Below are 56787 nucleotides of genomic sequence, written 5' to 3'. Positions count from 1 at the left end.
GGTTTGTATATTTGAATATACAGACGGATGAAGTTACTCCTGATAAAACCCAGTTTCAAACATATTGTTAAATGAGGTGCTAGATATGAAAACACTACTTATTACTACTTTGGTCATGGGATTTATATCAGTGAATGCCGCCTCTGCTGCTCAGGAAATTGATCATGCAGATGGGAAACTAAAGATGGGTAGACTTCAGGAGAGTTTAGTTTGGAGCGGTCAGCGGGAATCGAACCCGCATCATCAGCTTGGAAGGCTGAGGTAATAGCCATTATACGATGACCGCTTTGGTCCGCCACCGGAGCCTCGAACCCCGTACTACAACCTATGATTGCCGCTCTTCCCGATGAGCTAGTGGCGGTTTGGTAATACTACCGACACATTAGATTTAATAATCGCACACTCTGAAGAGGGTTAACGGCCGGCGCGGCATAATACATAAGTGAAATTACCCATGCAATCTATAAGTATTTATTGAGGTGGTATTTTCATGCTACTGATTATTATAACAACAATTGCGCAGAAATAAGCCAACTGAGCAAGAGAGTTCGCATGTGCTGCGTATTTAATCATTTTGAATACGCGAAGAGACAACCGCAACAAATACGCTTCATTTTTGTTCCCGGAATCTGGCTGGATGAGCAAAAACCTTCCTCAATTTAGCCCGGATGGAACGCAGCTGTAAAACGTGCTGGCATTCGCCGTGGCAATCCGTACCATACACGCCACACTTATGCATGCTGGATGCTTAAAACGGGAAGAAACCCGCCATTTATCGCCAGCCATATGGACCATGAAAATACCCATATGGTTTATGACATTGATTCAACCTGGATACAGGATATGAACGGCGATCGGTTCAGCATGCTAAACCAAAAACTCGCGCTATAGGCTGTGCCCCTGTGGTGCCCCTGAAACAACCGGCAAATCAATAAAATGCAAGATAAACAAGAAATTACAAAGAAAGATCAATACAACCTGAACAAATTACAGAAGCGCCTGCGTCGTAACGTGGGTGAAGCGATCGCTGATTACAATATGATTGAAGAAGGCGACCGTATTATGGTCTGCCTGTCAGGCGGTAAAGACAGCTACACCATGCTGGAAATTCTACGAAACTTACAGCAAAGCGCGCCGATTAATTTCAGCCTGGTGGCCGTTAACCTCGATCAAAAACAACCGGGCTTCCCTGAGCATATCCTGCCTGCGTATCTGGAAAGCATTGGTGTTGAGTACAAAATTGTCGAAGAGAACACTTACGGTATCGTTAAAGATAAGATCCCGGAAGGCAAAACTACCTGTTCTCTGTGCTCTCGTTTACGCAGGGGCATCCTTTACCGTACTGCGACTGAGTTAGGTGCGACGAAAATCGCGCTTGGTCATCACCGTGACGACATCCTTCAGACGCTGTTTCTGAATATGTTCTACGGCGGCAAGATGAAGGGTATGCCACCAAAATTGATGAGTGATGACGGGAAACATATCGTCATTCGTCCGTTGGCTTATTGCCGTGAGAAAGACATTGAGCGTTTTGCAATTGCTCGTGAATATCCGATCATTCCTTGTAACCTGTGTGGTTCGCAGCCGAATCTGCAGCGCCAGGTCATTGGTGAAATGCTGCGTGACTGGGATAGACGCTATCCTGGCCGTATCGAAACCATGTTCAGTGCTATGCAAAACGTTGTGCCTTCGCACATGTGTGACACGGAACTGTTCGATTTTAAAGGCTTGCAACATGGTGCTGAAGTCGTTAATGGCGGAGATTTAGCATTCGACCGCGAAGAGTTGCCGATGCAACCTGCAGGCTGGCAGCCAGAAGACGAAGACAGCGAAACCCCTCTGCAACGCCTCGATATCCTCGAAATCAAATAATCCTCTCTTCCCTCTCTCGCCTGAGAGAGGGAAAACTCTACTCTAACTATGCGGTGGTGGCTCGATAATCGGTCTTTGGTCGGGATCTAGTGGTGGGTCTGGTATCGGCTGCGGTCTTGGGATCGGGTCAGGTACTGGAGTAGGTTCACTCGGAAACGACGGGTCACTCATATTTAATCTTCGATAAACAGTCATCACTGCCTCCTGTAAATACTCCTTTTAAGCATAGACCACATATTGCAGACAAAAAAAAGCCGACTAATAGTCGGCTCGTACGAATCAATTGTGCTATGCAGTAATTCTAAAAAAGGAAGTAAGACAATATGGAGCGCAACGCCCATCGCTTGACGTTGCATTCACCTGCGAGAGAGATATTGCCTTGAACCGGCGTTCCATTTATTGACCTTGCTCAACTATAGCCGCCTTTTTTAGCCTTCATAATGTTAAAAATGTTAAATTTTACAGCCATTTACTACGATGTAACCACCAGGCAACACCGCCTATAAGAACCACCAACATGATACAAAACAGGCTGAAGCCAAAATGCCAGCCGCCGCCAGGAATACCGCCCAAATTCACACCAAACAGCCCTGTCAAAAAAGTGCTGGGCAAAAAAACCATTGCCATTAGTGACATGGTGTAGGTTCTTCTTCCCATAGCTTCCTGCATAACCTGAGCAATTTCATCGGTCATAACCGCAGTGCGCGCGATACAAGCATCAATTTCATCAAGCCCACGCCCTAACCTGTCGGAAATATCCTGCATACGACGACGATGATCATCAGTCATCCAGGGTAAACGCTCACTCGAAAGGCGCGCATAAACATCTCGCTGAGGTGCCATATAACGGCGCATGACGATTAACTGTTTACGCAGTAGAGCAAGGTATCCACGCGGTGGAATTTGCTGGTCCAGCAAGTTATCTTCAAGGTCGATGATTTTGTCATGCAGCTGTTCAATAAATTCACTTGCGTGATCGGTCAGCGCATCGCAGACATCCACTAACCAGCTTCCACAATCGAGTGGGCCAGCGCCTTCCTTAAGATCGTTCACCACATCATCAAGAGCCAAAACCTGGCGCTGACGCGTTGACACAATAAGCCGCTCATCAATATATAAACGCATGGCAACAAGTTGGTCCGGGCGTTCATCGGTACTGCCGTTAATGCAGCGCAACGTAATCAACGTGCCCTCGCCAATGCGCGTCACTCGCGGACGCAGGCTCTCTCCCGCCAGGGCATCACGAGCATAATTTGGCAGCAGCGGCGTAGTTGCCAGCCAATTTGCACTTGCGCTATTGGTATAGTTCAAATGCAACCAACCAGGATGTTCGGCATCAATGGTATCGGTATCCTCAATGGTATCGACCCCGCCTTTACCATCCAATTGCCAGGCGAACACGGCATCCGGCACATTTAACTGGTATCCCTCAATGGTTTCCACTGCATTATCTCCACGTGTTACCACAATATTGTTGTCAGTCTAGCCGTCTTCTTTTGTTATGTAACTCGGAAAAATATTCAAACACGCTGAATTTGCTGAATAAAAAATGTTACATTTCCGCAGTTTTTTAGACCCAATCATGCCTCGCGGCATTCGGAGATGATGTTTGTCAGAAAGACGTAGGGCTTCACCCAATTTAGACCTCCGCCTTAAGACCATGCGCCAACGGGCAATCACTGTCAGTGGCCCGTGGTTTCTATGGATTAATTTGTTGTTCTGCTTATTTATTTTAGGCAGGCATTACTTCTCGTCCTCGCAGCAAATCGCCAGCGTTACGGCATCAGTACCCATACTGGAAATCCTTATGGGGCTAATTCTCGCAGTCTCATCATCAGCCATTTTCATTTTGCGCATGGCACACGATCAACATGCCGAGTGGTTAAGCAAATTTCTGTACGGGGCATTGCTTTGTATCAGCGCATTATGGGTAGGATGTTTTTATGTATTCCTGGCAAGCGGCGATTCGCGGATTGTTTTCCCCTTTGCAGCATTGCTGATTTTCACTGCGCTAATTTCACTTTATTTTGATGGCCGAGTTTTACTGAGTTTCACCCTGCCAATCTGGATCTCGATTCTGGTCTGTAATTTTATTTATCCCTCTGATCTGACCGTACTGAATGCGCTTCTCTATCTTCTTCTGGCGGGGCTTTTTGAGTCTGGCCGTCGAATCTTGCGTGGCTGGTTTGTGTTGGCGATTAGTCGTGAGCAAGAAAATAGAGAATTGATTAAACGGCTACAAGACCTGGCGAATAATGATCCACTTACAGGTATTGCCAATCGTCGATCTTTTCATCTTCTTCTCGAAAAGGCTATGCAGCGCCAGCAACTATGCGGTATGCCACTTTCATTGATTATGCTGGATGTCGATTACTTCAAGAAGTACAACGACCATTATGGCCATCAGGCTGGTGATGAATGTCTGGTGAAAATCGCTCAATGTCTGGTGGATGCTACTCGTTCAACACATGACGCTGTTGCTCGCTTTGGCGGAGAGGAGTTTATTATTTTACTACCCGATGCGCAGGAGCAGCAGGCAATTGAAGTAGCTGAACGAATCAGGCGCAACCTACAGGCCCTCTCTATCCCGCACGCAGCCTCACCCGTAATGCCTTATGTTACTATCAGTCTCGGTATCGCCACTCTGATACCCGGAACCACCTCGACACGCCTTATCGCACAAGCAGATGCCGCGTTGTATAAAGCAAAAGAAAATGGCCGCAACCGGTGGCAAACATACCAACACTAGCAAAGAGAGAAAAATGAAAATTGGCGTACTGTTTCCAATAGCAATCATTGTTGCAGCGATTGTATTTATCACCTGGTTTATTGCTGGTGGCTACGCGACATCCGCTTCTTGATAGAGCAAACGACAGTGAAGAATAAGCCGGTCAGTTGCGTAACTGACCGGCATCACTGAAGGATGGGCTAATCTAGTGAGCCACGATATACATCGTGCGGCTATATGCGACATCTTCAGGGTTATTAATTGGATAACCTTTCAACCATGGCTTGATTAAACGGCCATTGGTGTACTGATAGATAGGCGCTATTGGCGCTTTTTCCTGGATGATTTTCTCAGCCTGGTTGTAGTCTTTATTGCGCGCTTCATCCGTAGTTTCCTGGCTCGCTTGCTGCAGAATTTTGTCATATTCCGGCGAGTTGAAGCGTGAGATATTGCCGCTATGGGATGACGTTAGCAATGACAGGAAGGTAGAGGGTTCGTTGTAGTCACCTACCCATGAAGCGCGGATAACATCGAAGTTACCGGTGTTACGGCTATCGATATATGTCTTCCACTCCTGGTTTTGCAGCTTCACATCCACACCCAGATTTTTCTTCCACATTGAAGCCACTGCAATAGCAATCTTCTGGTGGTTTTCCGAGGTATTGTACAAAAGGGTGAGTTTAAGCGGATTGGTCGGTCCGTAGCCCGCGGCCTGCAATAAAGTTTTCGCCTGCGCATTAGCCTCTTCCTGGCTCATTTGCTCAAACGGCGAAGTTTCCGGTTTAAAGCCAGCGGTTACATCCGGAGTAAAACGCCACGCAGGTTTTTCGCCAGTCCCCAGCACTTTTTCAGCCATGATATGACGATCAATAGTCATACTCAGGGCAAGGCGCACTCGTTGATCGGCGGTCGGGCCTTTTTGGGTGTTGAAAGCGTAATAATACGTTCCCAACTGCGGCGGGGTGTAAACCTGGCCTGGGATGTCTTTTAGCAATTTCTGGTAGAGGTTTTTCGGGAACGATTCAGTAATATCAATATCTCCCGCCAGATAACGTTTCGTTGCCGAAGACTCTTGGTTGATCGGAATAAACGTCACTTGGGTAATAACCGTTTTGCTATTATCCCAATAATGAGGGTTCTGTACCGCCACCAGCTTTTCGTTAACGATGCGATCTTTAAGCGCGTATGCACCGTTACCCACCAGATTACCCGGCTTAGTCCAGTCGTTCCCAAATTTCTCAACTACAGCTTTAGGGACCGGGTAGAACGAGAAATTGGCCGTAAGATTTGGGAAATACGGTACTGGTTTATCCAACTGAATTCGTAGCGTTCTGGCATCAACTGCCGTCACACCCAACTTATCAGCAGGCATTTTTCCATCAATGATGGCTTGTGCGTTGTTAATACCAGCAAGAGCTGCGAACCATGCAAATGGTGAGGTGTTTTTAGGGTCAACCAGACGCTGCCAGCTATAAACAAAATCTTGCGCTGTTACAGGTGTCCCATCAGACCAACGCGCGTTATCACGCAGAGTAAAGGTCCAGGTGCGGTTATCATTGCTTTGCCATTTAGTCGCAACACCAGGTTCTAGTTGCCCTTTCTCGTTTTGATTCACCAGCCCTTCAAAAAGATCACGGATTACCTGAATTTCTGGTAACCCTACTGCTTTGGCTGGGTCAAGAGACGCAGGCTCATCTTTAATATGGCGAACCAGACTCTGGTCGGCGGCAAGTTTAGTACCAGCGGGGACATCTGCCGCCCAGGCGTTAGAAAAGAGGCTGGCGATAGCTAACGCACAACAAGTAGTCAAAAAACGCTTTTTCATGTTTTACCCTTATGAATAATTTTGTTTGGGACAGCACTACGCTCACGCCAGTGACAGAGAAACAATGTAACGCAATCAACTGTTTTGCCAATAACTAAAATAAATAACGTGACGAAAATCGCCTCTGCGGTAGGTTTTTGTGAACAATAGCGTAAAGGCTGAACTGGTCTGACAGGAGATTGTTTCTGATGAGTTTTATTTAAATCACTGCTATTACTATCAGCAATAAAAAATAGAACTTTTAAGGAAAACTATGCCAACCCACCGCCCCCGTTCGCAACGTGGCCATTTGCCACAAGGTTCTGAACGTTATGGGAAATCCGTTTTCGGCGCACCGCTTATCTGGTTCCCAGCTACACCGAATGAGCAACGCAGCGGCTTAATTATTGCGGGAACGCACGGCGATGAAAATGCTGCCATGGTTACGCTTTCTTGTGCGTTACGCACGCTGAAACCTGAACATCGACGCCATCATGTGGTTTTAGCCGTAAATCCTGACGGTTGCCAGCTCGGTTTGCGCGCTAACGCCAATGGTGTAGACCTGAATCGTAATTTCCCCGCGGCCAACTGGAAATCAGGTGATACGGTTTATCGCTGGAACAGTAGCGCGGATGAACGTGATGTGGTGCTCTCTACAGGTAAAAAACCGGGTTCTGAGCCAGAAACGGCGGCGCTATGTCAGTTGATCCACACGCTGAAACCCGCATGGATTGTCTCGTTCCACGACCCGTTGGGCTGCATTGAAGATCCTGATAATTCGCCGCTTGGCGCATGGCTTGCGAAGGAGTTTGAATTGCCGCTGGTCACCAGTGTGGGCTACGAAACGCCGGGCTCTTTTGGAAGCTGGTGCGCAGATTTGGACTTGCCCTGTATCACCGCAGAATTCCCGCCCATCTCGGCTGACGAAGCGAGTGAGCGGTATCTGGATGCCATGATGGGCTTGTTACACTGGCAAAAATAATTTCCCGTTACGGATAAAGTTTACCGGTTTCAAAATGCAACCCTGGTTCGACGTCCACCGCGAGCCAGGTTGGGCCATCGAGATCGGCAAAACGGACTTTCGCCGCCAGCGGTAATGCGGCGGCGATAGCTCGGGAAGTACACAACATACAGCCCAACATCACATCAAAACCTGCTTCACGAGCGGCTTGCGTTAAGGCCAGCGCTTCGGTTAAACCCCCGGTTTTATCCAGCTTCACGTTCACCATTTCGTAGCGCCCTTTCAGCTCGGCCAGACTTTCACGGGTATGGCAGCTTTCATCGGCGCAAATGGGTAGCGGATGGATGAAATTCGATAACGCTTTGTCCTGCCCCGCTGGCAGCGGCTGTTCAAGCATCGCCACATTCAGGTCTGCCAGTAACTGACAACGCGCCGCCAGCCCTTCACTTTTCCAGGCTTCGTTGGCATCCACGATGATCACCGCTTCCGGCACGGCGGCACGAATCGCCACCATACGCTCGCTAATCAGTCGGTCGTCAATTTTGACCTTTAGCAGGCGCGCGCCTTTATCCCACAGCAGTTTGGCCGCCGCTGCCATTTGTTCCGGCTCGGCAATACTCACCGTTTGCGCGGTTGTAATCAGTTCCGGGAGTTCGATACCCGCAATATGCGAAAGCGTGCGCTGATTGCGACGAGCGTCTAAATCCCATAACGCGCTATCGACGGCATTACGCGCAGCACCCGCAGGTAGAACATCCTGCAATTGCGCACGCGTCATCCCTTTTTCCAGTTGAGGTATAACCGTGGTGATTTGCGCCAGCACCGATTCCACGCTTTCGCCATAACGCGGATACGGCGTGCACTCGCCCACTGCTTTGATACCGTCCTCTTCCAGCTCAATCACCACAACCACCGCTTCGCTGCGGGTTCCGCGTGAAATCACAAACGGCGTGTGCAGCGGCCATGCTTCCTGGTAAACCTTGACTGATCTCATTATTGTTTTGCCTGTCGTCGTTGTTTGTATCCTCCGCAGAGTATAGCCAGCGAACACTTTTACTTGCACTATCAGTTTTTTATATTCAGACGATGAATACTGACATACACTGTCGGCGGCGTTAATTATATGTAAAAAGGAAAATCAAACATGTCACAAATCGTTCATTTCCAGGGCAACCCTGTAGCGGTTGCAGGTCAGATCCCACAAGCTGGCAACAAAGCAGAAGCTTTTTCTTTAGTCGCAAAAGATCTTTCTGATGTTGCACTGAGCCAGTTCGCCGGAAAACGTAAAGTACTGAACATTTTCCCAAGCATCGACACTGGCGTTTGTGCGGCATCCGTGCGCAAATTCAACCAACTGGCAACTGAAATGGAGAACACCGTTGTACTGTGTGTTTCCGCGGATCTGCCATTTGCACAGTCTCGCTTCTGCGGCGCAGAAGGCCTGAGCAACGTTGTTACTCTGTCTACTCTGCGTAACCCAGAATTCCAGCAAGCTTATGGCGTTGGCATTTCGGAAGGCGCACTGAAAGGCCTTACGGCTCGTGCCGTTGTGGTTCTTAATGAGCAAGATGAAGTGGTATTCAGCGAGTTAGTGAACGAAATCACTAACGAGCCAGATTATGCTGCAGCACTGGAAGCCCTGAAGGCTTAAGTGTTAACAAGGGTGGTAAACTTTTTTGTCGGATGACGCTGCGCTTATCCGACCTACGAAGAGATTTATCATCAGTGTGAATGCCCCCGAAATCAGGGGGCATTGTTTTTTTTAATCTTCGGTTTTACGCTGGCTCAAACCATATTCACGTAATTTGTTCGCAATCGCCGTATGTGACACACCCAGGCGTTTTGCCAACTTACGCGTACTTGGATAAGTACGATAAAGCTGTGTCAGTACCGAGCGCTCAAAGCGGCTGGTAATATCATCTAACGACCCTTCCATCGCCTCTTCGCCAACAGCCAAACTGACGGTGTCAAAATCAGGCAGCACAATATCTTGTGGACGCAATTCATAACCTTCCAACTGTGTTAATGCGCGATAAATTGCATTTTTCAACTGGCGCACATTTCCCGGCCATCCGTAACGTGTAAGCATATTACTCAGGTCATTTGCCAATTTCGGGCGCGGTACCCCTTGTTCATCGGCAAATCGTGCTACAAACAGTTCGGTCAGGGGCATGATGTCTTGCGGGCGATCACGCAAAGGCGGCAGATTCAGCGTCAGTACATTCAAGCGATAATAGAGGTCCTCACGGAACTCCCCTTTTTGTACCATTTCAACGAGGTTCTTCTGGGTGGCGCAAATCACGCGGACATCAACATGTACTTCGTGTTCTTCGCCCACACGGCGGAAAGTCCCATCGTTGAGAAAACGCAGCAGTTTAGTTTGCATACGCGGCGACATCTCACCAATCTCATCCAACAGAACCGAGCCACCGTTCGCCTGCTCGAAGAAGCCCTTTTTCCCTTCGACGGCATTGGCGTAAGCGCCTGGCGCGTGACCAAACAATTCGCTTTCTACAACATCGTCTGGCATCGAACCGCAGTTCAGCGCCAGATAAGGTTTCTGCGCGCGTGGGCTGCCAAGGTGGCAAGCGTGAGCCAGCAAATCTTTTCCGGTGCCTGTATCGCCAACAATCAGCAGCGGCGCATTCAGCAGTGCCAGTTTATGAGCCTGATCAACCACATGGCGCATTTTTGGGCTGACGGCAACAATCTGACTGAAAGCGCTGACATCAGTGTTAGAGATATTTTGTAGTTGGCGACCCATACGCACCGTGGAGCGCAGCATAACAACAGCCCCCACCAGTGAAGACTCTTCGTTTTCACTATCCAGATGAACCGGCGTGATTTCCATCAGGAAGTTCTGCCCGTTGATGACCACATGTTCGGTATGCGATTCGGCCGGAGAACTTTCAAGCCAACGCATAAAATTGAAACCATTCACAAGGCTTGCGGCATTATGGTTACGCAACTTGTCTTCGTTTTGTCCGAACAGCGCACAACTCGCTGGGTTTGCCAGCTCTACTTTGCTTTTCATATCCAAAGAAAGAACCGGCTCTGGCAGCGCTTCAAGCAAAGCACTCAGCGCACGATGCTCACGTTCGGAAGGCATCCACGGCACGGTACGCACATCCGTAACGCCCGGGATTCGCCGAATTTCAGCCATCAGACTGCTGAATGAGTCAAATTCAAGTGTCGAGAAATTCAGGTAAATTCGCCCAATTGGATCAATTTCGATTCCTCGCAAATCGATACTACGCAGCACAAGTAAATCAAGTAATTCTCGAGTCAGACCAAGGCGGTCCTGGCAAAAAACTTCCAGACGCATGGAGGTGTCCTTCAATTGCAATAAGCTGAGTCATTGGGTGGAGTGATGATACTCCAGATAACGAATGGTCAGAAGAGATGTGTTAAGAAAAGTTGACAGATAAGTCGCTGAATGGGGGCAATGCCGTAAAGCTAAATGCTCACGGCATTGCCTGTTTGTTACTCTACAGGTCTGGTTTTACTTTTACTTATTGTCTCTTTGAGCTGAACCAGCAACTGCTTGCGGAAGTCACCGAGTTTCGGTTTGTCGCCTTCAATCCATGGCAATGGGCGGCAAAGCTCCATTGCTTTGATCCCTAAGCGGGCAGTCAGCAAACCAGCACCAATGCCCTGCGCAGCACGCGTCGAAAGTCTTGCCGCCAGATCCTGGCCTATCCAGTCCATACCGACTTCACGCACCAGTTCACTGGCTCCGGCAAAGGCGATATTCAACAATACCAGACGGAACAAACGGATACGGCTGTAGTAACCTAATTCTATGCCATAAACCGTGGCAATACGGTTTATCAGGCGCAAGTTACGCCAGGCGATAAACGCCATGTCCACCATCGCCAGCGGGCTGACGGCAATCATCAGCGTGGATTCAGCAGCCGAGCGGCTGATTTCCCGGCGCGCCTGGTTATCCAACACTGGCTGGACCAAACGGGCGTATAGCTCCACTACTTCACGATCGTTTTGCGTTTCATGAATCGCGGCGTACCAGCGTTGCAGTGCAGGATGCCCGTGATCAAGCCCAGCCTGGCGCGCGAGTTTTTCGCAGAAGGCTTTACCCTTCCCCATGCCGTGGCTATGCATCAAATCACGCGCTTCGTCACGTTCTTCAGCACGCTGGCGCAAACGCCATAAACGTCGCCACTCTGTCGCCACTGAGCCCACACCGGCAGCAATAATCAACCCGCCAGCAATGCCGCCTCCGAGAGCAATCCAGTCCTGGGTAACATAAGCGGTATGCGTCCACTGAATGCCTTGCGCCACCACGCTGACGCCAAACAGCCCAAGCCCGACCTGAACCATGCGCCGCCACAGGCTGCGTTTCGGGCGCAAAGCCGCTTCAATCACGGCTTCTGCTTGGCCGCCATCGTCAACGTCAACCTCATCAAACGTGTTGAGCGCTGGAGTAAACTTCTCAGCCTCCGGCTCGCTGAAAGCATGTGGCGCTTTGTAGATATCTTCTTTTTCCACATCCAGTGGTTGTGCGAAATCGATACGCGGTTTTAATGGTTCGTTCATCGCAATTTATCCCCGATTAAAAACTCCAGCGCCGCGTCCATCCGAATGTGCGGCATTGGCTTGTCCACATCCATCACTTGCGGACGGAACTGTTCAAACTGAAAACCTTGTTTCTCCCAGAAAGCACTTCCTGGTAAACGCGCCGGAACTTCGCCAGGGTAGACGGTTAGCGGTGCGCCATCACTTAAACGGTTACCACGCAATGCCGGGATTTGCTCACCTTTCACGTCAACCAGGCCACTTTGTGTTGCCTGAACTGACGCAAGCCCCATGCAGTCCATGTCGATACCTTCAAACGCGGCATTCTGCCAGGCGTCCTGCACCAGTTGCTGTAGTAACGACACCATGTTGGCGTGCTGATCGACGGTCACATGGTCGGCCTTGGTGGCAGCAAATAAAAGTTTGTCGATAACCGGCGAAAACAGGCGACGAAACAACGTGCGCTGGCCGTAATGGAAACTTTGCATCAGTTGCGTCAGCGCGAGGCGCATATCGTTGAATGCTTGCGGGCCGCTGTTGAGAGGCTGAAGACAATCCACCAACACAATTTGGCGGTCAAATTTAAGGAAGTGGTTCTTGTAGAACCCTTTGACCACTTTTTCACAGTAGTAATCAAAGCGTGTCCGCAACGTGCCGATATTGGTGGTTTTGTCTGCCTGAGCGAGTTTCGACTCGCCAATGCTATCCACATCTGGCCACGGGAAGAATTGTAACGCCGGAGCGCCAGCCATATCACCAGGTAACACAAAACGACCGGGTTGGATAAAATGCAGACCTTCTCGTTTGCAGTGCAGCAGATATTCAGTCCAGGCCTCTGCAATTGCAGCAAGGCGGTTTTCATCGGCAGGAGCCAGCGGATCCAACCCTTCACATAGTTTGCGCCACTGCACCGACCATTCAGCGCGATCTCCTGTCAACAGACTTGTCATCTGGCGCGACCAGCTCAGGTAATTTTGCGCAAGCATCGGCAAGTCCAATAACCACTCGCCAGGATAATCGACAATTTCCAGATATAGCGTTGATGTGTCTTTGAAATGGCGCAGCAGTGAATCGTTAGAACGATAACGCAGCGCGAGGCGCATTTCGCTAACACCGCGGGTTGGAGTCGGCCAGTTCGGTGGAGAGCCGTACAACTGCGCCAGACCTTCGTCATAGGTAAAACGTTGAATACCTAAATCACGCTGTGGCACACGTTTAACGCCAAGCAGGCGTTCTTCACGCACCGCATTAAGCAACGGCAAACGCGCGCCGTTATGCACGCTCAATAATTGATTCACCATCGCGGTGATAAAAGCCGTCTTACCGCTGCGGCTTAAACCGGTTACGGCAAGACGTAAATGTCGGTCCACACCCCGGTTCATCAGGGCATTTAGTTCATTCTTGATTCTGTTCATATGCGTCCTGGTTGCGCCCGTTGTCTCTCAACTGAGGAGAATCTTCACTGATTGTAATAAATATGGGTAGTTAATACCGAATCAATGGCAAATGAATTGAAAATCAAAAGTGTGGAGAAAAGATTACTTTGCAGTGCCACCTTGAGTGCGAGCAGAAATTTTGCGCAGTACTCGTGCCAGCAGGGGCTCAAGGGTTAGCGCCAGTAGCATTTTCAATGGACGGCGCGCTACGGATTTAACTGCCCAACCCGCGACGCCTGCAGGGCCGTAGCGCAGGGCGGTCAGCAATACTAACTTACCGACAATTTTCAGGCCCGGCTTAGCCTTGTTCGCAGCCGTCTGGAATTTAGACATGGTTTCTCCCGATTACAACGGGGGCAATCGCCCCCATAGAGAACATTAAAGCTGACGGAAACGGCTACGTAACGTGAAGGTATCAGAGGTTATATAGCGTTCCATAGAACGTAAACGCTGCTCCCCTGCCGCAAGTTCAGCATCAACTTCGTCGAGCAAATCGCGCGTAGTCGGTTGAGGAGTTGCCTGGTCGGCACCCGCAGGCATTGGGTCAAGGATAAAGGTCAGTGCGATGTAGGCCACCATCACAAAGAAAAATAGGCCAAAGATCATCGCTAATACGGTAATCAGGCGTACCAATTTGACTGGCACATCAAGGTATTGCGCGATACCCGCGCAAACCCCCTTCACCATCCCTTTTTCAGGGATACGCCACAATTTACGACCGGAAATTGAGTTCACCATTATTTGTCTCTCCAGTTCGGATGTTCTGCATCAAGGATCTGCTCCAGCGTCTGAATACGTTCGCGCATACGGCGTGATTCATCAGTTAGCTGCGCCAGCCGCTGTTGCTCGCCCTGAGAGAGCTGCCCGCCATTCGCGGCACGGTTGTTGTAGTGCAACCACAGCCAGATGGGGGCGACAAACAACACAAATATGGTTAACGGAATGGCAAGAAAAAGCGCGCTCATGTGTACTCCTTTTACAAGTCAGGCCAGCTGCGGCGCGCCATGCACGCCGCAGTTAAAGTGAATTACCCACGTTCCTGGTTATTCATTTTAGCTTTCAGCGCAGCCAGCTGTTCGCTGATCTCGTCATCGGCTTTCAGTTCAGCAAACTGTGAATCGAGATTTTTCTGTTTACCAAAGCTGTGGCTTTCCGCTTCTGATTCCATCTGGTCAATACGGCGTTCAAAAGATTCAAAACGAGCCATTGCTTCATCGATTTTGCCGCTATCCAACTGGCGACGAACATCGCGTGAAGAAGAGGCTGCTTGATGGCGCAGCGTTAACGCCTGCTGGCGCGCGCGGGTTTCGCTGAGTTTATTCTCAAGCTCGCCAATTTCTTTTTTCATGCGCGCCAGGGTTTCATCGACATGCACCACTTCATCTTCCAGGGTGGCGATCAGGTCGGTCATTTTTTGTTTTTCGATCAATGCCGCACGCGCCAGATCTTCTTTATCTTTACGCAGCGCCAATTCTGCTTTGTCCTGCCATTCAGCTTGCTGTGCAGTTGCTTGTTCTACACGACGAGAAAGCTGTTTCTTTTCAGCCAGCGCACGAGCCGAGGTAGAGCGCACTTCAACGAGTGTGTCCTCCATTTCCTGAATCATCAGGCGCACCAACTTCTGTGGGTCTTCTGCTTTCTCGAGCAGTGAGTTGATGTTGGCATTCACGATGTCGGCAAAACGAGAAAAAATACCCATAATTCAATCCTCTTTAGTCATTATTTCAGGTGCCCGGCACCTTGCTCGAATTGAATATTGCAAGCGGCGTGCCAAATTTTTATCTTATTGATTTTAAACATAATTATTAAATTTGACTCATTAAACATAACGTTTATAGTGGTTATATTCACTAACTATTGGTTAATTTAATCATGGCAGATAGCAAAGATAACCTGATTGGCGAAGCGAACAGCTTTCTTGAAGTACTGGAACAAGTCTCCCGCCTGGCACCACTAGAGAAACCGGTGTTAGTGATTGGCGAGCGTGGAACAGGTAAAGAGTTGATTGCCAATCGCCTGCACTTCCTTTCGCGCCGATGGCAAGGACCCTTTATCTCCCTGAACTGTGCCGCACTTAACGATAACCTGCTTGATTCAGAACTTTTCGGTCACGAAGCCGGAGCTTTTACCGGCGCTCAGAAGCGCCATCCAGGCCGCTTTGAACGCGCCGACGGCGGTACGTTGTTTCTTGATGAACTGGCAACCGCACCCATGATGGTGCAGGAAAAACTGTTACGCGTCGTGGAATACGGTGAGCTTGAGCGTGTTGGCGGCAGCCAGCCGTTGCAGGTCAATGTACGATTAGTTTGTGCGACCAACGCCGATCTGCCAAAACTTGCTGAAGAAGGGAAATTCCGCGCTGATTTACTCGACCGTCTGGCATTTGATGTCGTGACACTTCCCCCGCTACGTGAGCGTCAACCCGATATCATGTTGATGGCCGAACATTTTGCGATCACTATGTGTCGCGAATTGCAGCTCCCTCTATTTCCTGGATTCACCGAAGAAGCGCAATTAACACTGATGAATTATGCCTGGCCGGGCAATATCCGTGAGTTAAAAAACGTGGTGGAACGCTCGGTTTATCGCCATGGATCCAGTGAGGAACCTGTCGATGAAATCATCCTCGATCCCTTTGCGCGGCAACCTGTAACTATTGTAAAAAGTAGCGAATCGCAGCAACAAACCTTGCCTATGGATTTACGCGCCTGGCAAAATGATCAAGAGAAAACACTCGTTGAACAAAGCCTCAAGCAGGCGAAATACAACCAGCGTAAAGCCGCTGATTTGCTCGGGCTCACTTATCATCAACTGCGCGCCTTACTGAAAAAGCACCAAATTATGCTATCTGAATAGCTATCAGATTGAGTTTTTAGTCTCTGCGAAGGCCACTAACGCTGCAAAAAACAGCATCTCCCCGCCTTTTTTGCAGGCTTTGTTTATAAAAAAAGCAAAATAGCCTGACATATTTTGGGAAGCCCTCCAGAGTGCGATACACTTTGGCTATCACCCGAGAAAACTCAAAAACTTATGCGCGGAATTGTCTCCTCCCTGTTACTGGCGGTTAGCTGCCTGAGTGGCGCGGCATTTGCTGCAACACCTATTGAAAAGCCAGCCGATATCCGTAACAGCGGATTTGTTTATTGTGTCAGCGGTCAGGTCAATACTTTTAACCCGCAGATGGCCAGCGGTGGTTTGACTGTGGACACCCTTGCCGCACAGTTATATGACCGGTTGCTGGATGTTGATCCGTACACTTATCGCCTGGTGCCAGAATTGGCCGAGAGCTGGGAAGTATTGGATAACGGTGCGACTTATCGTTTTCATCTGCGCTCGAATGTTCAGTTCCAGACCACCCCATGGTTTAAACCTACTCGCGCACTCAATGCCGACGATGTGGTTTTCAGCTTTCAACGAGTGTTTGATCGTAAACACCCGTGGCATAACGTTAACGGCGGCAACTACCCTTACTTCGATAGCCTTCAATTCCCGGACTCAGTAAAAAGTATTCGCAAGCTTGATAGCAACACCGTTGAGTTCCGACTGGAAAAGCCGGATGCCTCTTTCTTGTGGCATATGGCTACACATTACGCATCCGTGATGTCTGCAGAATATGCAGATCAACTGACTAAGGCCGACCGTCAGGAGTTAATGGACCGTCAGCCGGTTGGCACAGGGCCATTCCAGATAAGTGAATATCGCGCGGGGCAATATATTCGCCTCGCACGCCATCCGAAATTCTGGCGCGGTGTTCCATTAATGCCACAAGTTGTTCTGGATCTGGGTTCAGGTGGTACAGGGCGTTTATCGAAACTGATTACTGGCGAATGCGATGTACTGGCCTATCCAGCAGCCAGTCAGTTGACGATTTTACGTGATGATCCGCGATTGCGGCTTACTTTGCGTCCGGGAATGAACATTGCTTATCTGGCGTTTAATACCAACAAAGCACCATTGAATAACCCAGCAGTACGTCATGCATTGGCACTGGCCATCAATAACCAACGCCTGATGCAGTCGATTTACTACGGTACAGCCGAGACAGCCGCCTCTATTTTGCCGCGCGCTTCCTGGGCTTATGACAGCGACTCCAAAATTACCGAATACAACCCGCAGAAAGCTCGCCAGCAATTAAAAGCGCTCGGACTTAACAACCTTGAATTGCGTCTATGGGTTCCAACTAGCTCTCAGGCATGGAACCCAAGCCCGTTGAAAACGGCAGAGCTTATCCAGGCGGACATGGCGCAAATTGGGGTGAAGGTCATTATTGTTCCTGTCGAAGGCCGTTTCCAGGAAGCTCGCTTAATGGATATGAATCACGACTTAACGCTTGCAGGTTGGGCAACAGACAGTAACGACCCTGATAGTTTCTTCCGCCCCATGCTTAGTTGCGCCGCGATCCGATCGCAGACCAACTATGCTCGTTGGTGTGACCCTAAGTTTGATGAAGTGCTGCAAAAAGCGTTGTCGTCTCAGCAGCTGGCCTCTCGCATCGAAGCTTACCGCGAGGCTCAGGACATTCTGGCCGAACAATTGCCCGTGCTGCCACTGGCGTCATCACTGCGCTTGCAAGCCTATCGCTACGACATTAAAGGGCTGGTGCTAAGTCCGTTTGGTAATGCATCGTTTGCGGGTGTTTCCCGTGAGAATGTTGAGGTGAAAAAACCATGATTATTTACACTCTGCGCCGCCTGCTATTGCTGCTGGTGACGCTGTTTTTTCTGACCTTTATCGGTTTTAGCCTCAACTATTTTACCCCTCATGCCCCACTGCAAGGTGCATCACTGTGGAATGCGTGGGTTTTCTGGTTTGAAAGTATTATGCATTGGGATTTCGGCGTATCGAGCATTAACGGTCAGTCGATCAATGAACAGCTGCGTATTGTTTTCCCTGCCACCATGGAACTGTGCATTCTGGCATTTGGCCTGGCATTACTGATAGGTATTCCGGTGGGAATGCTGGCCGGTATTATGCGCAATAAGTGGCAAGACCGGCTGATAAGCGCTCTGGCACTGGTTGGTTTTTCTATTCCTGTATTCTGGCTAGCCTTGCTTCTAACGATGTTTTTCTCGCTAACATTAGGTTGGTTGCCCGTTTCCGGACGCTTTGATTTGCTTTATGAAGTGAAATCAGTGACTGGTTTTGCGCTGGTTGATGCCTGGCTATCGGACTCTCCTTATCGCGAAGAGATGATCGTCAGCGCCATACGTCACATGGTGCTGCCAGTGGTGGCATTAGCCGTCGCACCGACCACTGAAGTGGTGCGCCTGATGCGTATAAGCACGATTGAAGTGTTTGACCAAAACTATATTAAGGCAGCTGCAACCCGTGGTTTATCACGCCTGACAATTCTTCATCGTCATGTGCTGCACAACGCGTTGCCTCCGGTCATTCCACGCCTCGGCCTGCAATTCTCAACCATGTTAACTCTGGCGATGATCACTGAAGTTGTGTTCAGTTGGCCGGGCCTTGGGCGCTGGCTTATCAACGCAATTCGCCAACAAGACTACACGGCCATTTCTGCTGGCGTTATGGTCATTGGCTCATTGGTAATCATTGTGAACGTTATTTCCGATATTTTGGGTGCCATGGCAAACCCTCTGACACATAAGGAATGGTATGCCTTACGATAGCGTCTATCGCGAGAAGCGACCGCCGAGCACTCTGCGCCTGACATGGCGAAAATTTTACGGCGATACTACGGCGATGATCGGCCTATATGGTTGTGGCGCTTTGGTGCTGCTGTGCATTTTTGGTGGTGTTTTTGCCCCCTACGGCATCGACCAACAGTTCCTGGGTTATCAACTGTTACCACCTTCATGGTCACGCTATGGCGATGTCTCTTTCTTCCTGGGTACAGACGATCTGGGGCGTGATGTGTTAAGCCGCCTGTTAAGCGGTGCTGCACCAACAGTTGGCGGTGCGTTTGTCGTTACGCTTGCTGCAGCAGTATGCGGCATTATTTTGGGCGTGTTTGCCGGTTCAACACATGGCCTTCGCTCTGCTGTACTCAACCATATCCTCGATACGCTGTTGTCGATCCCGTCGCTTCTTCTGGCAATTATTGTCGTGGCGTTTGTCGGGCCACATTTGTTGCACGCTATGTTTGCCGTCTGGCTCGCCCTGCTGCCGCGGATGGTGCGTTCTGTTTATAGCGCTGTACACGACGAGCTGGAAAAAGATTACGTGGTTGCCGCACGCCTTGATGGTGCATCGACACTGAATATTCTCTGGTTTGCAGTGATGCCAAATACGGCGGCGATTCTGGTGACTGAGATTACCCGTGCGCTATCCATGGCGATTCTGGATATCGCTGCACTAGGATTTTTGGACCTTGGGGCACAACTCCCATCACCGGAATGGGGCTCGATGTTGGGTGACGCACTGGAGTTGATTTATGTCGCTCCGTGGACAGTAATGTTGCCTGGAGTGGCTATCATGATCAGTGTGTTGCTGGTCAACCTGCTGGGCGACGGTTTACGCCGCGCAATCAATGCGGGGGTGCAATAATGCCATTACTTGATATTCGAAACCTGACCATCGAGTTTATGACCTCCGAAGGTTGGGTAAAAGCCGTCGACCGCGTCAGTATGACTCTGAATGAAGGGGAAATCCGTGGCTTAGTAGGCGAGTCCGGCTCAGGAAAAAGTCTGATTGCAAAAGCGATTTGCGGCGTCACCAAAGACAACTGGCGCGTCACCGCCGACCGTATGCGGTTTGATGACATCGATCTACTGCGCCTGAGTTCACGCGAGCGTCGTCGGCTGGTCGGCCACAACGTTTCGATGATTTTCCAGGAACCACAGTCGTGTCTGGACCCATCAGAACGTGTCGGGCGTCAGTTGATGCAAAATATTCCCGGCTGGACCTATAAAGGCCGCTGGTGGAAGCGATTTGGCTGGCGCAAACGCCGGGCCATTGAGTTATTACACCGTGTGGGGATTAAAGATCATAAAGATGCGATGCGTAGCTATCCCTACGAGCTGACTGACGGTGAATGTCAAAAGGTGATGATAGCCATCGCCCTTGCCAACCAACCGCGTTTGTTAATTGCGGATGAGCCAACCAACGCGATGGAACCAACCACGCAGTTGCAAATTTTCAAACTGCTGACGCGGTTAAATCAGTACAACAACACCACGATTTTGCTGATCAGCCATGATTTGCAGATGCTGAGCAAATGGGCCGATAAAATTAACGTCATGTATTGTGGGCAAACCGTGGAAAGCGCAACCAGTGAAGAGCTGATTGCCACCCCGCACCACCCTTATACACAGGCGCTTATCCGCGCGATTCCTGATTTTGGCAGCCCGATGCCGCATAAAAGCCGCCTCAATACCATGCCGGGTGCGATTCCTTTACTGGAACAGTTGCCGATGGGGTGCCGACTAGGGCCTCGCTGCCCTTATGCACAGCGTGAATGTATTGAAACACCTCGCTTGATGGGGGCAAAGACACATCTTTATGCCTGTCACTTCCCGCTGAATATGGAGAGTCAGTAATGGTCGAAACGCTGCTCGAAGTTCGAAATTTAAGTAAAACGTTTCGCTATCGAACCGGCTTATTCCAGCGCCAGCATGTTGATGCCGTAAAACCGCTGAGTTTCACTTTGCGTGAAAAACAGACGCTGGCGATTATCGGCGAAAACGGCTCTGGCAAATCGACACTTGCAAAAATGCTTGCCGGGATGGTTGAGCCCACCACTGGCGAAGTGCTAATAAACGATCATTTACTGCAATACGGTGACTATACCTACCGAAGCCAGCATATACGTATGATTTTCCAGGATCCAAGCACCTCGCTGAACCCGCGCCAGCGTATTTCGCAGATCCTCGATTTCCCACTGCGCCTGAACACCAACCTTGAGCCAGAAGCGCGTCACAAGCAGATTATTGAAACGCTCAGAATGGTGGGCTTGCTTCCCGATCACGCCAGCTACTACCCGCATATGCTGGCTCCCGGGCAGAAACAGCGTCTGGGTTTGGCGCGCGCGTTAATCCTGCGTCCCAAAGTGATTATCGCCGACGAAGCGCTGGCATCTCTTGATATGTCAATGCGTTCGCAACTGATTAACCTGATGCTTGAGCTACAGGAAAAACAGGGCATTGCCTATATCTATGTGACTCAGCATATCGGCATGATGAAACACATCAGCGATAAAGTGATTGTGATGCACCAGGGCGAAGTCGTTGAGCGTGGCAGCACCGCTGAAGTTCTTGCCTCACCGCTTCATGACCTAACCAAACGCCTGATCGCCAGCCATTTCGGCGAAGCGTTGACAGCAGATGCGTGGCGAAAAGATCGGTAAAGCCAACATATTAAGGGTGGATACCGTTCGCGATGATCCACCCTTAACACGTTATTTTTTCGCTTCAACATAGCGGGCAAAATTATCCAGAATAGCCTGCCAACCATTTTTCTGATGCTCGACGGGGTATTGAGTATCAGGGTCAAATTCGAGATATACCTTCACACCGCCCTCCTGCTTAGTAAATTCGACTTTCGCTTCCCGGTCACCAAAAGTGTATTCAATCAATTTATGCGGAATGATGTGGGTATAAACACCTGCAAAATCAAACCCCATACTGCCGTCCTTCGCTTCCATTCGTGATGAAAACTTTCCTCCGGGCTTTAAATCTACTTCTGCATTGACGGTATGCCAGTCTGCCGAAGCAGTATTCCATTTTTCAATATCTTGCGGGTTATTGTAGGTATCCCAGACTTGCTCAATGGGTGCATGAACCTGCGTTTCAACAGTGATTTTCATCATTTATCTCCGGTGATTATTTTACCAGGCAAGTGCGAATTAACACCCTAAAACATAGTATCCATCAGGCATGTCGGCAATGCGTCCGCCACGTCCTCCACACAACCATCTGTTCAGACCTCTGGTGACGCGATAACCAGTCGTTCAGCGTAAAAAAATAACCTGACACAACAGGCGTTGAGTGGGATATAATTTCACTTTCGTGTTGAAAAATTGTGACCAGTCATCGTCAACTTGATGATTATAAAGTCATAAAATTAGCAGAAACTATAAGGATTCAAAGCTATGGGTTTTCTTACCGGTAAACGCATTCTGATCACTGGCGTCGCCAGTAAACTCTCCATTGCCTACGGTATCGCACAGGCTATGCACCGCGAAGGTGCTGAACTGGCTTTCACTTACCAGAATGAAAAACTGAAAGGCCGTGTGGAAGGGTTTGCTGCAGATCTGGGTTCAAGCCTGGTTCTGCCGTGCGACGTTGCAGAAGATGCAAGCATCGAAGCGATGTTTGCTGAGCTTGCGAAAAGCTGGCCGAAATTTGACGGTTTCGTTCACTCTATCGGTTTCGCACCTGGCGACCAGTTAGATGGCGACTACGTGAATGCGGTTACCCGTGAAGGCTTCAAAATTGCTCACGACATCAGCTCCTACAGCTTTGTTGCGATGGCAAAAGTTTGCCGTGAAATGCTCAATCCTGGTTCAGCACTGCTGACTCTGTCTTACCTGGGTGCAGAACGCGCTATTCCTAACTACAACGTAATGGGCCTGGCTAAAGCATCTCTGGAAGCTAACGTGCGCTATATGGCAAACGCGATGGGTCCAGAAGGTGTGCGTGTGAACGGTATTTCTGCTGGCCCAATCCGCACTCTGGCGGCATCCGGCATCAAAGACTTCCGTAAAATGCTGGCGCATTGCGAAGCGGTTACCCCAATTCGCCGCACTGTGACCATCGAAGATGTGGGTAACTCCGCAGCGTTCCTGTGTTCTGACCTGTCTGCCGGTATTTCTGGCGAAGTGGTACACGTTGATGGCGGTTTCAGCATCGCTGCAATGAACGAACTGGAACTGAAAGACTAGTTCGGTTCATAACGTGGGCAGGCGTCTGTCTGCCCCGTTAACTCCCTCGCCTCACCCACAATCTTGCCTGTTAATTCTGAAATTCCTCACGTAGTTATACTTTTCCGATATTTATTATCACCGATCATTCTTTTGTCACCTCCCGCGCTTACGCCAGGATAAAGCAGCAAACCAGGCCGTCAGGTGTTTTCCCCGGGCTTGTAAACTCTTTGACCAAGGAATGACCATGGAACAACGCCGAATCTCAGGCAAAGGCCACTGGTACCATGAAACCCAGTCCAGCCGTAACGATGCCGCCGTGCTTCCGTTAGTTCCCGAAGCCGCGTTTCTCGAAGATCGTTTTTTACTTGATTTGAACCTTAGCGCTGACCAACTCACCTCTGAGTACGCGTGGCTTTCGGCTGCACGTGATATTAGTGAATGTTTGTTGCCTGAAAATAGCCCTGTGACCCGCTTACATACGCTGAGTTGCTATGACCGCTTAAGTACCGCGCTCACTGTCGCACAGGTCTACGGTGTTCAACGTCTTTGTAATCATTACGCAGCTCGACTAGCCCCCCAACCAGGTCCTGACTCATCGCGCGAAAGTAACCGCCGTCTGACGCAAATCACCCAATACGCCCGCCAGTTGGCCAGCCAACCGACGCTGATTGATGATGTCTCGCGTCAGCAACTTGATGAGGTTGCTCTTTCAGTAAATGATATGGTGACATTTAACCAGTTGATTGGCTTTATCGGTTTTCAGGCTCGCGTGATTGCAGTTTTCCAGGCACTACAAAGCTTGCCAGTACGCTGGTTACCAGGGCTTGATACGCAGCAGGATGCCCCTACCGAGTTATTCCTTGATGGTGATAAGCAGTGGCAACCAGGTTTGCCTGAAGTTGAGCTACGCTACGCAAACACACTGCAACTGGACGTACACAACGACTGCCTACCGCAAAATATCTTGCAAGAGATGAGTTGGCTGCTGCTTCACGATGCCACGGCATTTTCCCTATTCGGCCAGATGACTCATTTACTACTCCCTCCGAGTGCTCAAGCCTGTGATGATCAGATTTTGGTTGGTCTGTTGACCGCTCGTATTAACGGAAGCGTCAGTTGTTTTACGGATTTTGCAAAAGCATGGCGTGGAGAAAGTGGTTTACCTGAAGCAATGCGCAATGGTGAAAGAGCGATACAAGCCTGGAGCCATAACCGCCCACGTGAACGCGCGATAATCCAGGCTGTCCGCGTAATAACTCTCGCCCCTGGAAGTTTTAGCGCAGCCCAGCTTCAACCTTTATTCGAACAGGGTTTTAGCGAAGGCGAAGCTTTGCAATTACTGGTGAGTGCAGGGTTGTACGGCTGGTTAAACCGATTGAAAATTGGGCTTGGCAATACTCGCTAGACATTGATAGCACGTACCTTTGCGGCAAACAGCGCTTGCCGCAAAGGGTGGTTTCGCGTAAAACTGTCAGCCGCTCTTTTGGCCACGAAAACTAAAAAACATGTTCCAGGATAACCCGCTGCTCGCGCAGCTTAAACAGCAACTGCACTCCCAAACTCCACGCGTTGAAGGCGTGGTAAAAGGCACGGAAAAAGGCTTTGGCTTCCTCGAAGTGGACTCCCAAAAAAGTTACTTTATTCCGCCGCCGCAGATGAAAAAAGTGATGCACGGCGACCGCGTGAGCGCGGTGATTCATACCGACAAGGACCGCGAAACCGCTGAGCCAGAAGAGCTTATCGAACCGTTCCTCAGCCGGTTTGTTGGTCGTGTACAACGTAAAGACGACCGTCTGTCTATCGTTCCGGATCACCCGTTACTGCGTGATGCGATTCAGTGTCGTGCTGACCGCAATGTCACGCATGATTTCCAGAATGGTGATTGGGCAGTCGCGGAAATGAAACGCCATCCGCTGAAAGGCGACCGCGCTTTCTACGCCGACCTAACACAATTTATCACCTTTGGTGACGATCACCTTGCGCCATGGTGGGTGACACTGTCACGCCACAATCTTGAGCGTGAAGCGCCAGACGGCGTGGCGACAGAAATGCTGGACGAAGGCCTGGTGCGTGAAGATTTAACCGCCCTGGATTTCGTTACCATTGATAGCGCCAGCACCGAAGACATGGACGATGCGCTGTTTGTTGAAGAACTTGCCGATGGCAAATTACAACTCACCGTAGCTATCGCCGATCCGACCGCCTGGATTGCTGAAGGCAGTAAACTCGATAATATTGCTAAAGTCCGCGCCTTCACCAACTATCTGCCGGGCTTTAACATCCCAATGTTGCCTCGCGAGTTGTCTGACGATTTATGTTCACTGCGCCCTGACGTGACGCGTCCGGTTGTGGCCTGCCGCATGGTTATCGCGCAAGATGGCAGCATTGAAAATGAGATTAACTTTTTTGTTGCGACCATCGAATCCAAAGCCAAACTGGCCTATGACGCTGTATCCGACTGGTTAGAAGAAAAAGGCGACTGGCAGCCACCGAGTGATGCTATCGCTAAACAAATCCGTCTGTTGGAACGCGTCTGCCTGAGCCGCGCCGACTGGCGCCGTACCCACGCGCTGGTGTTCAAAGACCGCCCTGATTACCGTTTTGTATTAGGTGAGAAAGGCGAAGTGTTGGATATCGTTGCGGAATCACGTCGCATCGCTAACCGCATCGTTGAAGAATCAATGATTGCGGCTAACGTCTGTGCGGCCATTGTGTTGCGCGAGAAATTGGGATTCGGCGTTTATAACGTCCACACCGGTTTCGACCCGGCAAACATTGAACAGCTGGCGACTATGCTGCAAGGTCACGGCCTTGAAGTAGATGCGCAAGAAGTGTTGACACTAAACGGCTTCTGCAAATTACGCCGTGAGCTTGATGCGCAGCCAACCTCCTTCCTTGACACTCGTATTCGTCGCTACCAGTCGTTTGCTGAAATCAGCATTGAGCCAGGCCCGCATTACGGCCTGGGTCTGGAGGCTTATGCGACCTGGACTTCACCGATTCGTAAATACGGCGATATGATCAATCATCGCCTGTTGAAAGCGATAATCAAAGGTGAAACAGCATCCCGTCCACAAAACGAAATTACAGTACAGATGGCTGAGCGCCGTCGCCTCAACCGCATGGCTGAACGCGATGTCGGTGACTGGCTGTATGCTCGCTTCTTGAGTGACAAAGCCGGAACGGATACTCGTTTCAGTGCAGAGATCATTGATGTGAGCCGTGGCGGTATGCGCGTACGTCTGATTGAAAATGGCGCTGTTGCCTTTATCCCTGCCCCATTTATCCATGCTGTCCGCGATGAGATGGTATGCAGCCAGGAGCCAGGAACCGTGCAAATTAACGGCGAAGTGGCTTACAAAGTGACAGATGTCATTGATGTGACAATCGCAGAGGTTCGTATGGAAACTCGTAGTGTGATCGCGCGTCCAGCAATCTGACGGTTAGTTAGTCATTTAAATTTAAAAGCTGAGCCTCGTGCTCAGCTTTTTTTTGTTCTTTTTTTATTGTGAATACACTTAGGATCATAATCACAACCAGAAAATGATTAGAACCACAACTCGTTTTCTGCTGGTTATAAGTCAGGAAAAACTGTCAACAACGTGCGGAACATTCAGATTTTTCACATCTTCTGCAAAAACAATGTCTTTAACTCACTGTTGTCGCTTTAAGATCGGTTTATATTGCTAATATGAATAACAGACTGACACGCTATGTCGGGCCCTGTTCAGGAGAGAGCATGAAAGACGATTTGGAGCAAAATCTGCTCTACCGTTATTTAGGGACAACCAGCCCATACTGGCGTTTACCAAACGATAGCAACGCTCTGCAACTAGCAGCCAGCGAAAGCTCTGATATCAGCCAGGTGGTCGCTCTTGAACCCGAGCAGGCTGAACAAATCCGCCAAATGACGGTAATAACCTCAAGCGTCACTATGTCGATTTCATTATTTGGTAATGAAGTTTCCGTACATTTAGTGGGTCGTAAGGTATCAAAAAAAGAATGGGCAGGTTCGGCATCTGCCTGGGATGACACCCCTTCTGTTGCCCGAGATTTGGTGCAAGGACTCTCATTCGCGGAACAGGTCGTCTCGGAGGCAAACTCTGTCATCGTTATTCTCGACAGATTAGGCAATATTCAACGCTTCAATCGTTTGAGCGAAGAGTATACCGGTCTTAAAGAACAAGAAGTTATTGGCCAAAACGTTTTTAAATTGTTTATGAGCCGTAGTGAGGCCGCCGCTTCCAAACGCAATATTAGCGGATTCTTTCGTAACGGAAATTCTTACGAAGTCGAACGCTGGATAAAAACCCGTAAAGGCCAGCGGCTGTTTTTGTTTCGCAACAAATTTGTCCATAGCGGCAGCGGTAAGAATGAAATCTATTTGATCTGTTCTGGTACTGATATCACCGAAGAACGCCGTGCGCAGGAGCGCCTGCGCGTATTGGCGAATACCGACACCATAACCGGCCTACCAAATCGTAATGCCATCAATGATTTAATCTCCTCGGCGATTGAAAACCGTGGTGAAACCCAGGTAGGGATCGTTTATCTCGACCTTGATAACTTCAAAAAAGTAAATGACGCGTACGGGCACATGTTCGGTGACCAGTTATTGCAGGCCGTGTCATTAGCGATTCTAAGTTGCCTTGATGAAGGACAGATACTCGCGCGCTTGGGTGGAGATGAATTTATTGTTCTCGCCACTGATACCTCTCAGGCAACGCTCGAAGCCATGTCGTCGCGTATTCTGGCGCGACTAAAACAGCCCTTCCGCATTGGTTTGATTGAAGTTTATTCCGGCTGCTCGTTAGGTATATCGCTGGCTCCGCAACATGGTGAAGACCGTGAAAGTCTTATTCGAAATGCTGATACCGCGATGTATACCGCCAAAGAGAGTGGTCGTGGCAAGTTCTGCGTATTTGCTCCAGAAATGAATCAACGTGTGTTTGAGTACTTGTGGCTCGACACCAACTTACGTAAAGCGCTCGATAACGACCAACTTGTTATTCACTATCAGCCTAAAATGACCTGGAGAGGTGAAGTCAGAAGTCTGGAAGCACTGGTGCGATGGCAATCGCCGGAGCGCGGGCTGATTCCACCGTTGGATTTTATCTCTTATGCAGAAGAGTCCGGGTTAATTGTGCCTCTTGGGCGATGGGTGATGTTAAGTGTGGTTCAGCAGGTGGCGAAATGGCGTGATAAAGGCATTAATTTACGCGTTGCAGTCAACGTTTCTGCCCGCCAGTTAGCCGATCAAACAATCTTCAGCGATCTGAAACAAGCGCTGAAAGATCTTAATTTTGAATACTGCCCGATTGATGTAGAGCTTACTGAAAGCTGCCTGATTGAAAATGAAGACCTTGCACTTTCGGTTATTCAACAATTCAGCCGCTTGGGTGCCCAGGTGCATTTAGATGATTTTGGGACAGGTTATTCCTCACTTTCGCAACTTGCCCGCTTCCCGATCGACGCGATAAAACTCGACCAAAGTTTCGTACGCGATATTCATAAGCAGTCGGTGTCTCAATCGCTGGTGCGTGCAATCGTTGCAGTTGCCCAAGCGCTTAATTTACAGGTCATTGCCGAAGGGGTTGAGAACCAAAAAGAAGACGCCTTCCTGACTAAGAATGGCGTCAACGAACGGCAAGGGTATTTATTTGCGAAGCCCATGCCCGCTGCCGTGTTTGAACGTTGGTTAAAACGCTATCTGGCCAGAACGGCGCGATAAGCTCTGCGACCAAATGAGCCAGGGAAACCTGGCTATTTTATTTGTGCAAAAACCTCTTTCGCCGCAAATAGACCATTCAACGCGCAAGGAAACCCTGCATACACCGCCATTTGCATGATCACTTCAATAATTTCCTGTTCCGAACAGCCAACATTCAGCGCCCCCTGGATATGGACTTTAAGCTGTGGCGTCGCATTTCCAAGTGCGGTCAGTGCTGCAACAACAGCAATTTCTCTGGCTTTTAAATCGAGGCCTGGTCTTGAGTAGATATCACCAAATGGAAATTCAATCAGCAGACGCGCAAAATCCGGTGCTATATCACTCAGGCTCTTAATGACATTTTCACCAGCATGTCCATCAACCTCTTTTAATTTTCCCAGGCCTCGTAGATAACGTTCACTTTCCATTTTGGAACCCTCTTCTATTGAATAGTGAACGAACTCTAAATTTTACTGAGCAACGCATCCAATACCCTTTTTGTGATACCTTTTTGGTATGAACGAATCCATCGATTTACGACAATTTCGTTATTTTCTGGCTGTGAGTGAAGAGCTCAATTTCAGTCGTGCCGCATTGCGTCTGCATATTTCTCAGCCTCCACTAAGTAGGCAAATTCGGCAACTCGAAGACCAACTCGGAGTGCAGTTATTTCTTCGTAGCAAGAAGGGTGTCACCCTCACCGAAGCGGGGGCCGCATTCTTACCAGAAGTGAAACGCACACTCCTTCAGGCAGAAAAAGCGATTGCCGTCGTAAAAGAGATGCGAAGTAACATTGGGGGGAAATTTGTTGTTGGTTACACAACAGTGTTCGAACGAAGTGCAATCCCTGATGTGACAGAGGCCTTGCGCCAACGTTTTCCTGCCTGGCAAATCCACACATCAGGAGATCATTCAATCAATCTCATTCGTGAAGTGAAAAAAGGGACGATGGATGCGGCATTTATCGGCTTGCACACGGACGTTCAAGGTCTTGCTGTTGAAAAACTTTTAGAAGATCCACTTGTGGTGGCTTTACCCGCAGGTCATAAACTTGCGCACAAACGCTTCATCAGTTTTGACTCACTACGTGACGAGCCGATGTTCTGGTTTGAGCGGCGGTTAAATCCCGGTTTTTATGATTACTGCCAGGCGTTTTTCCACAAGATTGATTTCAAGCCTCATATCATTCCGGAACCGCAAGATCATCACATCATGCTCGGGCTTATTGCGGAAGGAAAAGGTATTGCTCTGGTCCCTTCATCGTTGCAGTGCATCAAACGACAAGGCGTTATTTTCCGTAAACTGAAGGAAGAGACTCATCATCTGGCGATGGGTATTGGCGTTGCCTGGGATAAACAAAATGATTCACCTGTTTTGCAGGCATTTCTTGAGTTGCTGAGGCGTTAACACCAGAAAGAAGACGCCTTTCTTAGGAAGAATGGCGTCAACGAACGGCAGGATTTAGACCAATGCCCTCAGCCGTATTCGAGCGTTGGCTCACGTGTTAACTGGCTTTACGCAAAGCTGTAGCGCTGTGACGATTTTGCATTTGCACTAACCTTTCCATATAAGCGATATCCTTAGCTTCGAGGCAAAATGCTGCATCAACCCAGTCTTCGGTGATATCCATCAACTCCGAGCGAGGCAGTTGAAGTACACGCTGACGGGCACGCAACATAGCCCGAACACCATTCAGTTTAGGCTGCAATGTATCAATGAAAGTACGAGTAGCAAGATAACCCTGACCGGGTTCAAACAGTTCATCAACCAGACCAAACTGCTGATGCCACTCTGCGGTGTGAGACTCTCCTTTATAAATCAGCTCTTCAGCGAGTTTCATGCCTGAGCGGCGTGCAACCAGCGAATAGGCCCCCATTCCAGGGAAGAGGTTAAAAGCAATCTCCGGGAAACCAAGACGGGCATCTCGTTGTGCCAGCACAAAATGGTGTGCTAATGCTGCTTCGAATCCCCCACCTAATGCACTACCCTCAACCATTGCAAGGCTAATTGCACCGCAATCAAACCCTCGTGAGGCTGCATGGACACAGTCGACACAAGCCCTTGCATACGCGCGCAATGCCTCGCGACGCCCCTGCTGTATTGATTCAACAAAAAAGCCCAAATCGCCGCCGGTGTTATACATTCCCTGCACCAGAGAACCGGTCACCCAAAAATCAACCACAAAACCCTCCTGTTGAACCAGATACCGCAGGTTCATAATTTCTTCGATTAGCTTATGGTTGAAGCAAGGACGGGGCTGCGCTCTTAACATCATCCACACAGTGCGACGTTCTGCCTCGTAATAACCCGACAACTGGGTGAATCGAGTAGTGTCCGTGAACAATTTGCAGGTTGGCTGGTTAATTACTGTCATTATCTTATCCTCATGTTATGAAAGCGCGTTACACGCAGGATCAGACTAATCCACTACCGCACCTGGATGAATGTATCGGACTGTTTAATAATTATTACTTATATGTTGTTCAATAATTGATTGATGTGTAAGGGTAAAAATTCCCAATTGAGCCTTCTCTTTCCAGACCTTTTTTTGCATTATGAAGGCAACACTTTTCCGCAACTGACCAGGACGCACTATGCCTTCAGTGGACCCTCTGCAACTCGCAAAACGTATTGATACCGTGCTGGATATTCTGGTGGGAGGCGATCATGCGTCTGCTATTAACAATCTGGAAATCCTGAAAACGGAATTGCTGAATATCGCTAATGGTGAAGAGATAAAAGAAGGCGACTTGAAAAAGTCGCCCTGGGAGATTTGAATCTAACGCCGGTGAAAACCGGCTTTTTTATAGGCTCAATGAGCCAAATGCGCCTTGCCAGTCTTTCTCGAAAGTTGCAATCGCAGCATTCACGGCCGGTGTCGTTAACAGTTGTTCAGTGACATCAACAGGTAGCGTAATTGCTTCACATCCTGCCAGCAGGCATGACATTGCCTGATGTGGTGTACGGAAACTAGCGGCCAGAACTTTAGATTGTGGGGCGTGTAGCGTCAGCAACTGCTGTAAATCCTGCACCATTTGAATACCATCGCCACCCTGCGCATCCAGGCGGTTGACGTACGGCGCAACATACTCAGCCCCAGCTAATGCGGCAAGCAATCCTTGAGCTGCACCATATACCGCAGTACCCAGCGTCGGAATGCCTATTACCTTCAACTGCTTCATCGCCGCCAGACCTTCTACCGTGGTAGGGACTTTCACAACAAGACCCGGGACACGCTTCACTAGTAATTCAGCCTCTTTCACCATTTCATCAGCCTGCGCGGCAATGACCTGAGCAAATAGTTTGCCTTTACCACCTAATGCATCCTGCAAGGCTGGTAGTACTTCCCACAAAGAAATCCCCGCTTTGGCGACGATGGAGGGATTGGTTGTTACGCCCTGTAACGGCAAAACACGCGCCAGGCGCTTCACTGCGGCAACGTCAGCAGTATCTAAATACAGTTCCATAAACTCTCCGGATTGGTCATCTATCTCATTGCCGACATCATAACGCCACTGTCTGTTCTTTATCTGATCAAAATCAATAAAACTTTCATTCGAAAGTAATCTAATTTACGAAAGAAGATTAAGGCGGGCTTATGATATTTAATATCCAACGTTACTCAACACATGATGGTCCAGGGATTCGCACAGTCGTATTCCTTAAAGGCTGCTCTCTGGGCTGCCGCTGGTGCCAGAACCCTGAAAGCCGTGCTCGTGGGCAGGATGTGCTGTTTGACGAGCGTCTGTGCCTTGCTGGTTGCGATCTTTGCCCACAGACAGCACCACATGCAATTAGTCGTATTGATGACGTTTTGATCATCGCGCGTGAAAAGCTTTCGACTGACGATATGGCCACGTTAACGGATTGCTGCCCTACTCAGGCATTAAGCGTATGCGGTGAGACACAAAGTGTTGATGTGATCATGCAGAAAGTGCTCCGCGACAAACCATTTTACGACCGCAGCGCTGGTGGAATTACGCTTTCTGGCGGCGAACCATTCATGCAGCCTGAAATGGCTGAGCAACTGCTGCGTAGAAGCAAAGAGGCAGGAATTCATACCGCCGTTGAGTCTTGCCTTTATGTGCCGTGGAAATACATAGAGCCGTCGATTAACCATCTGGATCTCCTGCTCGCCGACCTTAAGCATGTTGATGCACAGCGCTTCAAACAATGGACCGACGGCAGCGTCGAACGTGTAATGGACAACTTCCGCAAGTTGGCCGCACGCAACGTACAAATGACGATTCGTGTGCCGTTGATCCCCGATTTTAATGCCGACGAGCAATCAATTCGCGCGATCGCTGATTTTGCCGCCGATGAAATCGGTGCGAAAGCGATTCATTTTTTGCCTTACCACACCCTAGGTATCAACAAATACAAGCTCCTGAATATCCCTTATCTGGCCGCGCACCAACCCCTTGATGCGCCAGAACTGCTGCAGTTTGCTGAGCAGTACGCAAGCCAAAAAGGGATGACCGCCTGGATAAGAGGATAAACCGATGACCCAACTGAACCTGAACACCTTAAGCCAACGTATCAAAGACCATAAAGAAGCGTTGATTCATATCGTTAAGCCACCAGTTTGTACTGAGCGTGCGCAACATTACACAGCGATTTATCAACAGCATCAGGATAAACCATTACCTGTGCGCCGCGCTCTCGCGCTCGCCCACCACCTTGCTGAGCGCACTATCTGGATTAAGCACGATGAACTGATCGTTGGTAACCAGGCAAGCCACGTTCGCGGGGCACCATTCTTCCCTGAATACACCGTGGGATGGATTGAAACTGAAATTGATGAGTTGGGCGACCGCCCTGGTGCTGGTTTCTCAATTTCAGATGCTGATAAAGCGGTGATGCATGAAATTTGCCCATGGTGGCGTGGGCAAACCGTGCAGGATCGCTGCTACGGAATGTTCACCGACGAGCAAAAGGAGTTACTGGCGAGTGGCATCATTAAAGCCGAAGGAAATATGACTTCAGGCGATGCGCATCTCGCGGTCAACTTCCCACTGTTGCTGGAATTAGGCATTGATGGTTTACGTGCAAAAGTAGCCGAACGTCGTTCGCATCTACATCTGACCGACTGGGAAGATCTGCACAAAGAGCAATTCCTGAAAGCTATTGATATTACTTTCGTTGCATTAAGCGAGCATATTCTACGCTACGCGGCGCTTGCCAAAGAAATGGCGAACACTGAGTCACGAGTGGCACGCCGTGATGAGCTGCTAGCCATTGCTGAAAACTGCGAACACATTGCTCATCATAAACCAACCTCATTCTGGCAAGCTTTGCAGTTGAGCTACTTCATACAGCTGGTATTGCAGATAGAATCTAACGGTCACTCCGTATCTTTTGGCCGCCTCGATCAATTCCTCTATCCGTGGTATCGCCGTGATGTCGAACTTGAACAAACCTTAGGTCGCGACCAGGCTATCGAACTCCTGCAAAGCTGTTGGTTGAAACTTTTGGAAGTGAACAAAATCCGCTCTGGTTCTCACTCTAAAGCCTCTGCCGGCAGCCCGCTTTATCAAAACGTCACCATTGGTGGCCAGACACTGGTTAATGGTGAAGCTGTGGATGCGGTGAATCCACTTTCATACGCCATCCTTGAATCATGTGGGCAATTACGCTCAACACAGCCAAACTTGAGTGTGCGCTACCATGCCGGAATGAGTAATGACTTCCTTGATGCCTGCGTTCAGGTGATTCGCTGTGGTTTCGGGATGCCTGCATTTAACAACGATGAAATCGTGATTCAGGAGTTTATTAAACTCGGTGTCAGCCGTGAAGATGCATACGACTACGCAGCGATTGGTTGTATTGAAACAGCTGTCGGCGGCAAATGGGGATACCGTTGCACAGGCATGAGTTTCATTAACTTTGCCCGTGTCATGCTGGCTGCACTCGAACATGGTCGTGATGCTACCAGCGGTAAAGTTTTCCTGCCGCAAGAACATGCACTCTCAGCAGGGAACTTCACACAGTTTGATCAGGTGATGAATGCCTGGGATGATCAAATTCGGTATTACACCCAGAAATCCATAGAAATTGAGTGTGTTGTGGATACGGTCCTGGAAGAAAATGCTCACGACATTCTGTGCTCAGCCCTTGTGGATGACTGCATTGAGCGTGGTAAAAGCATTAAGCAAGGTGGCGCAAAATATGACTGGGTTTCTGGCCTGCAAGTCGGTATTGCCAACCTTGGAAACAGCCTTGCAGCAGTTAAAAAATTGGTGTTCGAACAAGGAGCGATTGGCCAACAACAGCTTGCTGAAGCACTGGCCAATGACTTTGAGGGTTTGACAGGTGAACAGCTACGCCAGCGTCTGATAAATGGCGCGCCAAAATATGGCAACGATGAAGATGAGGTTGATTTACTGTTAGCTCGAGCTTACCAAACCTATATTGACGAGTTGAAGCAGTATCACAATACTCGTTTTGGCCGTGGCCCTATCGGCGGAACTTACTATGCGGGTACTTCATCGATATCAGCGAACGTACCGTTTGGTGCTGCAACTATGGCAACACCTGATGGGCGCAAAGCAACAACGCCACTGGCAGAAGGTGCAAGCCCGGCTTCAGGCACCGACCGTCTTGGCCCAACAGCGGTTATTAGCTCCGTCGGCAAATTGCCAACCAGTAAGATTTTGGGCGGCGTGTTGCTTAACCAGAAGCTGAATCCGGCAACATTAGATAACCCACGCGATCGTGAAAAATTAATGCTAATGCTGCGTACTTTCTTTGAAGCGCATAAGGGCTGGCATGTTCAATACAACATTGTTTCCCGTGAAACACTGATTGATGCCAAACAACATCCTGATAAGTATCGTGACCTGGTGGTGCGCGTAGCAGGTTATTCTGCTTTCTTTACTGCCTTATCTCCAGACGCGCAGGATGATATTATAGCCCGTACTGAACATACACTTTGATAATACCGGCGGTGCATCATGCGCCGCCTAACAATTGGCTGACATGAACTCCAGACAACAAATTATTTTACAGATGGTGATTGATCAAGGCCGCATGAGTGTGGCCGATCTTTCAAAAAAAACCGGTGTTTCAGAGGTAACCATTCGCCATGATCTCAATCTCCTGGAGAAGAAAAGTTACCTGAAACGTGCTCACGGTTATGCCGTTCCGCTAGATAGTGAAGATGTCGAAACCCGAATGATGAACAATTATTCGTTGAAACGTCATCTTGCTGATTTTGCCGCAACATTGGTAAACGATGGTGAAACAATTTTTATCGAAAATGGCAGTTGCAATGCACTGCTGGCTCGCGCGTTAGCCGAGCAGAAAAAAATCACCCTGATTACCGTCAGCAGCTACATTGCGCATCTTTTGAAAGATACCGATTGTGAAGTTGTGTTGCTTGGTGGCATTTACCAGAAGAAAAGTGAAAGCATGGTTGGCCCTCTGACGCGGCAATTTATCCAGCAAGTGCACTTCAGCAAAGCATTTATCGGTATCGACGGCTTTTTACCGGAAACCGGATTTACCAGCCGCGACATGATGCGCGCTGATGTGGTTAACACCGTGCTAGAAAAAGGTAGTGAAACTATTGTACTGACTGATAGCTCTAAATTTGGTGCTATGCACCCATACACTCTCGGCCCGATCTCGCACATTAACCGCGTCATTACAGACGATGCGCTTAGCGGAGTCGCTAGTCAACAATTGCAGGACACAGGGATACAGGTGAATATTGTTAAACAATTCCCGATCGCCTGAGAATCTTTTTAGCTGCCTGCGGCCCAGCAGGCAGTTCTCTTATCAGAATTATCCTGCCTATCCTTTAAGATTATTTACCTATTGTTATTTCCAATACAAATTAGAATATTTATCAGCGATATAACAGGAAGTGACAATCACTGTGGTTATCTTTTAGGTCTTATATCGTCATGCAGTTTCGCGGAACGCTCTTTAAGTTGGTTAATTGCCACTATACTTAATCAGAGACTATTTCCGTGAATCAATAATTCAGGAGAAAGTATTATGACCTTAAATAACAAAAAAATTGCTGCCGTTGTGCTGGCTTTAACCGTTGCTACATCTCTGAGCGCCTGCTCCAACTGGTCCAAACGTGACCGTAACACAGCGATTGGCGCAGGTGCCGGCGCTGTTGGTGGCGCTGTCTTAACTGACGGTAGTGCATTGGGTACGTTAGGTGGTGCAGCTGTAGGTGGTATTATCGGTCATCAAGTAGGTAAATAAAGCTTGATACCAGAAAAAGCATAAATGCTTTTACAAATTATAAAATCTTTAATATTCAGGTCTGACTTTCAGCAGTCATAATAAAAGGCCACGGTATATTTACCGTGGCCTGATTATTTGTATTATATCTTAAACGAATCAACCACCTGCTAATTTTACCTTCATACCTTTAGCTTCCAGCAGCGATTTAATCAGATCGCGTTTATCACCCTGAATCTCAATAACACCATCTTTTAGCGAACCACCACAACCACATTTTTTCTTAAGTTCAGCAGCTAATGTGGCAAGTTCAGCATCATCCGCATCAATACCGGTGATCAAACAAACACCTTTGCCTTTACGGCCACTGGTTTGTCTTTGGATCCGCACAACCCCATCACCTTTTGGGCGAACGGGAGCCGATGCAGGCTCATCAATACGACCTGTTTCAGTTGAGTAAACTAAACGGCTGTTATCGTCTTTCATCATTCACCTTGCAGCAATGAAGCGCGGATATCACGCAGGGTCTGAGACGGATTTGCAGATTGGGTGATCGGGCGCCCAATTACCATGAAGTCTACACCTGCCGTTTGTGCTTGCTGCGGAGTCATGATGCGGCGCTGATCGCCTGCATCGCTTCCAACCGGGCGAATGCCTGGTGTAACGAGCTTAAATGATTGGCCCAATTCACTCTTGAAACGCACAGCTTCCTGAGCAGAACAAACCACACCATCTAATCCACAATTTTGTGTCAAACGGGCCAGACGCTCAGCGTGTTCGGCTGGAGTGGCAGCAATGCCGAGATCGGCCAGATCGCTTGCTTCCATGCTGGTCAAAACAGTCACAGCAATCAGTAATGGCGCATCGTTGCCAAATGGCAGCAGAGCTTCACGTGCAGCCATCATCATACGTGCTCCACCGCTGGCATGAACGTTCACCATCCAGACACCGAGTTCTGCCGCAGCGGCAACTGCATGTGCCGTCGTATTCGGAATATCGTGAAATTTCAGATCGAGAAATACGTCAAAACCACGCGCCTGAATATCTCGCACCAGTTGCGGTCCAAACAGAGTAAACATCTCTTTGCCCACTTTTAGACGGCAATCACGTGGGTCGATGCGATCGATGAATGCTAAGGCTTTATCACGATTATCGTAATCAAGTGCGACGACAATAGGAGAATCGGTGGCAACACGGGAGGATGATGATGCAGTTGATTTCATGGCTAAACCTTCTGATGTTGGACAGCACTGCGCCGCAAAGAGATAAACGGCAAGCATTCTACTCGTGGTACACACAAAATTACAGTTGCCATTACACCCTGCGAGGCATAATTAACTCGATGCAGAGGTGAGTTTTATAAGAAAGATCACTAGTATGTTGTAACTAAAATATCTCTTTTTTTTATAAATACCGGTTACTGCCCATCCAGGCCGCGGATAGGTTTAATCGTTGACCATGCCCGGCAAGAAGGACAATGCCAATAAAGAGTAAAAGCCGTGAAGCCACATTTCTGACAACGATAGCGCGGTTTAGTACGAACCTGTTCACCAACCATGTCACGAAGCACCATCAGGCTCTCTTTTGCACGCCCCTCTTCTGCTTCCTGCAAGTGGTAATCCATCAGGCGATGGAACACACGCATAGTGGGATGACGCTGGAGCTGGCGGTTGATATAAACTTGCGCGACTTCAGACCCCTCTTTATGTTCGAGAATCTCAGCCAGCATCAACTCTGCACCTGCTCCGGTGTTTTCTTCAACACAGCGTTTTAAGAACGCTTCCCACTCTTGTGGTTTATTTAATTGCAGATAGCAGGTCTGTAGCATTTCCAGCGTTTCGCTGACTAATTCGCTATCTTGATCAATAACGCGCTGCAATGTCTCAACAGCTTTTGCATATTCGTTACGAGCCATGAAGATGCGGCCCATCATGATAGATATGCGCGCACAATTTTTATCGGCAGCAGCCCCTTTCTTAAGCAGCGACATGGCTCGATCAAGGTCGTCGCTCCCCATCAATTGCACCGCCTGCTCACAATAGAAGTGGGCAATTTCAGTACGCTGTTTATCTTTCCCGAGCTTGACCAAACGTTCTGCTACTTCAATAGCTTTTTGCCAATCGCTGGTTGCCTGGTGAATCAGCAACAATTGTTGCAACGCGCCAATTCGGAAGTCAGTTTCATCGATCAACTGGGCAAACATATCTTCAGCGCGGTCGTACAATCCCGCCGCCATATAATCACGGCCCAACTGCTGTACAGCCAGCAAACGCTGCTCGTAGGTTAGTGAAGCACTTTCCATTAAAGACTGGTGGATACGGATAGCGCGGTCGACTTCACCACGAGAGCGGAACAGGTTACCAAGCGTAAGGTGGGCTTCAACGGTACTGGTATCTTCCTTGAGCATATCGAGGAACAGATCAACAGCTTTATCTTGCTGGTTTGACAGCAAGAAGTTAACCCCCGCCACGTAGTCACGCGACAGGCGATTAGCCTCTTGTTGTTTATCTTGTTGTGCGCTTCTTCGCCCCATGTACCAGCCGTAGGCGGCAGCAATAGGAAGTAGCAGAAACAACAATTCCAGCATGGCAGGTTATTCCTTCACAGCCGGTACAACAGCCGCAGTTACATCAGATTCTGTAGTAATTTGCTGCTCCAGGCGTTTAATTTTACGATCGGCGCGCGCAAGTGATACCCGCAGGCGCAACCAGAACAGGCCACAAATCAGCCAGCCCAGTAAAAAACCCGCAGCAAAAAGAGTCGCCAACAAAGTGGAGACACGGTATTCGCCTTGTGCCAACAGATAGTTGAAATTAACTACCTGATCGTTTTGCGCGCCCAGAGTGACAGAAATCACAAAAATCGCTAGCACCAGTAAGAAAATGAATAAGTATTTCACATTACTTCCCGTCATGTGGTCTTACGCGACTAAATTATGCCCGAATGCTTTTACCCAACGGTATAAACTACCATTTCCCGGGTGTTCGGGGAATCCATAGAGAGCGTCCAATTCATAAGAAATGGGGATTAAATCAATAATCTCAAGGCTCATCATCCCGTTCGGCTATTTCATCAGCTTCTTGCGGCGGCGGTGAAAGCGGGCCGCATAATTTTTGAGCAAGCCAGGTTGCCAATGTTATCAACGCCCAGGAGATGATTGTGGCTACCACTAAATCCCGTGGCCAATGCATCCCGAGAAGCAACCGGCTGCCCATTACACCTGTTGCCCAAACTAACAGCAAAGCAATTGTCAAAGTTCGCCTGCGAGGCCACAACAATCCAACACCCAATAAGGCCCAACTTGCCGCAAACATCGTGTGTCCTGACGGAAACGCAAAACCGGTCTCTTTTTGCCAGTGTTTACGTAACCAACCCGGGACTTCCTGTTGCGTTTCAAGCTGGTTTTTTACCAGTTCGCTACGCTGCTTACGCTTTAAATTGTAGAACTCATCAGTTGGAATATGTTGCGTTTTTTCCAGCCACACAACAAACGGACGCGGTTCCTGCACTTTATCTTTGATGACAGATTTAACGCCCTGCCCAATAAGGATAGCCGCACCGAGTATGGCAAATAGCATCAGTGCTGCTTTTAAGCGAAACCTCAGGCACCATAAAAACCAACCGCACAGCAAAACATGAGTAATAATGCCCCAGGGCTGGGTTACGGTTTCGGTCACCCAATACATCATTTTAAGCCAGACACTATTTCCACCGGGAACCCACTGCCACCCCGAAATCCATACGGCTAAAGGCATGATTAACAGTATTCCGGCACCCATTGTCGTTCGCTTTGCTATTGCCCGCATCACTTATCCTTATGCAATTTGAATATCAAGAATACCTGAAAAAGCGCACCGATGGGAAAACGTAGAGTAACGCATAGCGTAAAAATAGGAGCCGTGGCAGTCAATTAGGTGAAGTACCCGCCGTTGTGGCAAAATAGCCAGAAGTAATTAAACAAGCCAGACAGCTGGCAGGCGCGATGAGTGCCAACATAAGTACCTGGAGAATCACATGCAGCTTAAACGTGTGGCAGAAGCCAAACTGCCAACCCCATGGGGCGATTTCCTGATGGTGGGCTTTGAAGAACTGGCAACTGGACAAGACCACGTTGCTCTGGTTTTTGGTGATATTAGCGGGAATGATTCTGTTCTGGCGCGAGTACATTCTGAGTGTCTGACGGGAGATGCCCTATTCAGCCTGCGCTGCGATTGCGGTTTCCAGCTTGAAGCAGCTCTTTCCCAGATTGCAGAAGAAGGCCGCGGTATTTTGTTATATCACCGTCAAGAAGGCCGTAACATTGGTCTGCTTAACAAAATCCGCGCCTATGCATTGCAGGATAAAGGCTACGATACGGTCGAAGCCAACCACCAGCTCGGCTTTGCCGCCGATGAACGTGACTTCACGCTGTGTGCTGACATGTTTAAGCTATTAAGTGTTGATGCTGTACGGTTGTTGACCAATAACCCACGCAAGGTAGAAATTCTCAGTGAAGCGGGAATTAATATCGTTGAACGTGTGCCGCTGATTGTCGGCCGTAATCCGAAAAACGCGCATTACCTGGATACTAAGGCCGCCAAAATGGGCCATTTGCTATCTGAAGATTAAGAGATTTCTCCCCCATCGCTGGGGGAGATTTTTGTCTAATTTAGCATGTTGCGAATAACGTAATGCAGGATGCCGTCATTTTTGAAGTATGTTAGTTCATTGCCGGTATCAATACGGCAGCGGCACTCCACCACCTCTTTTCTACCATCGGCGAAGGTTAATATCACCGGAACCGTAGCGCCAGGCGTCAGATCGTTGAGCCCACTGATATCAATAAACTCCTCACCGGTCAGTCCTAACGTTTTACGAGTCACTCCCTGTGGGAACTCCAGTGGCAAAATACCCATGCCAATCAAGTTTGAACGGTGGATACGCTCAAATGACTCAGCGATAACCACTCGCACCCCTAGCAGACGCGGGCCTTTTGCCGCCCAGTCACGGCTGGAACCGGAGCCATACTCTTTACCGGCAAACACCGCGAGCGGAATGCCTTTGTCGCGATATTTCATTGCAGCGTCATAAATTGAGATGACTTCATCGCCAGGTAGCAAACGCGTCATTCCCCCTTCAACACCCGGCACCATTTCGTTACGGATGCGAATGTTGGCGAAAGTCCCACGCATCATCACTTCGTGGTTACCCCTACGCGACCCATAGGAGTTAAAATCTTTGCGCTCAACACCATGGTTTTGTAGATAACGCCCTGCTGGGCTATCAGGCTTAATACTTCCGGCTGGTGAAATGTGGTCGGTAGTTACTGAATCTCCCAGCATGGCCAGCACGCGGGCACCATGAATGTCCTGCAATGGTTTCGGCGTAGCTTCCATATCATCAAAGAATGGCGACAGACGAATATAAGTAGAATCACTCTGCCAACCGTAAGTATCTGAATGGTCTACTTCGATACTTTGCCATTCTGGTGTTCCCTCAAAGACTTCAGCGTACTCTTTATGGAACATTTCCGTTGATACCTGTGCGACTGCACGGGCGATTTCCTGGCTGCTCGGCCAAATATCTTTGAGGTAAACAGGATCACCTTTGCGGTCATACCCAAGTGGGTCGGTGGTCAGATTAACGTTCATATTTCCGGCAAGGGCATAAGCCACCACTAACGGTGGCGATGCCAGCCAGTTAGTTTTCACCAGCGGGTGAATACGCCCTTCGAAGTTACGGTTTCCTGACAACACGGCACCAACAGTCAGATCTCCCTTCTTAATTGCCTGTTCGATGGGGTCAGGCAACGGCCCGGAGTTACCAATACAGGTGGTGCAGCCATAACCAACCAGGTTAAAACCTAATTCATCGAGATAAGGAGTAAGTTTCGCTTTTGCCAGATAATCCGAAACAACCTTAGAGCCTGGTGCCAGTGAAGCTTTTACCCACGGATGGCGTTTTAAACCTAAGGTCACGGCTTTTTTAGCCAGCAAGCCCGCCGCCATCAGAACGCTTGGGTTTGAAGTGTTAGTACAAGACGTAATGGCCGAAATAACCACCGCCCCGTCTGGCAACTGATAGCTCTTCCCGCCCATGGTGTAATCCACAGGTGCGCGATCTTTCTGGCTGCTATTTACTTCAAGCTCATTGCTAGCGCTAAAGGCTTTCGGCACGTCACCCAGTGCAACACGATCCTGTGGGCGTTTCGGCCCAGCGAGGCTTGCTTCAACCTCATCCATATCCAGGGCCAGTGTACTGGTAAATACGGGTTCATCGCCCGTATTACGCCACATACCCTGAACCTTAGCATAGGCTTCCACCAGTGCTATTTGCTCTTCACTGCGCCCGCTCAGGCGCATGTAATCCAGCGTAACGGCATCAATCGGGAAGAAACCGCAGGTTGCACCATATTCTGGTGCCATATTGGCAATGGTTGCGCGATCGGCCAGTGGCAATGAGTCCAGGCCATCACCATAGAATTCAACGAATTTACCAACCACACCGTGTTTACGGAGCATTTGCGTAACGGTGAGCACGAGGTCCGTCGCAGTAATGCCCTCCCGCAATTTGCCGTTAAGTTTAAAACCGACAACATCCGGGATCAGCATCGAAACAGGCTGACCCAGCATGGCAGCTTCCGCTTCTATACCGCCCACTCCCCAGCCCAGAACACCAAGGCCGTTGATCATCGTGGTGTGTGAATCGGTGCCCACCAGCGTGTCTGGATAAGCTACCAGCTCATCACCCTGCATTTCGCTCCATACTGCTTTTCCAAGATATTCCAGATTGACCTGGTGGCAGATTCCAGTTCCTGGTGGTACCACACTAAAACGACTAAATGCTTGTTGGCCCCAGCGCAGGAAAACATATCGCTCATGATTACGTTCCATTTCCAGGCGAACGTTTTCTTCAAAAGCATCATCATTACCGAAATGATCGACAGTCACGGAGTGGTCAATAACGAGGTCAACAGGAGAAAGTGGATTAACTTTGGCAACATCTCCGCCCAGACGTTTTACGGCTTCACGCATGGCGGCTAAATCAACCACTGCCGGTACGCCAGTAAAATCTTGCATCAGAACACGCGCGGGGCGATAAGCAATTTCACGATCGGCATGAGCATTCTTCAGCCATGCGGCCAGGGCATGAATATCATCCTGAGTGACGGAGTCTTCATCCTGCCAGCGCAGCAGGTTTTCAAGTAGAACTTTCAATGACTTGGGTAACCGAGTGATATCCCCAAGTTCCTTTGCGGCCAGCGGCAAGCTGTAATAGTGATAGGTTTTATTTAGCGCCTGTAAAGTATCCTTACTGGCCTCTCGTAGGGTTAACGACATAGCTCCTCCGTAAATTTCTTAGGATAGCGGTATCCCTGACTAAGATCAGGGACAGTATTAAAGATAACACAAAGATGTCGTAACGATTTGATAACAACCCAAATTGATAAATTGGGTTGTGTAAAGACAGAAGAGAGATTTGATTACACCCCGGAGGAGACCGGGGTGTTGGAATAATTAGTGAGTAAGCATCCAGACCATGTGGGCCCAAAATGCAAACGAAACGGAAAATACGCTAAGCCATGACCAGTATTTGGCACTACAGTGAGTATCCATAATCCACTCTCTTTATTTTTGGTAAACACTATGACTGAATAATTAATCAGTCTGCTTGAATATTGCTGTGTGTAGTGATTACTTAAAGAGTGAGGTGTTAATCACATATAATAAAAAAGTGTGATTGACCGCAAGTTAAATAAAGGTAAATAAAAATAACTCTTATTGTTCTATATGTTCGTCTGTTGAAAACAGATCGATAAATTCTTTTTGTTGTTGAGTCAACTGCCACGACTCAGGAACCTGAACTTCACCAGATTTTGCTTCTTTCTGCAGCTTGTCATCTTGCTGACGTACACTTTTTTGCACTTTTGTTTGAGCAAGGGTTGTCATAATTACCCCCAAAAATGCCAGGCTGCCAACGCGACAACGAGCCAGAACAGACCTGATACGAGAAACACCGCCATCCAGGCTTTACGCTTAAGCCCTGTTTCCTTTTGCGGTTCTTCACTTCCTGAAGGCATTGCTAACCTCATACAATCGGCACCACTTATCATAAATCATTAAACAATCGGTATAATTAATCGCCAGCTGGGATTAATCCTAAAGAAACTCTAGTACAAAAGCCAGCGAAATTGCTTTCCAGTTGCAGGAAAATATTTAATCTTTTGACCTGAAATAAATAATTGAAACACTAAATTTGCGCAGTGGTTATTTATTATCTACGTTTGTCTCTTAATTGAGACAGATTAACCACTTATATTATGTGGGAAATGAGAGTTTCAAGAAGGGAATAAATATGGCGAGAGGTAAATCATATTCTTTATGCAAATGAGAAGAGGTATCTTTCGCGCATGGAAAGATACCTCGCGATATTATTTTGCTGGTAATTTAATATCTTTAAACATCGCTTCAATATCTTCGTTAGATTTTAATGCTACAGCGGTATCAACCACATCACGAGTCAGATGCGGGGCAAAACGCTGAATGAAATCATACATGTAACTGCGCAAGAACGTGCTGCGGCGGAAACCAATTTTAGTGGTGCTGTGGCTAAATACGCCCTGGGCTTCAATACGCACCAAATCAGGGTCTGATACCGGGTCCACCGCCATGCTGGCAATAACCCCGACCCCTAATCCCAGGCGCACGTAAGTTTTAATCACATCAGCATCAGTTGCTGTGAACACGATACGTGGTGTTAGTCCCGCACGATTAAATGCCGTATCTAATTCAGAACGCCCGGTGAAACCAAAGGTGTAGGTAACCAGCGGATATTGCGCCAGCTCTTCAATAGAGACGGACTCTTTTGATGCTAGAGGATGATCAGGCGTGACAACAATCGAGCGGTTCCAGTGATAGCAAGGCAACATCACTAAATCATCATAAAGATGTAAAGCTTCGGTCGCTATCGCAAAATCGGCATTGCCTTTAGACACTGCTTCAGCAATTTGTGTTGGTGACCCCTGGTGCATATGCAGCGAGACACGCGGGTAGCGCTCGATAAACCCTTTAATCACATTTGGCAGCGCATAACGAGCCTGTGTATGAGTTGTGGCGACGTACAGCGAACCTTTGTCCGGCCAGGTGTGCTCACCGGCGACAGATTTAATAGCATCCACTTTTGAGAGCACTTCGCGGGCAATTCGAATAATCTCCTGCCCGGCAGGCGTCACCTGAGTCAGGTGCTTGCCGCTACGCGCAAAGATCTGAATCCCCAGTTCGTCCTCCAACATACGAACTTGTTTACTGATCCCCGGCTGAGAAGTGTAAAGCCCTTCTGCCGTCGACGAGACGTTGAGGTTGTGATTTACCACCTCTACGATATAACGAAGTTGCTGTAGTTTCATGGCGTTCCATCCGCAGTAAAAGCAGCCCCGACACACGCAGTGGCAGGGGTTCAGACGAGGTGAAATTCTCTTCAACTACTATATCAGTTATATCATCTATGTATAGATTGAAAGAAAAAATAATAATCAGGTTATATAAAAGGATATAAAAAAGCCGGAGCAAATGCCCCGGCTTTTAAATTTTAAGAAGGATTACTTCTTACCTTCAACCCACTTACCATCAACAAAGAATGCTGACCAGCCAGTCGCTTTGCCTTCTTTTTCAGAAGAAACATACTGTTGCTTAGTCTTACGGCTAAAGCGAACTACCGCTTTGTTGCCGTCTGCATCTTGCTGTGGTGCATCAGCCAGGTAACGCAGTTTCTCTGGCAGACGGTCACGGAAGCGGTAAAGCTCTTCCACTAACGGCGCTCGTGTTTCACGCGATTTAGGGAAAGTGTTTGCCGCAAGGAAAACACCCGCCGCGCCATCACGCAGGACAAAATAGGCATCCGACTTCTCGCAAGGAAGTTCTGGCAACGGAACCGGATCTTCCTTCGGTGGAGCAACTTCACCGTTACGCAGGATCTTACGGGTATTTTTGCAATCGTCGTTAGTACAAGCCATGTACTTACCGAAACGCCCCATTTTCAGGTGCATTTCAGAACCACATTTCTCACACTCAACGATTGGGCCGTCATAACCCTTAATGCGGAACTCGCCCTCTTCGATTTCGTAACCATCACATGTTGGGTTATTACCACAAACATGCAGCTTACGTTTTGGATCGATGAGGTAGCTGTCCATCGCAGTACCGCATTTGGTACAACGACGTTTCGCACGCAGTGCGTTAGTTTCCGCATCATCCCCTTCAAGAACATTGAGGACTTCGTTTTCCGGCACCAGGTTGATGGTGGTTTTGCAGCGTTCTTTCACTGGCAATGCGTAGCCGGAGCAACCGAGGAACACACCGGTACTGGCAGTACGAATACCCATTTCACGACCACAGGTCGGGCAATCGATGCTGGTAAGTACCATCTGGTTTGGACGCATACCGCCTTCTTCCGGATCCAGCTCAGCTTTACCAAGTTGCTCACTGAAATCGCTAAAGAAGTTGTCCAGCACCCCTTTCCACTCGGCCTGATTATTAGCCACCTGGTCAAGGCTGCTTTCCATTTGCGCGGTGAAATCGTAGTTCATCAGCTCACGGAAGTTTTCTTCCAGGCGATCAGTAACGATTTCACCCATTTTTTCTGCATAGAAACGACGGTTTTCTACACGCACATAACCACGATCCTGGATGGTGGAAATGATCGATGCGTACGTAGACGGGCGACCAATCCCACGTTTCTCCAACTCTTTAACCAACGAGGCTTCACTAAAACGAGCCGGTGGTTTAGTAAAGTGCTGGCCAGGAATGATCTCAACCAGTGCGAGTTCGTCACCCTGCTCTACAGCTGGCAATGTACGGTCTTCGTCACCTTTACGCAGCGCAGGCATCACTTTCGTCCAGCCATCAAAACGCAACGTACGGCCACGCGTTTTCAGACGGAAATCACCGGCTTGCACAGTCAAGGTAGTGGAATCGTATTGCGCAGGCGTCATTTGGCACGCTACAAACTGGCGCCAAATCAGCTGGTAAAGTTTCTGTGCATCAGCTTCCATGTCTTTGAGCGACTCGGCAACAACACTCACATCAGAAGGACGAATCGCTTCGTGCGCTTCTTGCGAGTTTTCTTTGCTGGAGTAATGATTCGCGGCTTCTGGAAGATATTTCTTACCGAAACTCTCTTCGATATAACCACGTACCATGCTCACCGCATCCTGGCTCAAGTTAGTTGAGTCAGTACGCATGTAAGTAATATGGCCCGCTTCATAAAGACGCTGTGCCATCATCATGGTTTTCTTCACACCAAAACCAAGACGGGTACTTGCAGCCTGCTGCAAAGTAGAGGTAATGAACGGCGCACCAGGCTTGCTGCTGGTTGGCTTATCTTCACGCTCAAGCACCGAATAACTGGCTTTTTCCAGTTCGCTAACCGCAGACATGGTCTGCTCACGGTTAACCGGGCGGAATGGCTTGTCTTTATGGTGACTGACCTGAACCGGCAGACTATCGCCTTTCGGCGTCGTCAGGTTCGCGTCAATTTCCCAATATTCTTCCGGCACAAACGCTTTAATTTCGCGTTCACGGTCAACCACCAGACGCACAGCAACAGACTGTACACGGCCAGCAGAAAGACCACGGGCAATTTTCTTCCACAGCAGCGGAGACACCATGTAGCCCACAACGCGGTCCATAAAGCGACGCGCTTGCTGTGCGTTAACACGGTCAATATTTAATTCGCCCGGCTTTTCGAAGGCCTGTTGAATTGCATTTTTTGTAATCTCGTTAAAAACAACGCGGCTGTAACGCGTTTCATCACCACCGATAACTTCCCGCAGGTGCCATGCAATGGCTTCCCCTTCGCGGTCAAGGTCGGTTGCGAGATAGATATGGTCTGCTTTTTCAGCCAGTGATTTCAGTTCCGAAACCACTTTTTCCTTACCAGGCAGCACTTCGTACTGTGCTTCCCAGTTGTGCCATGGATCGACACCCATACGATTTACGAGCGCGCCGCGTTCATCCTTTTTGACCTTTTTGGTCCCTTTGGTGGAGGCGGAGTCAGCGCTCTTCTTGGTGGTTGATCCACTGGTCGGCAAATCACGGATATGACCGACGCTGGACTTAACCACGTAGTCATTCCCGAGATATTTGTTGATCGTTTTGGCTTTTGCCGGGGACTCAACGATGACGAGAGCTTTACCCATATTCACCTTTACCTAATGTAATTCTTCCAGGAGACGTCGCACGCTAGTTGCACCTTCCACTGACGACGCGCTTTTCTATATTGCGACAGCGTCAATGGATATCAACTCTTTTTTCATCACCAGCCAGATTAAGCGAACATTCGCAGGTGATTGAGATAACGAGTCTTTCGCATCGGTGACATAGCACGACGGAACTTTGGTTGAATGTCAAGCAATTCCGTTGCCAGATTTGCGAAAGCGTCACACTCTACCTGATAAAATGAGTTACGCAACTTTATTAGCATGCAGCTCCGATTCCTGCCAGCACACTAAACTGATTAAATCACCTTAGGTTTACTCAGGAGATATTGCCCTTTGCAGTATAGCGGAAGTACACTACTGCCAGTTTTTAAAGGAGGAAATCATGAAACCGACCACTCAACCTATCGATAAACAGTCGCTAATTATTGAAGCCAACAAAGTTATCCGTGCCCATGAAGATTTCATGCATGGAATGGAAGCAACTGACGTCGAACAAAAAAACGGGGTGCTGGTATTCAAAGGTGAATACTTCCTTGATGAGCAAGGCTTACCTACCGGCAAAAGCACCGCCGTATTTAATATGTTTAAACATCTTGCGCATGTATTTGCTGAAAAATATCACCTGCAAGACTAAACAAAAAAACGAGGCCAAAAGGCCTCGTTTTTAATTACGCGCTGAATTTGATTACAACAGTGGTTTTTCACCACGCTGCCACCAGCGTAGCAAAAGATTATCAAGGCTATTTGCCGCACTACCGGTAAAACGGTCCATCATTTTTTTACGGCGCGTGTAGTGAACGTTGATCACTTCGCGGTCTTTCATCAGATTAATCAGCAAATCATCACTGGTGCTCACTGCATCGATCAAACCTTTTTCTAAAGCTTGAGTGCCGTACCAATGTTCACCTGTCGCCACGGAATCAATATCTAATGATGGGCGCATATCATGGACAAACTGCTTAAACAGCTGATGGGTTTCGTTGAGGTCTTCACGGAATTTCTCGCGCCCCTGCTCGGTGTTTTCACCAAACAGTGTCAACGTACGTTTGTACTGCCCGGCAGTATGCAACTCAACATCTATATCATTGCGTTTTAGTAAGCGATGGAAGTTTGGAACCTGTGCGACGACACCAATCGAGCCAATAATAGAAAACGGAGCAGCGACGATTTTGTCAGCCACACACGCCATCATATAACCACCGCTGGCTGCTACTTTATCCACAGCAACCGTCAGACGTACTTTGCTGTCGCGCAGACGCTGTAATTGCGATGCAGCAAGCCCGTAACCATGAACAACACCGCCAGGACTCTCCAGACGCAGCAGAACCTCATCTTCGGGCTTCACTACGGCCAATACTGCGGTTATCTCTTCGCGCAGGGAAGTAACCTCGTGAGCATCCATACTTCCTTTAAAATCCAATACATAAAGTGTTGGTTTGCCAGAAATAACCGTTTCACCTCGTTTAGCGCGTGCTTTTGCTTGTTTCGCTTCGAGTTTGTGTTTTTTCTTTTGAGCTTTATGCCAGAGTTTTTGCTGATGGCCATCAAGCCTTGCCACCTGCATTTCTTCCTGCATTTCCTGGTATTGTTCACTTAAATTGGTGAGACGCAGCTCACCTCGCTGATGTCTTTTGCGACTGGCAACATTCACAATAATCGTGACAAGAATACCAATAGCCGCAACGACCGTGACAATTTTCGCCAAAAACAACCCATAGTTTGCAATCAGATCCACGCTTTCCGCCTTCCATTCAGAGCATTAAATATCTATCACCCAGTGTAACCGAGCCGTGATTCTACGTCTGTAAGCAACTATAAATGCTGCGAGCCCTCTTCCTGAATGCCTTTAGCAAAATGAAACTTTTGCAAAATGTTAATCAAAGGTATTGTCTCCTGTTGCCTGATTGAAATAACCAGTCCTTTCAGGCATAAAGCCTAAAGGTTATAAATCCGAGAAATAAGACGTGAGCAAAAGCATCGCGCGAGGAGTTGAAAGTGCACTATCAACCGAAAACAGATTTACTGCAAAATCGCATCATTTTAGTCACCGGCGCCAGTGATGGTATCGGACGGGAAGCCGCCTTAACTTATGCACGTTATGGTGCAAACGTCATTCTGCTTGGCCGCAACGAAGATAAGCTGCGTAGAGTCGCCGATGAAATCAACACCAGTAATGGCACCTTGCCGCACTGGTTTACCCTGGATTTTTCCAACGCAACACCCGAAGACTGCCAGAGTCTTGCACAAAATCTTTCAGCTCTTTTTCCGCGCTTAGACGGTGTACTGCACAATGCCGGTATCCTCGGCGATATTTGCCCAATGGATGAACAAGATCCGCAAATATGGCAGAACGTGATGCAGGTAAATGTTAACGTCACCTTCTTCCTGACTCAGGCATTGCTTCCTTTATTACTCAAATCTGATGCCGGTTCGTTAGTCTTCACAAGCTCAAGTGTAGGCCGCCAGGGACGTGCGGGCTGGGGTGCCTATGCGGTATCAAAGTTCGCCACCGAAGGGATGATGCAAGTGCTGGCGGAAGAATATAAACAACATAATTTGCGCGTCAATTGTATAAACCCCGGTGGTACACGTACTGCAATGCGTGCTAGCGCATTTCCCACAGAGGATCCTGATAAGCTGAAAACGCCACGGGACCTCATGCCGCTCTATTTATGGCTGATGGGCGATGATAGTCGTCGTAAAACAGGAATGAGCTTTGATGCTCAACCCAACCGTAAACCAGGAATTTCCGAATGAGTGAAGATCGTTACCAGCAGCGCCAACAGCGCCAAAAAGAGAAAGTCGATGCTCGCGTCGCTGCAGCACAAGATGAACGCGGTATTTTGATTGTCTTTACCGGAAACGGTAAAGGGAAAACAACAGCGGCTTTTGGCACTGCAACCCGTGCCGTTGGCCACGGTAAGAAAGTCGGTGTGATCCAGTTTATCAAAGGCCAGTGGCCAAACGGTGAACGTAATCTACTAGAACCACTGGGTGTTGAGTTTCAGGTTATGGCAACTGGTTTTACCTGGGATACTCAAAACCGTGAAACTGATACCGCAGCGTGTCTGGAAGTGTGGGAGCATGCAAAGCGTATGCTGGCAGATGAGTCACTGGATATGGTTCTCCTCGACGAAATCACCTATATGGTCGCCTACGATTACCTGGTTCTTGAAGAGGTGCTGGCGGCGCTTACACAGCGTCCTGCAAACCAGACGGTTATCGTGACCGGGCGCGGATGTCATCGGGATATTCTTGAAGTGGCGGATACGGTGAGTGAGTTAAGGCCGGTCAAACATGCCTTTGATGCAGGCGTTAAAGCGCAAATCGGTATCGATTACTAGATAAAAAAATCCCCTCGTCAGAGGGGATTGATGTATTAACTGGAGCGTCCACCGCGACGGCCACCACCACTACCCGTGGTTTGCGTGTGGCGTTTCACCGCACGACGAATCTGGTTCGCCTTCATGCGGCGACGGTCTTTTTCTACCGCCACTTTGCTTTCTGTCTCTTCCTGCAACTCTACCAATTTACGCAGGTAGTTAGTTTGCCCCAGATCGAGTTCAGTGTAACCACCACGTGGCAGGCCTTTCGGCAACTGGATGTCACCGTAACGCACACGAATCAGACGGCTAACCTGGACACCTACTGCTTCCCAGAGGCGGCGCACTTCACGGTTGCGGCCTTCAGTCAGAGTAACGTTGTACCATTGGTTAATGCCTTCACCACCGGTAAATTTGATGGTTTTAAACGCGGCCGGGCCATCTTCAAGCTGCACACCACGACCCAGTTGCTTCACTTTGTCGTCGTCAACTTCGCCGAACACACGTACTGCGTATTCACGCTCTACTTCGCGACTTGGGTGCATCAGGCGGTTTGCCAGCTCACCGTCAGTTGTGAAAAGTAATAAACCACAGGTATTCACATCCAGACGACCGACCGCAATCCAGCGCGCACCGCGCAGTTTTGGTAAACGATCAAATACGGTTGGACGCCCTTCCGGGTCATTACGCGTACACAATTCGCCTTCTGGCTTGTAGTAAGCCAACACGCGGCAAATCTGTTCTGCAGATTCTTTAATGGAAATCAGGTGACCATCAATACGGATTTTCAGGGCCTGTGTTACTTCAACACGATCACCTAATTTGGCAACTTTGCCATCCACACTGACACGGCCGGCAGAGATAATGGTTTCAATCTCACGACGGGAACCATGGCCTGCACGGGCCAAAACTTTTTGTAACTTTTCGCTCTTATCGCTCATTGAGCTTCCTCGGGTGTCGCCTTCACAGGCGTCGAATTGGGATAATGAAGCATGTCAGCCCCATTTTAGGCCGCACAGTATAGCCGCAGACGCACTTATAAGAAAGGCTTAGCGTCACCGGCACCTTCGCGGATAACAACAGGTGCATCCTCAGTTAAATCAACAACCGTTGTCGGCTGCTGCCCAAGGTAACCACCGTGGATAACTAAATCGACAACCTTTTCGAGACGGTCCTTAATTTCTTCTGGATCTGACTCGGTAAACTCACTGCCTGGCAGCATCAGCGATGTCGATAACATCGGTTGGTCCAGCACTTCCAGCAACGCCAACGCTATCGGGTTGGAAGGAACGCGTAAGCCAATCGTTTTACGCTTTTCCTGCAACAAACGGCGCGGAACTTCTTTGGTGCCTTTGAGAATAAAGGTGTAATTACCTGGCGTATTATTTTTGATTAAACGAAACGCCACGTTATCAACAAATGCATATGTTGAAAGCTCGGATAAATCCCGGCACATCAACGTAAAATTGTGCCCATCAGGCAAATGACGGATGCGGCAAATGCGCTCCATTGCCGTTTTATCTTCAAGTTTACAGCCCAATGCATAACCCGAGTCGGTTGGGTAAACGATAACGCCGCCCTTACGAACAATTTCAACAGCCTGGTTAATCAGACGCTGTTGTGGGTTATCCGGGTGAATATAGAAAAATTGACTCATACGACTGCCCTCTATTTTGCGATGTGGCCGACATCCCAATTCTGCCAAACAGGTACTACGCCTGCAGGCAGCCAGAGCTTGCGCCCAAGCTCGATCCACGCGCAAGGCATATGGAAATCTGAGCCTTGTGACGCCAGCAAATTAAATTGCTGTGCGTAACTCGCAAGTTGGGTGCGCTCATTGGGAGCTTGCTGGCACTGCGCGACTTCCATGGCATCGCCACCATTTTCGGCAAAGTGCGCCAGCAACCTTTTCAGCCATTTAGCACTCAGGTCATAACGGCCTGGATGCGCCAGAACCGCTTGCCCGCCAGAATGATGAATGACATCAATAGCTTGTTCTATTGTACACCACTGTGGCGGAACGTAACCGGTTTTCCCCTTTGCGAGATATTTCTTAAACACATCAGCCATGGTATTGGCCTTACCACACTCCACCAAGAAACGCGCGAAATGCCCGCGAGTCACTTCGCCACCGTTGGCATGGCGCATCGCGCCTTCCAGTGCTCCGGGGATATGTGCTTTTTCCAGGCGTTCTGCGATTAATGCTGCTCGCTGAACACGGCGCTCACTTTGCTGGGCAAGGAACTCAGCTAATTGCGGATTGTGCTCATCAACACCTAATCCAACAATATGTATTTCATGGTTTTCCCAGATGGTTGAGATCTCAACGCCACTAATTAAACGCAGTGGCAATTGCAGGCGTGATACCGCTTCCCTTGCAGCAGCAATTCCGGCTACTGTGTCATGGTCTGTTATTGCCAGAATGCCAACACGCATTTCAACGGCTCGTTGTACTAACGCCTCGGGCGTTAGCAGGCCATCTGACGCGGTGGTATGGCTATGTAAGTCGTAAATCACCGCTAGTGTTGGTTGGCTCAAAATAACTCCGGGTGTGTTAATAAAATGAAAAACGCCGCTCATGATAGCGATTTTCCTTCATAACTAAAAATCGCTATTGACTTTGATTCATCGAACTAGTTAACTAGTACGCAAGTTCACACGAGAAAGGTATCTGATAATGAAAGCGATAATCCGCATGCACAGCTGGTGGCGTACTTCCTGATAACGGGCAGTGTCATCGCTATGGCTGAAATTCAGTCCAGATACCAGGCCCGCCAATGAAGCGGGCTTTTTTTTGAACAAAATATGAGAGCAAAAAATGCAAACACAAAAACCAGCGCTCGAATTACTGATTAACGACGCGCCATATCGTGATAACCCGACAGCCGTTTTCCACCAGCTGTGCGGCGCTCGCCCTGCGACACTGCTACTCGAATCAGCCGATATCGATAGCAAAGACGATTTAAAAAGCTTGCTATTAGTCGACAGTGCGTTGCGCATTACCGCTTTAGGTGACACCGTCACTATTCACGCCCTTTCAGAAAATGGTGCGTCGTTACTTCCCTTGCTGGATGCCGCGCTGCCATCAGGTGTCGAGAATCAACACTCGCCGCAAGGCCGTGTATTGCGGTTCCCGGCGGTGAGTTCCCTGCTGGATGAAGACGCTCGCCTGTGTTCGCTTTCCGTTTTTGACGCCTTCCGCATTATGCAGGAATTGGTCACCGTACCGGAAAACGAGCGCGAAGCGATGTTCTTCGGCGGCTTGTTTGCATACGACCTGGTGGCAGGATTTGAAGACTTGCCCGAACTCAAGCAAGACAACAACTGTCCCGACTACTGTTTCTACCTGGCAGAGACGTTGCTGGTAATCGACCATCAGAAAAAACACACCCGCATTCAGACGAGCTTGTTCACCCCGTCAGCATCAGAAAAGCAGCGTTTGATTCAACGCACTGCGCAACTGAGCAAGCAGATGGAGCAAGAGCCCGCACCACTGCCAGTACAAAAAGTCGAGCGCATGACCTGCGAATGCAACCAGAGCGATGAAGAGTTTGGCGATGTGGTGCGCAAAATGCAGAAAGCGATTCGCATCGGTGAAATTTTCCAGGTGGTGCCGTCACGCCGTTTCTCGCTGCCTTGCCCTTCTCCGCTGGCCGCCTATCAGACGCTGAAAAAGAGCAACCCAAGTCCTTATATGTTCTTCATGCAGGATAACGATTTCACGCTGTTTGGCGCATCCCCTGAAAGCTCGCTGAAATACGACGCCGATTCCCGCCAGATTGAAATCTACCCGATTGCCGGGACTCGCCCACGCGGTCGCCGTGCTGATGGTTCGCTTGATCGTGACCTCGACAGTCGCATTGAGCTGGAAATGCGTACCGACCATAAAGAGATGTCCGAACATCTGATGTTGGTTGACCTGGCGCGTAACGACCTGGCGCGCATTTGCACCCCAGGCAGCCGTTATGTTGCCGACCTGACCAAAGTCGACCGTTATTCATTTGTGATGCACCTGGTTTCCCGTGTGGTTGGCGAGCTGCATAAAGATCTGGATGTGCTGCACGCTTACCGCGCCTGTATGAACATGGGCACGCTGAGCGGTGCGCCGAAAGTTCGCGCTATGCAGTTAATTGCCAAAGCCGAAGGCGTGCGTCGCGGCAGCTACGGCGGTGCCGTGGGTTACTTCACCGCTCATGGTG

Annotated in this window: 56 protein-coding genes, 1 tRNA gene, 1 pseudogene and 1 other annotated feature (1 of these 59 only partly in view); of the genes and pseudogenes, 27 read left to right on the top strand and 31 right to left on the bottom strand. The window is 48.9% G+C overall.

Annotated elements, in window-relative coordinates:
- Positions 1-85: 85 nt before the first annotated feature.
- Positions 86-205, top strand: a pseudogene (locus LVQ79_RS22535) (multiple stress resistance protein BhsA); the annotation flags it as partial.
- Positions 206-211: 6 nt separating this feature from the next.
- On the opposite strand, the gene LVQ79_RS01590 reads toward LVQ79_RS22535, so the two are convergent.
- Positions 212-286, bottom strand: a tRNA-Gly gene (locus LVQ79_RS01590).
- A 650-nt stretch (positions 287-936) separates the two neighbouring features.
- Between LVQ79_RS01590 and ttcA the strand changes: the two genes are divergently transcribed.
- Entirely contained in the window at positions 937-1872 is a 936-nt protein-coding gene (ttcA, locus tag LVQ79_RS01580; protein WP_232863656.1) for a tRNA 2-thiocytidine(32) synthetase TtcA, read from the top strand.
- Positions 1873-1914: 42 nt separating this feature from the next.
- Here the strand turns inward: ttcA and ynaL are convergent, their stop codons facing one another.
- The gene (gene ynaL / locus LVQ79_RS22635; RefSeq protein WP_277813390.1) at positions 1915-2067 is read right to left on the bottom strand and encodes a proline-rich small protein YnaL; all 153 of its coding nucleotides are present in this window, start codon (positions 2065-2067) and stop codon (positions 1915-1917) included.
- A 264-nt stretch (positions 2068-2331) separates the two neighbouring features.
- Positions 2332-3315, bottom strand: a complete 984-nt coding sequence (zntB, locus tag LVQ79_RS01575) for a zinc transporter ZntB (RefSeq protein ID WP_232863655.1) — start codon at positions 3313-3315, stop codon at positions 2332-2334.
- A gap of 217 nt (positions 3316-3532) precedes the next feature.
- On the opposite strand from zntB, the gene LVQ79_RS01570 reads away from it, so the two are divergent.
- Both LVQ79_RS01570 and LVQ79_RS01565 read left to right on the top strand, forming a co-directional pair.
- Entirely contained in the window at positions 3533-4621 is a 1089-nt protein-coding gene (locus tag LVQ79_RS01570; RefSeq protein ID WP_232863654.1) for a GGDEF domain-containing protein, read from the top strand.
- A 13-nt stretch (positions 4622-4634) separates the two neighbouring features.
- Positions 4635-4733: a YoaK family small membrane protein gene (locus LVQ79_RS01565; protein WP_151993583.1), complete on the top strand. Its 99-nt coding sequence runs from the start codon at positions 4635-4637 to the stop codon at positions 4731-4733.
- A 72-nt stretch (positions 4734-4805) separates the two neighbouring features.
- Here LVQ79_RS01565 and LVQ79_RS01560 read toward each other — a convergent pair whose 3' ends face one another.
- Positions 4806-6425 carry a peptide ABC transporter substrate-binding protein gene (locus LVQ79_RS01560; RefSeq protein WP_232863653.1) on the bottom strand — a complete coding sequence of 540 codons (1620 nt, stop codon included), beginning with the start codon at positions 6423-6425 and terminating at the stop codon, positions 4806-4808.
- 253 nt (positions 6426-6678) lie between these two features.
- Between LVQ79_RS01560 and mpaA the strand changes: the two genes are divergently transcribed.
- Complete coding sequence (gene mpaA / locus LVQ79_RS01555) at positions 6679-7386, top strand: murein tripeptide amidase MpaA (protein ID WP_232863652.1); 708 nt, start codon at positions 6679-6681, stop codon at positions 7384-7386.
- 7 nt (positions 7387-7393) lie between these two features.
- On the opposite strand, the gene ycjG is transcribed toward mpaA, so the two are convergent.
- On the bottom strand, positions 7394-8359 hold the full coding sequence (gene ycjG, locus LVQ79_RS01550; RefSeq protein WP_232863651.1) for an L-Ala-D/L-Glu epimerase: 966 nt from the start codon (positions 8357-8359) through the stop codon (positions 7394-7396).
- Between the two features lie 150 nt (positions 8360-8509).
- Here ycjG and tpx point away from each other — a divergent pair, with 150 nt between their 5' ends.
- On the top strand, positions 8510-9016 hold the full coding sequence (gene tpx, locus LVQ79_RS01545) for a thiol peroxidase (RefSeq protein ID WP_151993587.1): 507 nt from the start codon (positions 8510-8512) through the stop codon (positions 9014-9016).
- Between the two features lie 111 nt (positions 9017-9127).
- On the opposite strand, the gene tyrR is transcribed toward tpx, so the two are convergent.
- The 7 genes from tyrR to pspA all read right to left on the bottom strand — a co-directional run bounded on the left by tyrR (position 9128) and on the right by pspA (position 15033).
- Complete coding sequence (gene tyrR / locus LVQ79_RS01540; protein WP_232863650.1) at positions 9128-10690, bottom strand: transcriptional regulator TyrR; 1563 nt, start codon at positions 10688-10690, stop codon at positions 9128-9130.
- Positions 10691-10848: 158 nt separating this feature from the next.
- Complete coding sequence (locus tag LVQ79_RS01535; protein ID WP_232863649.1) at positions 10849-11919, bottom strand: YcjF family protein; 1071 nt, start codon at positions 11917-11919, stop codon at positions 10849-10851.
- Positions 11916-13313, bottom strand: coding sequence for a YcjX family GTP-binding protein (locus tag LVQ79_RS01530; protein ID WP_151993590.1), 1398 nt, complete (start codon positions 13311-13313; stop codon positions 11916-11918). Before LVQ79_RS01530 ends, LVQ79_RS01535 begins: the two co-directional genes overlap by 4 nt.
- 123 nt (positions 13314-13436) lie before the next feature.
- A complete protein-coding gene (gene pspD, locus LVQ79_RS01525; RefSeq protein WP_064511601.1) occupies positions 13437-13667 on the bottom strand; it encodes a phage shock protein PspD in 231 nt (76 codons plus the stop codon).
- A 45-nt stretch (positions 13668-13712) separates the two neighbouring features.
- Complete coding sequence (gene pspC, locus LVQ79_RS01520; protein WP_064511602.1) at positions 13713-14072, bottom strand: envelope stress response membrane protein PspC; 360 nt, start codon at positions 14070-14072, stop codon at positions 13713-13715.
- The gene (gene pspB, locus LVQ79_RS01515; RefSeq protein WP_034455459.1) at positions 14072-14299 is read right to left on the bottom strand and encodes an envelope stress response membrane protein PspB; all 228 of its coding nucleotides are present in this window, start codon (positions 14297-14299) and stop codon (positions 14072-14074) included. The genes pspC and pspB overlap by 1 nt, the downstream gene beginning before the upstream one ends.
- A gap of 62 nt (positions 14300-14361) precedes the next feature.
- Complete coding sequence (pspA, locus tag LVQ79_RS01510; protein WP_151993591.1) at positions 14362-15033, bottom strand: phage shock protein PspA; 672 nt, start codon at positions 15031-15033, stop codon at positions 14362-14364.
- Positions 15034-15206: 173 nt separating this feature from the next.
- Between pspA and pspF the strand changes: the two genes are divergently transcribed.
- The 6 genes from pspF to sapF all read left to right on the top strand — a co-directional run bounded on the left by pspF (position 15207) and on the right by sapF (position 21642).
- Positions 15207-16190 (top strand): phage shock protein operon transcriptional activator, encoded by a 984-nt coding sequence (pspF, locus tag LVQ79_RS01505; protein WP_232863648.1) that lies wholly within the window; start codon positions 15207-15209, stop codon positions 16188-16190.
- A 174-nt stretch (positions 16191-16364) separates the two neighbouring features.
- Positions 16365-18005 (top strand): ABC transporter substrate-binding protein SapA, encoded by a 1641-nt coding sequence (gene sapA, locus LVQ79_RS01500; protein WP_151993593.1) that lies wholly within the window; start codon positions 16365-16367, stop codon positions 18003-18005.
- Positions 18002-18967, top strand: a complete 966-nt coding sequence (gene sapB, locus LVQ79_RS01495) for a putrescine export ABC transporter permease SapB (protein WP_151993594.1) — start codon at positions 18002-18004, stop codon at positions 18965-18967. Before sapA ends, sapB begins: the two co-directional genes overlap by 4 nt.
- Positions 18954-19844, top strand: coding sequence for a putrescine export ABC transporter permease SapC (gene sapC / locus LVQ79_RS01490; protein ID WP_134182414.1), 891 nt, complete (start codon positions 18954-18956; stop codon positions 19842-19844). The genes sapB and sapC overlap by 14 nt, the downstream gene beginning before the upstream one ends.
- Positions 19844-20836 (top strand): putrescine export ABC transporter ATP-binding protein SapD, encoded by a 993-nt coding sequence (sapD, locus tag LVQ79_RS01485; protein ID WP_232863647.1) that lies wholly within the window; start codon positions 19844-19846, stop codon positions 20834-20836. Before sapC ends, sapD begins: the two co-directional genes overlap by 1 nt.
- Positions 20836-21642, top strand: a complete 807-nt coding sequence (gene sapF / locus LVQ79_RS01480) for a putrescine export ABC transporter ATP-binding protein SapF (protein WP_064558754.1) — start codon at positions 20836-20838, stop codon at positions 21640-21642. The genes sapD and sapF overlap by 1 nt, the downstream gene beginning before the upstream one ends.
- Before the next feature lie 51 nt (positions 21643-21693).
- Here the strand turns inward: sapF and LVQ79_RS01475 are convergent, their stop codons facing one another.
- Entirely contained in the window at positions 21694-22104 is a 411-nt protein-coding gene (locus LVQ79_RS01475) for an SRPBCC family protein (protein WP_232863646.1), read from the bottom strand.
- Between the two features lie 282 nt (positions 22105-22386).
- Between LVQ79_RS01475 and fabI the strand changes: the two genes are divergently transcribed.
- The 4 genes from fabI to pdeR all read left to right on the top strand — a co-directional run bounded on the left by fabI (position 22387) and on the right by pdeR (position 28891).
- Positions 22387-23178, top strand: a complete 792-nt coding sequence (fabI, locus tag LVQ79_RS01470; protein WP_064558757.1) for an enoyl-ACP reductase FabI — start codon at positions 22387-22389, stop codon at positions 23176-23178.
- A 226-nt stretch (positions 23179-23404) separates the two neighbouring features.
- Positions 23405-24565, top strand: coding sequence for a CMD domain-containing protein (locus tag LVQ79_RS01465; protein WP_232863645.1), 1161 nt, complete (start codon positions 23405-23407; stop codon positions 24563-24565).
- Positions 24566-24665: 100 nt separating this feature from the next.
- Positions 24666-26600: an exoribonuclease II gene (locus tag LVQ79_RS01460; RefSeq protein ID WP_232863644.1), complete on the top strand. Its 1935-nt coding sequence runs from the start codon at positions 24666-24668 to the stop codon at positions 26598-26600.
- Between the two features lie 299 nt (positions 26601-26899).
- Entirely contained in the window at positions 26900-28891 is a 1992-nt protein-coding gene (pdeR, locus tag LVQ79_RS01455) for a cyclic di-GMP phosphodiesterase (protein ID WP_232863643.1), read from the top strand.
- Between the two features lie 32 nt (positions 28892-28923).
- Here pdeR and LVQ79_RS01450 read toward each other — a convergent pair whose 3' ends face one another.
- The gene (locus tag LVQ79_RS01450) at positions 28924-29298 is read right to left on the bottom strand and encodes a carboxymuconolactone decarboxylase family protein (RefSeq protein WP_151993601.1); all 375 of its coding nucleotides are present in this window, start codon (positions 29296-29298) and stop codon (positions 28924-28926) included.
- Between the two features lie 88 nt (positions 29299-29386).
- Between LVQ79_RS01450 and LVQ79_RS01445 the strand changes: the two genes are divergently transcribed.
- On the top strand, positions 29387-30277 hold the full coding sequence (locus tag LVQ79_RS01445; protein ID WP_232863642.1) for a LysR family transcriptional regulator: 891 nt from the start codon (positions 29387-29389) through the stop codon (positions 30275-30277).
- Positions 30278-30374: 97 nt separating this feature from the next.
- Here the strand turns inward: LVQ79_RS01445 and LVQ79_RS01440 are convergent, their stop codons facing one another.
- Positions 30375-31244 (bottom strand): crotonase/enoyl-CoA hydratase family protein, encoded by an 870-nt coding sequence (locus LVQ79_RS01440; protein WP_232863641.1) that lies wholly within the window; start codon positions 31242-31244, stop codon positions 30375-30377.
- A 220-nt stretch (positions 31245-31464) separates the two neighbouring features.
- Between LVQ79_RS01440 and yciZ the strand changes: the two genes are divergently transcribed.
- A complete protein-coding gene (gene yciZ / locus LVQ79_RS01435) occupies positions 31465-31647 on the top strand; it encodes a protein YciZ/DeoL (RefSeq protein WP_034455445.1) in 183 nt (60 codons plus the stop codon).
- Between the two features lie 27 nt (positions 31648-31674).
- On the opposite strand, the gene fsa is transcribed toward yciZ, so the two are convergent.
- Complete coding sequence (gene fsa / locus LVQ79_RS01430) at positions 31675-32337, bottom strand: fructose-6-phosphate aldolase (RefSeq protein WP_232863640.1); 663 nt, start codon at positions 32335-32337, stop codon at positions 31675-31677.
- 131 nt (positions 32338-32468) lie between these two features.
- Between fsa and LVQ79_RS01425 the strand changes: the two genes are divergently transcribed.
- The 4 genes from LVQ79_RS01425 to osmB all read left to right on the top strand — a co-directional run bounded on the left by LVQ79_RS01425 (position 32469) and on the right by osmB (position 37090).
- Positions 32469-33368 (top strand): glycyl-radical enzyme activating protein, encoded by a 900-nt coding sequence (locus tag LVQ79_RS01425; RefSeq protein ID WP_232863639.1) that lies wholly within the window; start codon positions 32469-32471, stop codon positions 33366-33368.
- A gap of 4 nt (positions 33369-33372) precedes the next feature.
- Entirely contained in the window at positions 33373-35805 is a 2433-nt protein-coding gene (locus LVQ79_RS01420; RefSeq protein WP_232863638.1) for a formate C-acetyltransferase/glycerol dehydratase family glycyl radical enzyme, read from the top strand.
- A 43-nt stretch (positions 35806-35848) separates the two neighbouring features.
- Positions 35849-36607 (top strand): DNA-binding transcriptional regulator YciT, encoded by a 759-nt coding sequence (gene yciT / locus LVQ79_RS01415; RefSeq protein ID WP_232863637.1) that lies wholly within the window; start codon positions 35849-35851, stop codon positions 36605-36607.
- A 264-nt stretch (positions 36608-36871) separates the two neighbouring features.
- Positions 36872-37090, top strand: a complete 219-nt coding sequence (gene osmB, locus LVQ79_RS01410) for an osmotically-inducible lipoprotein OsmB (protein ID WP_034455440.1) — start codon at positions 36872-36874, stop codon at positions 37088-37090.
- A 138-nt stretch (positions 37091-37228) separates the two neighbouring features.
- Here osmB and yciH read toward each other — a convergent pair whose 3' ends face one another.
- From yciH to pgpB, 5 genes are all read right to left on the bottom strand, one after another.
- Complete coding sequence (gene yciH, locus LVQ79_RS01405) at positions 37229-37555, bottom strand: stress response translation initiation inhibitor YciH (protein WP_151993608.1); 327 nt, start codon at positions 37553-37555, stop codon at positions 37229-37231.
- Entirely contained in the window at positions 37555-38292 is a 738-nt protein-coding gene (gene pyrF / locus LVQ79_RS01400) for an orotidine-5'-phosphate decarboxylase (RefSeq protein WP_232863636.1), read from the bottom strand. Before pyrF ends, yciH begins: the two co-directional genes overlap by 1 nt.
- 194 nt (positions 38293-38486) lie before the next feature.
- The gene (gene lapB / locus LVQ79_RS01395; protein WP_151993610.1) at positions 38487-39656 is read right to left on the bottom strand and encodes a lipopolysaccharide assembly protein LapB; all 1170 of its coding nucleotides are present in this window, start codon (positions 39654-39656) and stop codon (positions 38487-38489) included.
- Positions 39657-39662: 6 nt separating this feature from the next.
- Positions 39663-39968, bottom strand: coding sequence for a LapA family protein (locus tag LVQ79_RS01390; RefSeq protein WP_151993611.1), 306 nt, complete (start codon positions 39966-39968; stop codon positions 39663-39665).
- 142 nt (positions 39969-40110) lie between these two features.
- Positions 40111-40875, bottom strand: coding sequence for a phosphatidylglycerophosphatase B (gene pgpB / locus LVQ79_RS01385; RefSeq protein ID WP_232863635.1), 765 nt, complete (start codon positions 40873-40875; stop codon positions 40111-40113).
- Between the two features lie 208 nt (positions 40876-41083).
- Here pgpB and ribA point away from each other — a divergent pair, with 208 nt between their 5' ends.
- Entirely contained in the window at positions 41084-41677 is a 594-nt protein-coding gene (gene ribA / locus LVQ79_RS01380) for a GTP cyclohydrolase II (RefSeq protein ID WP_034455434.1), read from the top strand.
- Positions 41678-41712: 35 nt separating this feature from the next.
- Here ribA and acnA read toward each other — a convergent pair whose 3' ends face one another.
- The 6 genes from acnA to topA all read right to left on the bottom strand — a co-directional run bounded on the left by acnA (position 41713) and on the right by topA (position 49244).
- On the bottom strand, positions 41713-44388 hold the full coding sequence (gene acnA, locus LVQ79_RS01375; protein WP_232863634.1) for an aconitate hydratase AcnA: 2676 nt from the start codon (positions 44386-44388) through the stop codon (positions 41713-41715).
- A 177-nt stretch (positions 44389-44565) separates the two neighbouring features.
- Entirely contained in the window at positions 44566-44664 is a 99-nt protein-coding gene (gene ymiC, locus LVQ79_RS22510; RefSeq protein WP_279586320.1) for a small membrane protein YmiC, read from the bottom strand.
- Positions 44665-44826: 162 nt separating this feature from the next.
- Complete coding sequence (locus LVQ79_RS01370; RefSeq protein WP_232863633.1) at positions 44827-44997, bottom strand: YciX family protein; 171 nt, start codon at positions 44995-44997, stop codon at positions 44827-44829.
- A 2-nt stretch (positions 44998-44999) separates the two neighbouring features.
- Entirely contained in the window at positions 45000-45161 is a 162-nt protein-coding gene (locus LVQ79_RS01365) for a YmiA family putative membrane protein (RefSeq protein WP_074388631.1), read from the bottom strand.
- Between the two features lie 318 nt (positions 45162-45479).
- A complete protein-coding gene (gene cysB, locus LVQ79_RS01360; protein WP_064511628.1) occupies positions 45480-46454 on the bottom strand; it encodes an HTH-type transcriptional regulator CysB in 975 nt (324 codons plus the stop codon).
- Positions 46455-46646: 192 nt separating this feature from the next.
- Positions 46647-49244 (bottom strand): type I DNA topoisomerase, encoded by a 2598-nt coding sequence (gene topA / locus LVQ79_RS01355; protein ID WP_232863632.1) that lies wholly within the window; start codon positions 49242-49244, stop codon positions 46647-46649.
- 403 nt (positions 49245-49647) lie between these two features.
- Here topA and LVQ79_RS01350 point away from each other — a divergent pair, with 403 nt between their 5' ends.
- Complete coding sequence (locus LVQ79_RS01350) at positions 49648-49899, top strand: YciN family protein (RefSeq protein ID WP_034455430.1); 252 nt, start codon at positions 49648-49650, stop codon at positions 49897-49899.
- A 51-nt stretch (positions 49900-49950) separates the two neighbouring features.
- Here LVQ79_RS01350 and sohB read toward each other — a convergent pair whose 3' ends face one another.
- Complete coding sequence (sohB, locus tag LVQ79_RS01345) at positions 49951-51000, bottom strand: protease SohB (protein WP_232863631.1); 1050 nt, start codon at positions 50998-51000, stop codon at positions 49951-49953.
- A gap of 260 nt (positions 51001-51260) precedes the next feature.
- Between sohB and LVQ79_RS01340 the strand changes: the two genes are divergently transcribed.
- Complete coding sequence (locus tag LVQ79_RS01340; RefSeq protein ID WP_232863630.1) at positions 51261-52022, top strand: YciK family oxidoreductase; 762 nt, start codon at positions 51261-51263, stop codon at positions 52020-52022.
- On the top strand, positions 52019-52609 hold the full coding sequence (gene cobO, locus LVQ79_RS01335) for a cob(I)yrinic acid a,c-diamide adenosyltransferase (protein ID WP_232863629.1): 591 nt from the start codon (positions 52019-52021) through the stop codon (positions 52607-52609). Before LVQ79_RS01340 ends, cobO begins: the two co-directional genes overlap by 4 nt.
- A 35-nt stretch (positions 52610-52644) precedes the next feature.
- Here cobO and rluB read toward each other — a convergent pair whose 3' ends face one another.
- The 3 genes from rluB to rnm all read right to left on the bottom strand — a co-directional run bounded on the left by rluB (position 52645) and on the right by rnm (position 55168).
- Positions 52645-53529 (bottom strand): 23S rRNA pseudouridine(2605) synthase RluB, encoded by an 885-nt coding sequence (gene rluB, locus LVQ79_RS01330; protein WP_064511633.1) that lies wholly within the window; start codon positions 53527-53529, stop codon positions 52645-52647.
- Positions 53530-53624: 95 nt separating this feature from the next.
- Positions 53625-54245 (bottom strand): L-threonylcarbamoyladenylate synthase, encoded by a 621-nt coding sequence (locus tag LVQ79_RS01325; protein ID WP_034455425.1) that lies wholly within the window; start codon positions 54243-54245, stop codon positions 53625-53627.
- Between the two features lie 11 nt (positions 54246-54256).
- Positions 54257-55168 carry an RNase RNM gene (rnm, locus tag LVQ79_RS01320; protein ID WP_370639815.1) on the bottom strand — a complete coding sequence of 304 codons (912 nt, stop codon included), beginning with the start codon at positions 55166-55168 and terminating at the stop codon, positions 54257-54259.
- 118 nt (positions 55169-55286) lie between these two features.
- Positions 55287-55384, top strand: a sequence feature (Trp leader region).
- Positions 55385-55406: 22 nt separating this feature from the next.
- Between rnm and LVQ79_RS01315 the strand changes: the two genes are divergently transcribed.
- Positions 55407-56787, top strand: partial view of an anthranilate synthase component 1 gene (locus LVQ79_RS01315; RefSeq protein ID WP_232863627.1) — the 5' portion only. 182 nt of this gene lie beyond the right edge of the window; 1381 of the gene's 1563 nt are visible here — the first part of the coding sequence; the start codon lies at positions 55407-55409; its stop codon lies beyond the right edge, outside the window.

The sequence above is a fragment of the Buttiauxella cochleicola genome (assembly GCF_021282405.1).
Lineage (GTDB): Bacteria > Pseudomonadota > Gammaproteobacteria > Enterobacterales > Enterobacteriaceae > Buttiauxella > Buttiauxella massiliensis.
The sequence above is the reverse complement of the archived record's forward strand: the minus strand, read 5'-3'. Positions and strand labels throughout refer to the sequence as shown.

Excerpts from the sequence above, each read along its gene's own strand:
- LVQ79_RS01560 (WP_232863653.1), bottom strand. The coding sequence starts at position 6,425 with ATGAAAAAGCGTTTTTTGACTACTTGTTGTGCGTTAGCTATCGCCAGC.
- LVQ79_RS01535 (WP_232863649.1), bottom strand. The coding sequence starts at position 11,919 with ATGAACGAACCATTAAAACCGCGTATCGATTTCGCACAACCACTGGAT.
- LVQ79_RS01325 (WP_034455425.1), bottom strand. The coding sequence starts at position 54,245 with ATGAGTCAATTTTTCTATATTCACCCGGATAACCCACAACAGCGTCTG.
- sapA (WP_151993593.1), top strand. The coding sequence starts at position 16,365 with ATGCGCGGAATTGTCTCCTCCCTGTTACTGGCGGTTAGCTGCCTGAGT.
- lapB (WP_151993610.1), bottom strand. The coding sequence starts at position 39,656 with ATGCTGGAATTGTTGTTTCTGCTACTTCCTATTGCTGCCGCCTACGGC.
- yciZ (WP_034455445.1), top strand. The coding sequence starts at position 31,465 with ATGCCTTCAGTGGACCCTCTGCAACTCGCAAAACGTATTGATACCGTG.
- rnm (WP_370639815.1), bottom strand. The coding sequence starts at position 55,168 with ATGAGCGGCGTTTTTCATTTTATTAACACACCCGGAGTTATTTTGAGC.
- LVQ79_RS01565 (WP_151993583.1), top strand. The coding sequence starts at position 4,635 with ATGAAAATTGGCGTACTGTTTCCAATAGCAATCATTGTTGCAGCGATT.
- sapC (WP_134182414.1), top strand. The coding sequence starts at position 18,954 with ATGCCTTACGATAGCGTCTATCGCGAGAAGCGACCGCCGAGCACTCTG.
- LVQ79_RS01530 (WP_151993590.1), bottom strand. The coding sequence starts at position 13,313 with ATGAACAGAATCAAGAATGAACTAAATGCCCTGATGAACCGGGGTGTG.
- pspA (WP_151993591.1), bottom strand. The coding sequence starts at position 15,033 with ATGGGTATTTTTTCTCGTTTTGCCGACATCGTGAATGCCAACATCAAC.
- acnA (WP_232863634.1), bottom strand. The coding sequence starts at position 44,388 with ATGTCGTTAACCCTACGAGAGGCCAGTAAGGATACTTTACAGGCGCTA.
- pspD (WP_064511601.1), bottom strand. The coding sequence starts at position 13,667 with ATGTCTAAATTCCAGACGGCTGCGAACAAGGCTAAGCCGGGCCTGAAA.
- yciT (WP_232863637.1), top strand. The coding sequence starts at position 35,849 with ATGAACTCCAGACAACAAATTATTTTACAGATGGTGATTGATCAAGGC.
- sapF (WP_064558754.1), top strand. The coding sequence starts at position 20,836 with ATGGTCGAAACGCTGCTCGAAGTTCGAAATTTAAGTAAAACGTTTCGC.
- osmB (WP_034455440.1), top strand. The coding sequence starts at position 36,872 with ATGACCTTAAATAACAAAAAAATTGCTGCCGTTGTGCTGGCTTTAACC.
- tpx (WP_151993587.1), top strand. The coding sequence starts at position 8,510 with ATGTCACAAATCGTTCATTTCCAGGGCAACCCTGTAGCGGTTGCAGGT.
- LVQ79_RS01475 (WP_232863646.1), bottom strand. The coding sequence starts at position 22,104 with ATGATGAAAATCACTGTTGAAACGCAGGTTCATGCACCCATTGAGCAA.
- LVQ79_RS01365 (WP_074388631.1), bottom strand. The coding sequence starts at position 45,161 with ATGATAAGTGGTGCCGATTGTATGAGGTTAGCAATGCCTTCAGGAAGT.
- topA (WP_232863632.1), bottom strand. The coding sequence starts at position 49,244 with ATGGGTAAAGCTCTCGTCATCGTTGAGTCCCCGGCAAAAGCCAAAACG.
- ttcA (WP_232863656.1), top strand. The coding sequence starts at position 937 with ATGCAAGATAAACAAGAAATTACAAAGAAAGATCAATACAACCTGAAC.
- fabI (WP_064558757.1), top strand. The coding sequence starts at position 22,387 with ATGGGTTTTCTTACCGGTAAACGCATTCTGATCACTGGCGTCGCCAGT.
- ribA (WP_034455434.1), top strand. The coding sequence starts at position 41,084 with ATGCAGCTTAAACGTGTGGCAGAAGCCAAACTGCCAACCCCATGGGGC.
- sapD (WP_232863647.1), top strand. The coding sequence starts at position 19,844 with ATGCCATTACTTGATATTCGAAACCTGACCATCGAGTTTATGACCTCC.
- LVQ79_RS01445 (WP_232863642.1), top strand. The coding sequence starts at position 29,387 with ATGAACGAATCCATCGATTTACGACAATTTCGTTATTTTCTGGCTGTG.
- pyrF (WP_232863636.1), bottom strand. The coding sequence starts at position 38,292 with ATGAAATCAACTGCATCATCATCCTCCCGTGTTGCCACCGATTCTCCT.
- tyrR (WP_232863650.1), bottom strand. The coding sequence starts at position 10,690 with ATGCGTCTGGAAGTTTTTTGCCAGGACCGCCTTGGTCTGACTCGAGAA.
- pspF (WP_232863648.1), top strand. The coding sequence starts at position 15,207 with ATGGCAGATAGCAAAGATAACCTGATTGGCGAAGCGAACAGCTTTCTT.
- LVQ79_RS01350 (WP_034455430.1), top strand. The coding sequence starts at position 49,648 with ATGAAACCGACCACTCAACCTATCGATAAACAGTCGCTAATTATTGAA.
- pspC (WP_064511602.1), bottom strand. The coding sequence starts at position 14,072 with ATGGTGAACTCAATTTCCGGTCGTAAATTGTGGCGTATCCCTGAAAAA.
- ynaL (WP_277813390.1), bottom strand. The coding sequence starts at position 2,067 with ATGACTGTTTATCGAAGATTAAATATGAGTGACCCGTCGTTTCCGAGT.
- LVQ79_RS01425 (WP_232863639.1), top strand. The coding sequence starts at position 32,469 with ATGATATTTAATATCCAACGTTACTCAACACATGATGGTCCAGGGATT.
- LVQ79_RS01465 (WP_232863645.1), top strand. The coding sequence starts at position 23,405 with ATGGAACAACGCCGAATCTCAGGCAAAGGCCACTGGTACCATGAAACC.
- ycjG (WP_232863651.1), bottom strand. The coding sequence starts at position 8,359 with ATGAGATCAGTCAAGGTTTACCAGGAAGCATGGCCGCTGCACACGCCG.
- pspB (WP_034455459.1), bottom strand. The coding sequence starts at position 14,299 with ATGAGCGCGCTTTTTCTTGCCATTCCGTTAACCATATTTGTGTTGTTT.
- yciH (WP_151993608.1), bottom strand. The coding sequence starts at position 37,555 with ATGAAAGACGATAACAGCCGTTTAGTTTACTCAACTGAAACAGGTCGT.
- LVQ79_RS01570 (WP_232863654.1), top strand. The coding sequence starts at position 3,533 with ATGCGCCAACGGGCAATCACTGTCAGTGGCCCGTGGTTTCTATGGATT.
- ymiC (WP_279586320.1), bottom strand. The coding sequence starts at position 44,664 with ATGGATACTCACTGTAGTGCCAAATACTGGTCATGGCTTAGCGTATTT.
- LVQ79_RS01440 (WP_232863641.1), bottom strand. The coding sequence starts at position 31,244 with ATGACAGTAATTAACCAGCCAACCTGCAAATTGTTCACGGACACTACT.
- rluB (WP_064511633.1), bottom strand. The coding sequence starts at position 53,529 with ATGAGCGATAAGAGCGAAAAGTTACAAAAAGTTTTGGCCCGTGCAGGC.
- LVQ79_RS01450 (WP_151993601.1), bottom strand. The coding sequence starts at position 29,298 with ATGGAAAGTGAACGTTATCTACGAGGCCTGGGAAAATTAAAAGAGGTT.
- mpaA (WP_232863652.1), top strand. The coding sequence starts at position 6,679 with ATGCCAACCCACCGCCCCCGTTCGCAACGTGGCCATTTGCCACAAGGT.
- pgpB (WP_232863635.1), bottom strand. The coding sequence starts at position 40,875 with ATGCGGGCAATAGCAAAGCGAACGACAATGGGTGCCGGAATACTGTTA.
- pdeR (WP_232863643.1), top strand. The coding sequence starts at position 26,900 with ATGAAAGACGATTTGGAGCAAAATCTGCTCTACCGTTATTTAGGGACA.
- LVQ79_RS01370 (WP_232863633.1), bottom strand. The coding sequence starts at position 44,997 with ATGACAACCCTTGCTCAAACAAAAGTGCAAAAAAGTGTACGTCAGCAA.
- cobO (WP_232863629.1), top strand. The coding sequence starts at position 52,019 with ATGAGTGAAGATCGTTACCAGCAGCGCCAACAGCGCCAAAAAGAGAAA.
- sapB (WP_151993594.1), top strand. The coding sequence starts at position 18,002 with ATGATTATTTACACTCTGCGCCGCCTGCTATTGCTGCTGGTGACGCTG.
- LVQ79_RS01420 (WP_232863638.1), top strand. The coding sequence starts at position 33,373 with ATGACCCAACTGAACCTGAACACCTTAAGCCAACGTATCAAAGACCAT.
- cysB (WP_064511628.1), bottom strand. The coding sequence starts at position 46,454 with ATGAAACTACAGCAACTTCGTTATATCGTAGAGGTGGTAAATCACAAC.
- fsa (WP_232863640.1), bottom strand. The coding sequence starts at position 32,337 with ATGGAACTGTATTTAGATACTGCTGACGTTGCCGCAGTGAAGCGCCTG.
- LVQ79_RS01460 (WP_232863644.1), top strand. The coding sequence starts at position 24,666 with ATGTTCCAGGATAACCCGCTGCTCGCGCAGCTTAAACAGCAACTGCAC.